42 protein-coding genes and 1 tRNA gene (1 of these 43 running past the window's edge) are annotated in these 57671 nt (G+C 50.5%); 16 read left to right on the top strand and 27 right to left on the bottom strand.

Annotation, left to right across the window (positions count from 1 at the left end; genetic code table 11):
- On the bottom strand, positions 1-683 hold the 5' portion of the coding sequence (locus PsB1_RS10390) for an alpha/beta fold hydrolase (protein ID WP_284361176.1). The gene continues 1006 nt to the left of window position 1, outside the view; only the first 683 of its 1689 coding nucleotides appear in the window; it begins with the start codon at positions 681-683; the stop codon falls past the left edge of the window.
- A 194-nt stretch (positions 684-877) separates the two neighbouring features.
- Here PsB1_RS10390 and PsB1_RS10385 point away from each other — a divergent pair, with 194 nt between their 5' ends.
- Complete coding sequence (locus tag PsB1_RS10385) at positions 878-1498, top strand: TetR/AcrR family transcriptional regulator (RefSeq protein WP_284361174.1); 621 nt, start codon at positions 878-880, stop codon at positions 1496-1498.
- Here the strand turns inward: PsB1_RS10385 and PsB1_RS10380 are convergent.
- From PsB1_RS10380 to PsB1_RS10350, 7 genes are all read right to left on the bottom strand, one after another.
- Positions 1495-2019 carry a phasin family protein gene (locus tag PsB1_RS10380; RefSeq protein WP_284361172.1) on the bottom strand — a complete coding sequence of 175 codons (525 nt, stop codon included), beginning with the start codon at positions 2017-2019 and terminating at the stop codon, positions 1495-1497. The genes PsB1_RS10385 and PsB1_RS10380 overlap by 4 nt on opposite strands.
- A gap of 112 nt (positions 2020-2131) precedes the next feature.
- Positions 2132-3316 carry an SGNH/GDSL hydrolase family protein gene (locus PsB1_RS10375; RefSeq protein WP_284361170.1) on the bottom strand — a complete coding sequence of 395 codons (1185 nt, stop codon included), beginning with the start codon at positions 3314-3316 and terminating at the stop codon, positions 2132-2134.
- Positions 3317-3353: 37 nt separating this feature from the next.
- Positions 3354-5684, bottom strand: coding sequence for an excinuclease ABC subunit UvrB (gene uvrB, locus PsB1_RS10370; protein ID WP_284361169.1), 2331 nt, complete (start codon positions 5682-5684; stop codon positions 3354-3356).
- A gap of 739 nt (positions 5685-6423) precedes the next feature.
- A complete protein-coding gene (locus PsB1_RS10365; RefSeq protein ID WP_284361167.1) occupies positions 6424-8022 on the bottom strand; it encodes a DHA2 family efflux MFS transporter permease subunit in 1599 nt (532 codons plus the stop codon).
- Positions 8019-9368, bottom strand: coding sequence for an HlyD family secretion protein (locus tag PsB1_RS10360; RefSeq protein WP_284361164.1), 1350 nt, complete (start codon positions 9366-9368; stop codon positions 8019-8021). Before PsB1_RS10360 ends, PsB1_RS10365 begins: the two co-directional genes overlap by 4 nt.
- Before the next feature lie 4 nt (positions 9369-9372).
- Positions 9373-10032 (bottom strand): TetR/AcrR family transcriptional regulator, encoded by a 660-nt coding sequence (locus tag PsB1_RS10355; RefSeq protein WP_284361161.1) that lies wholly within the window; start codon positions 10030-10032, stop codon positions 9373-9375.
- Between the two features lie 261 nt (positions 10033-10293).
- Positions 10294-12084, bottom strand: coding sequence for a DEAD/DEAH box helicase (locus tag PsB1_RS10350; protein ID WP_284361159.1), 1791 nt, complete (start codon positions 12082-12084; stop codon positions 10294-10296).
- A gap of 367 nt (positions 12085-12451) precedes the next feature.
- On the opposite strand from PsB1_RS10350, the gene PsB1_RS10345 reads away from it, so the two are divergent.
- The 9 genes from PsB1_RS10345 to PsB1_RS10305 all read left to right on the top strand — a co-directional run bounded on the left by PsB1_RS10345 (position 12452) and on the right by PsB1_RS10305 (position 26808).
- Complete coding sequence (locus PsB1_RS10345; RefSeq protein WP_284361156.1) at positions 12452-13078, top strand: ATP-dependent Clp protease proteolytic subunit; 627 nt, start codon at positions 12452-12454, stop codon at positions 13076-13078.
- 178 nt (positions 13079-13256) lie between these two features.
- Positions 13257-14528 carry an ATP-dependent Clp protease ATP-binding subunit ClpX gene (clpX, locus tag PsB1_RS10340; RefSeq protein ID WP_284361153.1) on the top strand — a complete coding sequence of 424 codons (1272 nt, stop codon included), beginning with the start codon at positions 13257-13259 and terminating at the stop codon, positions 14526-14528.
- Between the two features lie 650 nt (positions 14529-15178).
- Positions 15179-17581, top strand: coding sequence for an endopeptidase La (gene lon, locus PsB1_RS10335; RefSeq protein ID WP_284361151.1), 2403 nt, complete (start codon positions 15179-15181; stop codon positions 17579-17581).
- Positions 17582-17671: 90 nt separating this feature from the next.
- Positions 17672-17747: transfer RNA gene (locus PsB1_RS10330), tRNA-Val, on the top strand.
- A gap of 194 nt (positions 17748-17941) precedes the next feature.
- A complete protein-coding gene (locus PsB1_RS10325) occupies positions 17942-19015 on the top strand; it encodes an extracellular solute-binding protein (protein WP_284361148.1) in 1074 nt (357 codons plus the stop codon).
- Positions 19012-20616 (top strand): ABC transporter permease, encoded by a 1605-nt coding sequence (locus PsB1_RS10320; protein ID WP_284361146.1) that lies wholly within the window; start codon positions 19012-19014, stop codon positions 20614-20616. The genes PsB1_RS10325 and PsB1_RS10320 overlap by 4 nt, the downstream gene beginning before the upstream one ends.
- Positions 20613-21644 (top strand): ABC transporter ATP-binding protein, encoded by a 1032-nt coding sequence (locus PsB1_RS10315; RefSeq protein WP_284361143.1) that lies wholly within the window; start codon positions 20613-20615, stop codon positions 21642-21644. Before PsB1_RS10320 ends, PsB1_RS10315 begins: the two co-directional genes overlap by 4 nt.
- Positions 21645-21827: 183 nt before the next feature.
- Positions 21828-25175: a trifunctional glycoside hydrolase family 18/polysaccharide deacetylase/glycosyltransferase family 2 protein gene (locus PsB1_RS10310; RefSeq protein ID WP_284361139.1), complete on the top strand. Its 3348-nt coding sequence runs from the start codon at positions 21828-21830 to the stop codon at positions 25173-25175.
- A 460-nt stretch (positions 25176-25635) separates the two neighbouring features.
- Complete coding sequence (locus PsB1_RS10305) at positions 25636-26808, top strand: DUF3089 domain-containing protein (protein WP_284361129.1); 1173 nt, start codon at positions 25636-25638, stop codon at positions 26806-26808.
- Positions 26809-26823: 15 nt separating this feature from the next.
- On the opposite strand, the gene PsB1_RS10300 is transcribed toward PsB1_RS10305, so the two are convergent.
- The 10 genes from PsB1_RS10300 to PsB1_RS10255 form a co-directional block, all read right to left on the bottom strand.
- Complete coding sequence (locus PsB1_RS10300) at positions 26824-27468, bottom strand: glutathione S-transferase family protein (RefSeq protein WP_284361127.1); 645 nt, start codon at positions 27466-27468, stop codon at positions 26824-26826.
- Between the two features lie 949 nt (positions 27469-28417).
- Positions 28418-29812: an NAD(P)-binding protein gene (locus PsB1_RS10295; protein WP_284361125.1), complete on the bottom strand. Its 1395-nt coding sequence runs from the start codon at positions 29810-29812 to the stop codon at positions 28418-28420.
- A 57-nt stretch (positions 29813-29869) separates the two neighbouring features.
- Positions 29870-31348 (bottom strand): Asp-tRNA(Asn)/Glu-tRNA(Gln) amidotransferase subunit GatA, encoded by a 1479-nt coding sequence (gene gatA, locus PsB1_RS10290; RefSeq protein ID WP_284361123.1) that lies wholly within the window; start codon positions 31346-31348, stop codon positions 29870-29872.
- Complete coding sequence (gene gatC / locus PsB1_RS10285; protein WP_284361119.1) at positions 31348-31635, bottom strand: Asp-tRNA(Asn)/Glu-tRNA(Gln) amidotransferase subunit GatC; 288 nt, start codon at positions 31633-31635, stop codon at positions 31348-31350. Before gatC ends, gatA begins: the two co-directional genes overlap by 1 nt.
- A 224-nt stretch (positions 31636-31859) precedes the next feature.
- Positions 31860-32117 carry a hypothetical protein gene (locus PsB1_RS10280; RefSeq protein WP_284361116.1) on the bottom strand — a complete coding sequence of 86 codons (258 nt, stop codon included), beginning with the start codon at positions 32115-32117 and terminating at the stop codon, positions 31860-31862.
- Between the two features lie 158 nt (positions 32118-32275).
- The gene (locus PsB1_RS10275) at positions 32276-33262 is read right to left on the bottom strand and encodes a threonine ammonia-lyase (protein WP_284361113.1); all 987 of its coding nucleotides are present in this window, start codon (positions 33260-33262) and stop codon (positions 32276-32278) included.
- A 30-nt stretch (positions 33263-33292) separates the two neighbouring features.
- Entirely contained in the window at positions 33293-35758 is a 2466-nt protein-coding gene (gene hrpB / locus PsB1_RS10270; RefSeq protein WP_284361111.1) for an ATP-dependent helicase HrpB, read from the bottom strand.
- A gap of 6 nt (positions 35759-35764) precedes the next feature.
- Positions 35765-36886 carry a peptide chain release factor 2 gene (prfB, locus tag PsB1_RS10265; RefSeq protein WP_284361108.1) on the bottom strand — a complete coding sequence of 374 codons (1122 nt, stop codon included), beginning with the start codon at positions 36884-36886 and terminating at the stop codon, positions 35765-35767.
- A gap of 97 nt (positions 36887-36983) precedes the next feature.
- Entirely contained in the window at positions 36984-39380 is a 2397-nt protein-coding gene (locus PsB1_RS10260; RefSeq protein WP_284361105.1) for a penicillin-binding protein 1A, read from the bottom strand.
- Positions 39381-39541: 161 nt separating this feature from the next.
- Positions 39542-40885 carry an N-acetylmuramoyl-L-alanine amidase gene (locus PsB1_RS10255; RefSeq protein WP_284361102.1) on the bottom strand — a complete coding sequence of 448 codons (1344 nt, stop codon included), beginning with the start codon at positions 40883-40885 and terminating at the stop codon, positions 39542-39544.
- Positions 40886-41412: 527 nt separating this feature from the next.
- Between PsB1_RS10255 and PsB1_RS10250 the strand changes: the two genes are divergently transcribed.
- The 3 genes from PsB1_RS10250 (at position 41413) to PsB1_RS10240 (ending at position 46408) form a co-directional block, all read left to right on the top strand.
- Positions 41413-43878 (top strand): Rne/Rng family ribonuclease, encoded by a 2466-nt coding sequence (locus PsB1_RS10250; RefSeq protein ID WP_284361099.1) that lies wholly within the window; start codon positions 41413-41415, stop codon positions 43876-43878.
- A gap of 164 nt (positions 43879-44042) precedes the next feature.
- Positions 44043-45548: a M48 family metallopeptidase gene (locus PsB1_RS10245; protein WP_284361097.1), complete on the top strand. Its 1506-nt coding sequence runs from the start codon at positions 44043-44045 to the stop codon at positions 45546-45548.
- A 47-nt stretch (positions 45549-45595) separates the two neighbouring features.
- Positions 45596-46408 carry a DsbA family protein gene (locus tag PsB1_RS10240; RefSeq protein WP_284361095.1) on the top strand — a complete coding sequence of 271 codons (813 nt, stop codon included), beginning with the start codon at positions 45596-45598 and terminating at the stop codon, positions 46406-46408.
- A gap of 7 nt (positions 46409-46415) precedes the next feature.
- Here the strand turns inward: PsB1_RS10240 and PsB1_RS10235 are convergent, their stop codons facing one another.
- Together PsB1_RS10235 and PsB1_RS10230 are read right to left on the bottom strand one after the other, a co-directional pair.
- The gene (locus PsB1_RS10235) at positions 46416-46628 is read right to left on the bottom strand and encodes a hypothetical protein (protein ID WP_284361092.1); all 213 of its coding nucleotides are present in this window, start codon (positions 46626-46628) and stop codon (positions 46416-46418) included.
- 181 nt (positions 46629-46809) lie between these two features.
- The gene (locus PsB1_RS10230) at positions 46810-47997 is read right to left on the bottom strand and encodes a BaiN/RdsA family NAD(P)/FAD-dependent oxidoreductase (RefSeq protein WP_284361090.1); all 1188 of its coding nucleotides are present in this window, start codon (positions 47995-47997) and stop codon (positions 46810-46812) included.
- A 99-nt stretch (positions 47998-48096) separates the two neighbouring features.
- On the opposite strand from PsB1_RS10230, the gene PsB1_RS10225 reads away from it, so the two are divergent.
- Entirely contained in the window at positions 48097-49182 is a 1086-nt protein-coding gene (locus PsB1_RS10225) for an aldo/keto reductase (protein ID WP_284361088.1), read from the top strand.
- Between the two features lie 89 nt (positions 49183-49271).
- Here PsB1_RS10225 and PsB1_RS10220 read toward each other — a convergent pair whose 3' ends face one another.
- From PsB1_RS10220 to PsB1_RS10200, 5 genes are all read right to left on the bottom strand, one after another.
- Complete coding sequence (locus tag PsB1_RS10220) at positions 49272-50426, bottom strand: tetratricopeptide repeat protein (RefSeq protein WP_284361086.1); 1155 nt, start codon at positions 50424-50426, stop codon at positions 49272-49274.
- 5 nt (positions 50427-50431) lie between these two features.
- Positions 50432-52519 (bottom strand): flagellar biosynthesis protein FlhA, encoded by a 2088-nt coding sequence (locus PsB1_RS10215; protein ID WP_284361085.1) that lies wholly within the window; start codon positions 52517-52519, stop codon positions 50432-50434.
- Positions 52512-53597 (bottom strand): EscU/YscU/HrcU family type III secretion system export apparatus switch protein, encoded by a 1086-nt coding sequence (locus tag PsB1_RS10210; RefSeq protein WP_284361076.1) that lies wholly within the window; start codon positions 53595-53597, stop codon positions 52512-52514. Before PsB1_RS10210 ends, PsB1_RS10215 begins: the two co-directional genes overlap by 8 nt.
- 829 nt (positions 53598-54426) lie before the next feature.
- Positions 54427-54987, bottom strand: coding sequence for a hypothetical protein (locus PsB1_RS10205; protein WP_284361074.1), 561 nt, complete (start codon positions 54985-54987; stop codon positions 54427-54429).
- 2 nt (positions 54988-54989) lie between these two features.
- Entirely contained in the window at positions 54990-56126 is a 1137-nt protein-coding gene (locus PsB1_RS10200) for a pesticin C-terminus-like muramidase (protein ID WP_284361072.1), read from the bottom strand.
- An 88-nt stretch (positions 56127-56214) separates the two neighbouring features.
- Here PsB1_RS10200 and PsB1_RS10195 point away from each other — a divergent pair, with 88 nt between their 5' ends.
- Both PsB1_RS10195 and relB read left to right on the top strand, forming a co-directional pair.
- Positions 56215-56556: a type II toxin-antitoxin system RelE/ParE family toxin gene (locus PsB1_RS10195; protein WP_284361070.1), complete on the top strand. Its 342-nt coding sequence runs from the start codon at positions 56215-56217 to the stop codon at positions 56554-56556.
- Positions 56553-56849, top strand: coding sequence for a type II toxin-antitoxin system RelB family anti-toxin transcriptional regulator (gene relB, locus PsB1_RS10190; protein WP_284361067.1), 297 nt, complete (start codon positions 56553-56555; stop codon positions 56847-56849). The genes PsB1_RS10195 and relB overlap by 4 nt, the downstream gene beginning before the upstream one ends.
- Here the strand turns inward: relB and PsB1_RS10185 are convergent, their stop codons facing one another.
- Together PsB1_RS10185 and PsB1_RS10180 are read right to left on the bottom strand one after the other, a co-directional pair.
- Positions 56850-57125: a hypothetical protein gene (locus PsB1_RS10185; protein ID WP_284361065.1), complete on the bottom strand. Its 276-nt coding sequence runs from the start codon at positions 57123-57125 to the stop codon at positions 56850-56852.
- Positions 57125-57671, bottom strand: a 547-nt coding sequence (locus tag PsB1_RS10180; protein WP_284361061.1) for an ankyrin repeat domain-containing protein, incomplete at its 5' end; no start/stop codon positions are given. The genes PsB1_RS10180 and PsB1_RS10185, both read right to left, overlap by 1 nt.

Genomic DNA, 57671 nt, shown 5'->3' with positions numbered 1-57671 from the left:
GCCTTGTTGATTTGGGGCGGAATGATCAGGAATGGGATGGCGTGAACATGCTCTTCGCTGGGCACATATTGGATCAACTCCATCATCTCAGTCTTATAGACGACGGAGCCTTCTGAAATTGCCAAGTTTTCGCCGACCTTAAAGGGCCTTTTGTCCACTTGGCTGACCTGGCCACCATTTTCTATGAGGTCCCGATAGGCATTTTGGAGGCCCTTAAGCAGACTCATACCGCCACTTTCATAAGCACGTTTGATGGCAGCTGGATTGCCGATCAAACTATTAGTCGGCGAAATACTGTCGATAATCATTTGGGAGACAAAATTGGCGCGGGCGCGCTCCAATTCATCCAGCTCAAGGTCTGCGAGCCACGTGCCGACATTTTTCTGCACCGCCAGATAATATTGCATGCCCATGCGATAAATCGGGTTATATTTAAAGGTGATATCCAAAAAGCGCTTGTCTTTTGGGCTTGGGGCCAGATCGCTTTCATTTTTAAGAATGCGCACCACATCCTCACCCAAGGCTTTGAGATGCTTGGTTGTTGTCGCGGGCTTCTGGGTCACTTCGCGCATCATCAAGGCCACGGCCCCCAACAAATCTTCGCGCGCCAAGCCCATCATAGCGGTTAGAGCCACCGTATTTTCTGCCGCTTCGTCTCCTAAATTGAATTTCTGCTTTGACACTTTGACCTCCCATGCCACAAACCATGCCCCAAATCATGGCCTGAAATTCCTGGCCTCAAAATTGTGGGAGCGATTTTCATCAGCCATGTCACATGGGAGGTTATGACGGCAATTGACAATCGTGAAGCTATTTGTGCTGTGATACCAAAGATTCCGCTACTTGCCCGCTTCTGGCAGCGTTAGGACGCCCGATTATGAGTGCTGCACCCTCAACCAAGGATAAAATCCTGACCCAATCGCGCGAATTGTTCAATAGCGAAGGCTTTGGCGCTTTAACGGCGGTGGATATCGCCAATTATCTTTCCATGTCGCCTGGTCATCTTTATTATCATTTCAAAGGCAAAGCCGAGATCGCAGCAGCCCTTCTAACCGCCCATATCGAAGAACTTGAAACTATCAAGAACGCGGCCCTTAGCGCTTGTGTGGGCACAAAGGCCACCATCGAGGCCGCTTGGACTTGGATGCATATCTTGGTCGAAGAAGCGTGGGATGCGCGCTTTGCTTACCGGGAACCCTTAGCCATCGTGCGATCTGACGCCCGTTTAGCCAATCAGATGCGCCATATGTTTAGCGTTCAGCACGATGCCGCTTGGGGCCTGTTACACGCCTTGCGCAGTTCGGGCACTATCCTAGCCAGTGATGAGGCCTTTGATGGTTTGGTCCACCAAGTCGCCTTGGGTTTAGCTTTTCAATTGGTGCGCATGGAATTTGATGCCCAAGTCACAGAAAAGCCGCGCGACCTGATTGCCCGCGCGGCTGCCCTGATTATTTTACCAATCACGGGGTTTATCGCCCCGTCGGTTCAAGCAACTTAAGAAGCTTCGTCCTCGGTTTTCTTAGCGGCTTTGGCCGGTGCCGCCTTAGCACCTTTCAAAGCTTCTACTTCTGCGGATAAAGCTTCGATTTTTGCAGTTAAGGCTTCAATCTGACTACCGATGGCGAAAATGTTTAAAGGTGCTACTTTGTCCATGAAAGGAGATACTTTTTCCAACACAGTTTTGCGCACCGACTCAAACCTTTCTTCTAAGTCGTTCATGCGGGTTTCAGAGGCTGCCTTGACTTGTGCCGTCGTTTTCTCAACATATTCAGATACTTTGCCTGCAGTCTCATTCCTTGAGATGCTGGAGCGAACCAAATCTTCGACCTGTTCACCTTTTTCAACCAATTGGTCGAACAACTCGTTCGCGGCCCCGGTTACCTTTTCAACGCGGCCTGCGGCTTCTTGGTAAACACGGCCATAAGCACCAACACCTGCTAACCAGATTTTACGTGCGATTTCAAGACCTTCATTACGGGCCGTTTTAACACTTGACTTAACTTTTTTTGCTTTTGTCATGATTATCTCCACAACGGGCTGCTGGGGAAATGGGGGGGGGCAGCCCTTAAGTATTAAATGCTTATAGTGGCCCAAATTAGAAAGCGCATACTAATGGCTGCATCGCAGCAATTCAGCGGCCATGAGTTTTTAGCCAAAGCTCTGGATGGGCAGCAAGATAAGCATCTAAACGCGCCGCTACAGCTTTATGGTCGCGCGCCGACATATGAAAATGGCAGGCGCTAGCTTCAGGTTCTTTGAGCATCAAAGGTAAAATATCACTATAGCTAAAACCAAGCGCTTTGGCCCTGGCGCGCAGTTGATCCTGGCCAATCGTGTTCAACCAAGTCACTTCATCGGGTGTTAATTGGCCAAGATTGGGCCAGGAGATCAAAAGGGCGGCTTTAGGATGTTTTGCATAAAGCACACCCATAAAACGCTGATAGGTCTCAATATAATCGTCCAAAAAGGCCTTGCGCGACGCCCATCGCTCCCCCGCTTCAAGGGGGGTGGAGAAATCATTATCGCCCAATTGCAGCACAATCACCTGTGGCCGCCAGCCCGTTTCGCCCACCGGCACCTGCTGATCCAAGAACACAAAAGGATAGATGTCAGGCAAGGTTTGGCCCGGTAGTTCGCCTTGCCAATTGCGAATCATACCGCGGCCGGAAATGGCTTGGATTTGATAATCGGCCCCGGCTGCTTTCGCGCTCAACACCGGATAGGCGCGGGTGACGTCGGTGGTGGCAAACACCACCTCAGTACTACATTCGTGCGTGGACGACAAAATGCCATAGCCCAACATATTGGAATCGCCAATAAATTCGATCTGGCGTGGCCGTGGAGGGTCTAGGGCCACTTGCGTCGATTTAGGCGCATAAAAGCCTGAAAACACGCCACGATGATCTTGGTTCTCACTCACCCGCTCCAAACGCGCGTGGTGGGTGCCTGACCCCAGCCCCGAGATCGACATCTCACGCGCCGCCTTCGGCTCCAGTCGGATCGGGGACGCATCATCAATTAATAGATGATAGACATTGGTTGGATCATCAAAGCGCAGGGTTAGGGTCTCGCCGTGAAACTGGGTCTCAAAATACACGCCCGGCCATTGGTGGCTATAGGCCTTTGAGCCCGATGGCAGAGCCGCTTCAGCCGGCACAACCTGCATCCGCCCGGTGGCGCGCATGGCCAGAGGTTCAAGCTTGTGTGCCACAATCATCTCACCCACACTTAAATCCAATTTCGCTGCCCCTTGCGCCTGCGCACCACCCACTGCCAGCACCCAAATAGCCAAAAAAGACAAGATCATGCGCATCATGGGTGTACTTTGGGTCAAATCCCTGCGTCTCGCAAGTTCAAACCCCCAATTCCTGGCGTTCCAGCCGTTTGATCTCGTCACGCAGGCGAGCAGCTTCTTCAAATTCGAGGTCAGCAGCAGCGGCACGCATGCGCTTTTCAAGGTCAGACAGTGCCAGTTTATAATTGTGGCCAGGGGCACCGGGAACTGGCAAGGTATCGGCCTTACCCCTGCCCTTGCTTTTTCCTTTAATCAAAGCATTGGCATCGCCATACTCTTCAAGGCCCACGGTGACGCCCTCTTTGCCGTAGGGGCTGTTTAGAATGTCATGGATGTTGGAACGGATGGATTGTGGCGTGATACCATTGGCTTCATTCCAAGCCATTTGCTTGGCACGACGTCGGTCGGTCTCATCTATCGCGCGCTGCATTGAGCCCGTAATAGTGTCAGCATATAAAATGACCCGGCCATCGATGTTGCGTGCAGCGCGCCCAATCGTTTGCACAAGGCTGGTTTCAGAGCGCAAGAAGCCCTCCTTATCGGCATCCAATATGCACACAAGACTGCATTCTGGAATATCAAGACCTTCACGTAATAGATTGATCCCAATTAGAATATCAAAAGTTCCTAATCGAAGATCCCGGATGATTTCTATGCGTTCCACCGTATCAATATCCGAATGCATATAGCGCACTTTAAGACCCTGCTCATGCATATACTCGCTCAAATCTTCGGCCATTTTTTTGGTCAAGGTGGTAACCAAAACCCGTGATCCTTGTGCGATCGTGGCCCGGCATTCAGCGATACAATCATCGACTTGGGTGAAGCCTTGCCCAGTCACCGGGCGGATCTCAACCGGGGGATCGATCAGGCCTGTAGGGCGGATGACCTGCTCAACAAACACCCCGCCGGTCTGGGTCAGTTCCCAAGGCCCCGGAGTGGCTGAGACACTTATGGTCTGCGGGCGCATTGCATCCCATTCTTCAAAGCGGAGCGGGCGATTATCCATGCAGGATGGCAGGCGGAACCCATAATCAGAGAGCGTCTTTTTACGGCTATAATCGCCCCTAAACATCCCACCAATCTGGGGAATAGTCACGTGACTCTCATCTACAAAGACCAAAGCATTATCAGGAATATATTCAAACATGGTGGGCGGAGGTTCACCGGGGTTACGGCCCGATAAATAGCGCGAATAATTTTCAATCCCTGCACACGAGCCAGTCGCCAGCAGCATCTCTAGGTCAAAATCAGTGCGTTGTTTGAGGCGTTGGGCCTCAATCAACAAACCGTTCCTTTCAAACCATTCGACCCGCGCCTTCGCTTCGGCTTTGATCTTCTCGATCGCTTGACTGAGTGTGGGGCGCGGTGTGGTGTGGTGGCTATTAGCATAGACCTTGATGGCCTCAAGCTCGCCCGTCTTTTTACCTGTCAGCGGGTCAAACTCATGAATGGCCTCCACCTCATCGCCAAAGAACAGGATGCGCCAGGCGCGGTCCTCATAATGGGCAGGGAAAATGTCGAGCGCGTCGCCACGCAGTCGGAAATTCCCGCGCGCGAAATAGACGTCATTGCGCTTATAGTGCAGAGCCACCAGATCGCGCGTTACGCTTTGTGGGTCGGCTCGGTCGCCAGGCTTGAGCACAAAGGTCATCGAGGAATAGCTCTCAACCGAGCCAATGCCATAGATGCACGAGACAGATGAGACGATAATGACATCATCGCGCTCGAGTATCGCGCGCGTGGCTGCGTGGCGCATGCGGTCAATTTGTTCGTTGATATTGCTTTCTTTTTCAATATAGGTGTCGGTGCGCGGCACATAGGCTTCGGGCTGGTAATAATCATAATAAGAGACAAAATACTCCACCGCATTATTGGGAAAGAAGTTCTTAAACTCGCCATAAAGCTGGGCTGCCAACGTCTTGTTATGCGCCAGGATCAAGGCGGGCCGTTGAAGTTTGTGGATCACCTGCGCCATGGTGAAGGTCTTGCCAGAGCCAGTAACGCCCAATAAAATCTGGTCCTTTTCGCCTTCTTGCGCGGCCTGACACAAAGCCTCAATTGCCGCTGGTTGATCGCCTGCGGGCTGATAGTCACTGATGAGCTCAAACTTTTTCCCGCCTTCAAATTTGTCAGGCAGAATTGGGCGGTGGGGCTGCCATGCTGGAGGGGCCTGCTTGCCGCGCGCGTCAAGCACCTCATAATCGAAATCATAGATAAAAGGATCGCCTGCAAACTCCACACCCGTTAACGTCTGGGCATTGGGATTGGGCTCATCCAAGGCGTCAGCCTCGGCCCGCAATTTCTTAATATTCTCCCACACCTGCATCTTATCGGTGATCGGATGCGGGTTGGGCTTACGAAATCGGGAAGTGGGGGAATGCGCCATCAAGAGAACATAGAGGGAATATCGTAGTTTGGATAGAGGGGCACCAAAGGTCCAACCCGCACATCCTTAGATAAATTTATTTAAATTAATTGTCCATAGATTTTAATTCTTCATATTTACATGCCCGATGCAAGGTATTAACTATCATTGACACACAATTAGAACCTGACACCAAGCAGGTTTGGTCGTGCCCTATGCGATCACCTGCTCGATTCCTTGATGTCTAACAATGCCTCTTCACGGCAGCCAAAAAAGAGATCAACTGTATGAATTGGGCTTTTATTTGCAACAACCCTGATGCCAAGTATCGCGACTAGATACCACCACAATTGTAAAACCTCTGCGCAACCAGTGGCTTATGTGTCGCATGATGATCAAACGATAAAGAATGAGTGCTAAGGGAGATGAAACAGCAGCCGGGGTATGTAGCGGTATATAGGTGTGGGTAATAGATTTAATTGCCGATTGGATTGGATTGATTCTAGATCGACTGGGGTTCGATTGTTGATAAAGAAGGCTGGGGTGATACGCGAGTGATGGTGTTACGCTGGGTCGATCATGGATGTAATTGTGGTACTATCAGTCATCGCGTGCGCTTTGCTTTGCTCCACGGCAGCTATTCGCAGGATAACTGGACTTGACGCGACAAAACGCCCGGTCATGCTCGTTAAGCTTTTTGTTTCAGCTTCGGCACAAACGCGCTTCCCAGATCACTCAAACCAAAACGTCAGTTGCCCCCCTAATGGACAGCCCCAGAACCCGCATTTGGCTTGGCCTTGGATAACAGCGGTATCGCCAATAGCGATAAAGCCAAAAAGCCTGCGATCACCACGAAGAGGTTATTGAACGTCATCACGGCGGCTTCGCGGTTGAGGATTTGGATTTGTTGGGCCAAAGCGGCGGTATCTGGGTTCGTCACTCCGCGTGCAGCGAGATTAGCGCTGGCTGCCGCCAGCCGATCGGCCAACATCGGATCGCCCATATTGAGCGCTTCGCCCAACGCCGTGCGGTGAAAGACGGTGTAAAAGTCGTTCATAGTTGATAAGATCGCCAAACCAATCGCGCCGCCAAGATTACGTGTGAGATTAAAGAGGCCCGATGCGCTTTGAATTTTTTGGGGTGCCATCGTGCCAAGCGCTAAGGTGGACAAGGTAGCAAAACATAAAATCAGGCCGCAACCGCGCATGGCTTGAGGCCAGAAAAACTCCCAAAAGCTGGATTGCGCCGTCAGATGCGCTTGCATCAGACACGAGCCGCCGACCAAACTGGTACCGAGAAAAATAGAGATACGCGGGTCGATCCGCATGATGAGCTGGCGCGCAAACGGAGCGCTGAGCAACATAAACACCCCAGTCACAAACATGATTTGCCCAATTTGGAGGGCATTATAGCCTCGAACCTGCCCTAAAAAGAGTGGCTGAAGATAGACTGAGCCATAAAGACCAATACCAACACTAAAGGCCAGAAGAGAGCAGACGGCAAAGTTGCGGTCACTAAAGGCATCAAGCTTTACAATCGGCTCTTCGAGGGTGAACGCACGCCAAAAAAAGACGCCAGCGCCACCGATCAAAGCACACAAGTAGACGACAATCTCAGAGCTCGCCAGCCAGCCCTGCCGTGGCCCCTCCTCCAACACGATCTCGAGCGATCCTAAAAACACAGCCATGCCGATTAGTCCCGGCACATCAATGCGGCGCAACAGACCCCAATTAGGGGTTTTAAGCGGGATCAAAAAGAAGCATCCCGATGCACAAATGAGGCCTGGTAAAAGATTGACCAAAAACAACCAATGCCAACCCAAAGCCGAGGTGATAAAGCCACCAAGGGCCGGCCCCATCGCAGGTGCCGAGGTCATAATCATGCCCAGCATCACATTGACGGTGGCGCGGTCCTTTTCTCCAAACAATAAGAAGGCGGCCGCAAAGGTGGTTGGCATCATAAACCCGCCCATAAAACCTTGAATAATCCTAAAAAATACCAAGGTCTGAATGCTGTTTGCACAAGCGCAACCCAAGGACGCCACAGTAAAGCCAAGGGCAGCCGCACTGAACAAATTGCGGATCGATAAGGCCCGCCCCATGAAGCCAGATAGTGGAATGGCAATCACTTCGGCGACCAAATAGCTGGTTTGGATCCACACCAATTCATCCGCGCTGGCTGAGACGCCCGCTTGAATTTCCCGCAAAGAGCTTGCAACAATTTGAATATCTAGGATCGACATAAAATTGCCCAAAGCCATTGAGGCAAAACCGAACCATAAAGCTGGGCTCGATTTGGGATAGGTTATCGCACCAGGCTTGCCAGCAGGTGCGTCCACCGGTGGGGCGGTATCGGTCATTTCTGTGCTATGACTTTGGGCGATGTGCCGCCGCGCGTATCAACATCCACCGTGGCAGAAAGGCCAGGCCGCAATAGGCCCTTGGCGCGCCATTCCCGATCAATCGCGATGCGCACCGGCACGCGCTGGACAATCTTGGTGAAATTGCCGGTCGCGGTATCCGTCGGCAACAAGGAAAATTGTGAGCCAGATGCCGGGGCCACACTTTCAATCACGCCCGTCACCTTTTGATCGGGGAAAGCATCGACTTTGAACGTCACCTTTTGACCGGGCTTCAAGCGGCCAATCTGGGTTTCCTTGAAATTGGCGACCACATAAACCTGATCCAAAGGCACTAAAGCCATTAAAACCGTGCCGGGGCGCACCAATTGGCCCATTTGGACTGTGCGATTGGCAACAATGCCAGAAATAGGTGCGCGAACTTCGCCATAGGCTTGACCGAGTTGTGCAGCATCTAGTCGTGCTTGTGCCGCCAGCACCGCCGCATCAGCCGCCTTAATCGCCGCCAAAGCTGAACCAATGGCTGTGCGGCCAGAACGGGCACCAGCTGATGCCGCTTGTGCCTTCGCAACCGCACTTTGTGCGCCAGATTGCGCCCCCAAAGCCCCTGCCCCTGCCGAAATGACATCATTGCCCGATTTAGTGCGAGAGGCCGATAAAACTGCCACTTGCTGACGCGCAACAAGGGTTGCGGCACGGGCTTCAGCCAAGCGGGCGCGTGCTGCTTCGGCTTGCGCCTCCACCTGATCCATCCTTGCTTGGGAGACATAGCCCTGCTTGGCCAAAGTCAAAAAACGCCCACGATCAGCTTCAGCGACTTGGTAGGCGGCTTGGGCTGCCTGAAAACTCGCCTCCGATTGAATAACCAGATCGGCTTGAGTAGAAACTTGTTCGGTCACTACATCAGCAGAGAGGGCGCGGCCGCGGGCTTCAACTTTGGCTTGGTTGGCCAATGCGCTGGCTTGACGGGCACCGGCTGAGGAAGCAATTGATTCCGCCTCAAGCCGATCGGCTTCAGCACGGATTCTTTTAGCTTCAAAATGCGCGCGCGCAGCTTCTGCTTTGGCCTTAGCAAAATCTGCCTGCGCAGCAGCGACACTGGCTTGTGCGTCGCGTGGGTCCAATGTGACCAAAGCAGCACCCGCCAGAACTTGACCATTATCAACGGCATGGATCATGCGCACATAGCCTTCGGTCTTGGCGGCTACCATCGTGATATCTGCACGCACATAGGCGTTATCTGTAGTGATGTGATAGCGGCCCACCAGCAGCCAGCTGCCGCCAAACCAAATCAAGGTGACCAGAGCAAGGCCTCCAATGCCCATCAGAATCTGCTTAGGGGTCATATACTCACTCCGGGCATGTTTGGTGCGGGGTAGCCGCAATACCATTTAGGAAAAGATCAAAAATCGCCTCGACCTCTTGATCCATACTGGGGCCTTTATGGAATTGGGGAAATGCTTGGCGACGCAGGATTTCAAACACCAAAGGCGAGACTAAAGCGCGGGCTGCTATGATGGGCTCAACCGTACGAAACTGGCCTCGATCGATTCCGGCTTGGATCAATTCCACCAAAGCGGCTTGTGTGCGCTCTATAACTGTGCGGTGGTAAAACTCAGCAAGGTCTGGAAACCTGTGTGCTTCAGCCAAGATGATCCGCGGTATTGCGGCGACCCTCAGATCGTGAAACGAAGTGGCCCACATGTGGGCGATCAAGCGCAACCCAGCTTTTGGATCGCTCAATTGCTGTCTGGCGGCTGCATCGAAATGGGTTCGCAAAACTCCGACACGCTGCTCGACCAAGGCTTTAAATACATCGTGCTTCGACGGAAAATACAGATAAATCGCGGCTTTTGATAAGCCAGCCCGTTGCGCTATATCCTCCATCCGCGTCGCAGCAAAACCATTGAGCGCAAATAACTCAAGCGCCGCTTCCAGTACTTCATCTGGGCGCGCTTTGGGCTTACGCGTCCATCTGGGAAGTGCGGAGTTGTCAGGATTTGAAATCATCACTTTTATATAACTGACTGGGCAGTTATTTGTCGAGAGGCAATAGAATATCATGAGGGCGGAGCACAGAAATGTGCCCAGCTAAGTACTGACGCTAAGGCAGGCAGATCAAACAACACCACCATTCTTGGATCAGTGGTTTGGAAAGCAATTCCAACAATTAAGGCTTAACATTTTAGACCCAACATTTCAGGGGGGATAAGATTTTGGAGAGCGTGCCTTGCCTTTAACGGACAAAAATAGTCAATCTAAATCTATTTGTTAAACGATTTTTTTCCTACCAGAAGGCGGTGGGCCGACCTTTTGGCGTGGCGGGCCAACCACGCCGCGAGGGCCTCTTTCCCCTTTCGGTGCTGATTTTTTTTGTTTTCCCTTTTTGCCACCTTTTGGTGGTGGTCGTCGCGGTGCCCTCTTAGCGGTGTCAGGGTCATTTGCAGGCACAATCCGCATTGCATCGTCTGGATGTTGATGAACTGCCTGCATGAAGCGATCGGCAAAACGCGGGTCAATTTCAAACAAGGTTTCACGATCAAAAATCCGAATCGAGCCGATTTCATTCTTGGTGACATGGCCCAGCCGGCATATGAGTGGGATCAGCCATTTGGGGTCAGCATTGGAATTGCGACCGACACTGAGGCGAAACCATTTCGTGCCAGATTGATCAGATATGTTCAATAGGTGCCGCTCACCGCGGCCTGGTCGTTGACGCACCCGATCGGGCCGGGCACCACGCGATTCAGACGAAGGCTCAAACAAATCTTCGGGTTCAGGAAGACGCGAGCGATAGAGCCGGATCAGCCCAAGCGCCACTTTTTCTGGCCCTGACCCCGCCAACAGAGCGGAAGCAAGGCCTTCTTCTTCCTCATTAGAAGCTTCGTTGAGTAAGGGGTCGTTGAGGAGTGCATCACGGTCAGCCGCGCGGATTGATTCAGCGCTCGGAGGAGACGACCAAATCGCCGAAACCCCGGCAGCTTGGAGTAATTGTTCAGCCTTTTTACGCCTTGTAGTAGGCACTAAAACCACAGACGTGCCTTTGCGTCCAGCGCGCCCGGTACGACCAGAACGGTGGAGAAGAGCCGCCTTATTGTGGGGAAGCTCGGCATGAATAACTAAGGTTAGATCTGGTAAATCAAGTCCACGCGCCGCTACGTCAGTAGCGACACACACCCGCGCGTGGCCATCACGCAAAGCTTGTAGCGCTTCGGTACGCTCCTTCTGCGAAAGCTCACCCGATAAGGCCACCACCCTAAAGCCGCGCTCACGCAAGCTGCCAAAGAGATGGCGGACGCTTTCACGCGTTGCACAAAACACCAAAGCGCCGCCAGTGCCGTAAAAGCGCAACACATTGACAACCGCTAGCTCAAGTTCATTAGGAGCGACGCGAATAGCGCGATACTCAATATCGCCATGGGGGACATTTCGCGAAGTAGTATCAATGCGCACCGCCTCGCGCTGATAACGTTTGGCGAGCGTGACAATATCCTTGGCCAAAGTCGCTGAGAATAATAGAGTGCGTCGATCATGTGGTGTACTATCCAAAATGGCTTCCAAATCATCCTTAAAGCCCAAATCCAACATTTCGTCGGCTTCATCGAGGACAACGGCGCGTAGGCCACTAAAATCCGCACGACCACGTTCCATATGATCCCGCAGCCGCCCTGGCGTGCCAACTATGATATGACATCCTGCTTGGAGTTTTCGTGCTTCTTGGCGGGCATCCATGCCCCCAACGCAGCATACTACCTGCGCGCCAGCCTTGGCATAAAGCCAGTCTAGTTCCCGCGCGACCTGTTGCGCCAATTCGCGGGTTGGCGCGATCACCAAAGCCAAAGGTGTACCCGCACGCCCTAAACGCTCTTCCCCTGCTAATAAAGTTGGGCCAATGGAAAGACCAAAAGCGACCGTCTTGCCAGACCCGGTTTGAGCCGACACCAATAAATCACCCTCTGGGCGGTTATGCGCCAAAACAGCAGCTTGAACGGAGGTAGGTTCGCCATAGCCATGGGCGGCGAGCGTCGCTTCAAAAACAGCGGGGAGGGTTGGAAATGGCATGAACGTCCCGAAATCGCACTTCTAAATTGCGGATAAGTTGCGGAAAAATATAAGATCTGCATGGGGCAAAGCTGTTAAAGGAGGGTTTAGCAGGATTTGAAACTAACAGCCACGCATCTGCCTGTGATTGCCGTAATCACAGCCTAATCCTACCAAGCCTTTAAAACAATCAATAGGCCTTCACTGGCTTTGACCAACTTTCCACTTTTAACAAGCCGGCCCGGGTACTACAGCTGTTTAAGAGAACCACCATTTTCAGGCATTGGCAGCTGTTTAGCCGCGTTAACCGCAACATGTGCTTGCAACCTGAACGAAGCGGGACAATATCAAGGAAACGAAGAGCCCGTTATGCTCCAAAGAGGCTATTATGACAGATCCAGTTACACGCGCGCTTGGCTTAGTGCCCATGGTTGTTGAACAAAGTTCGCGCGGTGAGCGGGCTTTTGATATTTTCTCGCGTCTGTTGCGCGAACGCATCATTTTTGTGTCCGGTCCAGTAGAAGATGGCATGGCAGCATTGATCTGCGCGCAATTATTGTTTTTAGAATCGGAGAATCCAAAAAAGGAAATCTCTATGTATATCAATAGCCCAGGTGGTGTTGTGACGTCTGGCCTATCGATTTATGACACAATGGAATACATTCGTTCGCCTGTTTCAACTGTGGTAATGGGTCAAGCGGCTTCTATGGGTTCGTTACTGCTCGCTGCTGGCGAAAAGGGAAGTCGCGTGGCACTGCCAAATGCGCGGGTGATGGTACATCAGCCTTCAGGTGGCTTCCGCGGCCAAGCCACAGATATTGCGCGCCACGCAGAAGATATCGTCGCAACCAAGCGCCGCCTAAATGAAATCTATGTCAAACACACAGGCCAAGACTATGATGTCATTGAGAAAACTTTAGACCGCGATCACTTTATGACCGCTGAAGAAGCCAAGGCCTTTGGCATAGTGGACAATGTTTTTATCAAGCGTGAGGATCCCAATAGATCGTCCTAGAGTCAGCGTGGCATCAGGCTAGTGAGGATAGCTTTGTGGATTTTTCCTATAGGCGGATGTCCATAATTGGTTTAGCCTTGCAACGGATTGTTGACAGGTTCTGTGCAAAACGAGACAAGTAAATTGAGGTGACCGTCTGTGTGTGCTTATTGCTACATTGTGACGGACTGGAGTGACTATGACAAAAGCAGCCAGCGGTGATTCAAAAAATACGCTCTATTGCAGCTTTTGCGGTAAAAGCCAGCATGAAGTCCGCAAGTTGATCGCAGGACCGACCGTCTTCATCTGTGACGAATGCGTCGAATTGTGCATGGATATCATCCGCGAAGAGAATAAAAATCAGCTCGTTAAATCAAAAGATGGCGTGCCAACACCCCAAGAAATCAAAGACGTGCTTGATGATTACGCCATTGGTCAAAATTATGCTAAGCGTGTGCTCTCAGTGGCCGTTCACAACCATTATAAGCGCTTGGCGCACGCCCAGAAAAATGGCGATGTTGAGTTGGCGAAATCCAATATTTTGTTGATTGGACCAACCGGGTGTGGGAAAACGCTTCTGGCGCAAACCTTGGCGCGCATCATCGATGTCCCCTTCACCATGGCGGATGCCACAACCTTGACCGAGGCGGGCTATGTTGGCGAAGATGTTGAAAACATCATTTTAAAACTGCTGCAAGCCTCAGACTATAATGTTGAACGCGCGCAGCGTGGCATCGTCTATATTGATGAGATCGACAAAATCAGCCGCAAGTCCGATAATCCATCGATCACACGCGATGTGTCGGGTGAGGGCGTGCAGCAGGCTTTGTTGAAATTGATGGAAGGCACAGTGGCATCAGTGCCACCTCAAGGGGGACGTAAACACCCTCAGCAAGAGTTCTTGCAGGTTGATACCACTAATATATTGTTCATCGCCGGTGGGGCTTTCCCTGGGCTTGATACGATTATATCAAGACGTGGAACCGGGGCCGGTATCGGCTTTGGTGCGAATGTTCGTAGCCCTGATGACCGTCGTACCGGCGAAGTGTTGCGTGAGTGTGAGCCAGAAGATTTGTTGAAATTCGGCTTAATCCCTGAATTTGTCGGCCGGATGCCGGTTTTCGCGACTTTAGAGGATTTGGACGAACCCGCGCTCATTCAAATTCTGACGGAACCCAAAAATGCACTGATCAAGCAGTATCAGCGATTGTTTGAGATGGAAAACACCAAGCTTACCTTTACGGAGGAGGCATTACGTTGCATTGCTACCAAGGCTATTGCACGCAAAACCGGGGCACGGGGACTCCGCTCGATCTTAGAAGCCGTTTTGCTCGAAACCATGTTTGACCTGCCCTCCTATGACGGCGTTGAAGAAGTTGTTGTCAACGGTGAAGTGATCGAAGGGCGTGCGAAACCACTTCTGATCTACGCAGAGCGGCGCGAACAACCAGCACCAGCCGTGGCGGGCTAAGCAGCTGGGTGATAGCTTGTTTGACTCTTTCGCGGCCGCATAAGCCGCATTTAGTCGTTGCCGCGCGCTAAGACCATTTCGTTGCCCAATCAAATCCGTTTTACCATTTGACGGTCTGTGCGGCAGCTCATCGACATAACGAACAAGAGCATGCTGACGAGGAAGATTATGAAACTTATCAAGCCTGTGTCCAACTCGTGGTCCAATGAAGCACCAAATAGGCAGCGCACTCTTTTGGCGTGGCATTCTTTACCTCTTCCTGATCGAACCCGAGCATGAAGAGTGGGACCCCTTGTTGATCGCGTAATACCCCAGGTTTAGTTCATGTTGGAGATGGTGTCCGTTCCTCGTGATCGTCATGAAGATAAACATCGAAAGGTGGGATTTTAACGGGGATTTCACATCGTAAATAGTAGGGTGACAGAAGTAGAAGACCGATTGTGGTTTCGCCTCAAGCGCTTGGTAGGGTTAGAAACGACCCCAATTGGCTATAGATCAGTCAATCACGGTTACACTCAAGGACTTGAACACGGAGCCAAGCGCATCCATCTGTGGACTATCGATAAGCCTCTTCTCTTGAAGGCTTGCCAATTGACATATACCGGGCCTAGTTCAAGGTCCCACCCTCATGATGAGGTTAAGGAAAGCCCATGACGAAGATACGCATCTTACCGCTTCTACCCCTGCGTGATATTGTGGTATTCCCACATCGGGTGTCGCCCTTGTTTGTTGGGCGCGAGAAGTCCGTACGTGCGCTAGAGGAGGCCATGCGCGGTGATAAGCAAATCGTGCTTGTGACCCAAAAGGATGCATCTGACGATAATCCAGGACCCAGTGATGTGCATAGGATCGGGGTTATTGCATCGGTTCTGCAATTGTTGAAACTACCCGATGGCACTGTCAAAGTACTGGTTGAGGGTAAGTCGCGGGTAGCCATTGAGAGCTTCGATGCTACAGAGCCTCTGTTCACAGTCAAAGTCAGTGAGGTTGAGGTAACCGATGCTGATACACCAGAAGCCAAAGCTCTATCGCGGACAGCGATCGAACAATTCGAAAATTATGTTAAACTCAACCGCAAAATCCCTCCCGAAATCGTGTCTGGGCTTGCGCAATTGCCTTCTGCCAACCAAGTAGCCGATGTGATCGCCGATAATCTGGCGATTAAGCTTGAGCAAAAGCAAGAGCTCTTAGAAATGATCAGCACCACCAAACGTTTAGAGCGTATTTTCTCCTTCATGGAAGGCGAAATGGGTGTGCTGCAGGTTGAGCGTCGGATCCGTAACCGCGTTAAAAGGCAAATGGAAAAGAGCCAGCGCGATTATTATCTCAATGAGCAAATGAAGGCGATTCAGCGTGAGCTTGGCGAACAAGAAGAAGGCCGCGATGAATTACAAGAACTAGAAGAGCTGATACGTAAAACAAAATTCACAAAAGAAGCGCGGAATAAAGCGGAAACAGAGCTCAAAAAACTCAAGCAAATGAGCCCAATGTCGGCTGAATCCACGGTCGTTCGCAACTATCTCGATTGGTTACTGGCCTTGCCTTGGGGCAAGGCGAAAAAAATCAAAAAGGACCTCGATGCCGCCGAGGCAGTGCTGGATGGCGATCATTACGGGCTTGAAAAAGTTAAAGAGCGTATATTGGAATATCTGGCTGTGGGTGCCCGAACCAATAAGCTGCGCGGTCCTATTTTATGCTTGGTCGGCCCGCCGGGCGTGGGCAAGACGTCCTTGGGAAAGTCTATTGCTAGAGCAACTGGTCGTGATTTTGTTCGAGTCTCTCTGGGTGGGGTGCGCGACGAGTCAGAAATTCGTGGCCATCGGCGTACCTATATTGGTTCCATGCCTGGCCGCATCATTCAATCGATGAAAAAAGCAAAGAGCGCTAATCCTTTGTTCTTGCTTGATGAAATAGATAAAATGGGGTCAGATTATCGCGGTGATCCTGCGGCAGCTTTGTTAGAAGTATTAGACCCAGAACAGAACAACACGTTTAACGATCATTATCTGGAAGTCGATTATGACTTATCAGATGTTATGTTTGTAACAACGGCCAATTCACTCAATATGCCCCAACCCTTGTTAGACCGGATGGAAATCATTCGGATCCCCGGCTATACTGAAGATGAAAAGGTAGAAATCGCGAAGCGTCATTTGCTCAAAAAGCAAATTGAGGCCAATGGGCTACGCGTGGGTGAATTTTCGCTTTCAGACGAGGCTATGCGCGAAGTGATCCGGTATTATACCCGCGAAGCCGGGGTGCGGGGGTTTGAACGTGAGATTGCCAATCTTGCACGTAAAGCTGTGCGTGAAATTACCCAGAACAAAAAGCTTGCCATCGATATAATCCCGACCAATGTCAAAGACTATTTGGGTGTGCGTAAAGTCCGCTTTGGTGAGGCTGAAACCGAAGATCAAATCGGGGCGGTGACCGGGCTTGCTTGGACTGAAGTGGGTGGCGATACTTTGACCATTGAAGCTGTCTCGATGTTTGGTAAGGGCCGCATGACAGTTACGGGCAATTTGCGCGATGTGATGAAAGAATCAATCTCTGCGGCCAGCTCCTATGTGAAAGCGCGCGCGGCACAGTTTGGGATTAAGCCAACTTTATTTGACCAAACTGACATCCATGTCCATGTGCCAGAAGGGGCTACACCTAAGGATGGGCCATCTGCCGGTGTGGCGATGATGACAGCGATTGTTAGTCTTTTGACCAGTAATCCTGTGTCGCGTAATGTAGCCATGACCGGTGAAATCACCCTGCGCGGTCGGGTTTTGCCCATTGGCGGCTTGAAAGAAAAGCTCTTGGCGGCGCTTCGGGCGGGAATCAAGACCGTGCTGATACCCAAAGAAAATGAAAAAGATCTCGAAGATGTACCCGACAATGTGAAACAGGGCCTAACCATCCTTCCAGTTTCTACCGCTGATGAAGTGCTGCTCCACGCATTAACCCGGCCGATTGTCCCGATTGATTGGAATGAAGACGATGCGGCAGCAGCCTTAGCTAAGCGCTTGCCAGATGATAGTGAGGGTTCAGGCGCAACAGCACATTAAGGCGCTCATGCACCACCTTTGAAACGGGTTTGGCTTGGCTGCTTTGCAGCCTTGCCAGATACCCCTGCCAAACCCTAATAGAACCAAGTGGGGCGGTTAGCTCAGTTGGAAGAGCATCTCGTTTACACCGAGAGGGTCGGCGGTTCGAGACCGTCACCGCCCACCATTCCCCGTCAGCTTCATCGAAGTTTACACCCAGCATTCAGGCGCACTCACTTCGAGTTGTACTTATGGACTCAACAAGATAGAACTGGTGCGCTTAATCTTCCAGTGACAAGCGATACCATCCCGCCGGAAGAGTAAGCTGGTCACCTGCGACATTGGCTTGCAGGAAAGCCTAGGCTGTGACATGACCTGTTGATGATGCGAACCATTCTCAAAAAGTCCTGCCCTCCCCTATCGACCTGTGCCTTAATGGCGATGCTTGCCCTCTTTAGTGTTACAGCATGTGGTCCATCTGAGCAGGAAAAAAATAGCAAAGGTGTCGTCAATATCTATTCGGCGCGGCATTATGATGCTGATGAAGAGCTCTATGACCTGTTTAAAAAGACCACAGGTATCGAAGTTAAACGCATCGAAATGAAGGGCGATTTATTGCTGGAGCGGCTAAAGGCCGAAGGTAACCAAAGCCCCGCTGATGTGATTTTGCTGGTGGATGCAGGAAATTTCTGGCGCGCGCAATCGGCTGGCCTGTTTCAACCGGTACAATCGGCCAAGCTTGACGCCAGTGTGCCCAAGAATCTTCAGGGAGCTAACAAGGATTGGTTTGGCTTCACTAAGCGCGCCCGTGTAATCGCATATGATCCTTCTCGGATTAAGCCTGAACAAGTTGCAACCTACAGCCAATTGACCGACCCAAGCCTGAAGGGCCAAATCTGTGTGCGCCCATCGAGCAATGTCTATAATCTCTCCATGATGTCAGGCTTTATTCAGGAGTGGGGCGTCGCCAAAGCCGAAACTTGGGCCAAGGGTGTTGTGGCAAATTTCGCCCGCCCACCAGAGGGTGCTGATACCGACCAACTTAAAGCAATTGCGCAGGGTCAATGCGCCATATCGTTGGTCAATCATTATTATGCCGTGCGCTTGCAGCGCTCTCTTGATCCCGCTGAAAAAGCCATTGCAGCTAAAATCGCACTTTCCTTTCCAGATCAGAAAGGAGAAGGAACACATGTGAACGTATCAGGTGGCGCTTTGGCCCGCTATGCCCCCAATAAAGCCAATGGCATCACCTTTTTAGAGTTTTTGGTTAGCCCCCCCGCGCAAGCTATTTTTGCCAAGGCCAATGATGAGTTCCCAATTTTAACAAGCGCCATGGATGACAATAGCGCATTAAAAGGCCTTGCCGGGTTTAAAGAAGCGCAAACACCAATGACGGTCCTTGGAATCAATCAGGGGGAAGCGCAAAAGGTTTTTGATCGCGCAGGCTGGAAGTGATCACGTCTGACGGCCTTGATTTACAAGATACTGATGCATCCTACACTGGGGCAACCTTGGGGTATACAACCCTTGTTCGAAGGCAGCACAGCCGGGTTAAAGGCTGGGTACTCCTAGCCTTCGTGATGGCCATACCAGGTTTGCCTGTGCTCTTTGCCTTGGCAGCTGCCTGCCAGCCTAGTGCCAGCTTTTCCCATATTGTTGACTGGTTATTAACTGACATGGTGTGGACAACGGTAAAGTTGGCGGTGATTTCCACCTGTGGTGCATGTATGATTGGGGTTGTGGCAGCTTGGTTGGTCACAGCCTATGACTTTTGGGGACGCGGTCTGCTTAGCTGGACTTTAGCACTTCCACTGGCCATGCCTGCTTATGTGGCCGCCTATGCGTGGGGAGATTTAACCGGGTCGCGCGGATTTTATGTTGCGGTACTTGTATATATTACAACACTTTATCCCTATGTCTATCTGGCAGCGCGCAGTGCTTTTGAAGCCCAATCTGTGTGCGCCTTAGAGGCTGCGCGTCTCTTAGGGGCTGGCCCCCTTACCCGCTTTTTCAAAATTGCATTACCTCTCGCCCGACCTGCTATTGGTGCTGGCGCTGCATTGATGGGCTTAGAGATTGCCGCCGATTTTGGGGCCGCTGACCATTTGGGCTTATCAACATTGACCACCGGCATTTTTAAAGCTTGGTTTTCTTTTGGCGATCTCGCTGCGGCTGCACGTCTTGCAGCCTTATTGCTGTTGGGTGTGATTATTTTGGTGTGTTTGGAACGTGCGAATAGATCGGGCCGAGTTGGTGGGGGGGCCAGCAGCTGGCGCAGCTTGGTGCGGGTCAAGCTGAAAGGGGTTTGGCATGGTTTTGCAAGTCTAGGTTGTATTGCCCTACTTAGCTTTGCCTTAATTGTCCCAATTGGTCATTTGATCCTTCTCGCCATAGCCAACGGTCTACCAGAGCGCTCACTCCTTCAACCTATAGCCTCTACCGCTTTTTTGTGCATTCTAGGAGCCAGTGCAACCTTAATCACGGCGAGCCTAAGCGCCTTTTTGGCGCAAAATGGTAAAAGGGTTAAAGCGTGTGTGCATGTGGCCAGCCTTGCAGGTTATGCGACCCCCGGTGCGGTCACAGCATTAGGAATTTTGGCCGCGCTTACGTTCGGCGGACATCATTTTGTTGCCGCTTTGAGCGGTCCTGTTGCCATCTTTGGCTTGACCTATGCTTATGTGGCACGCTTCAGTGCCGCTGGACTTGAACCGATCAGTGCAGGGCTGGAGCGATGTACAAGGTCTATGCTCGAAGCCGCAGCGACTTTGGGTGCCAATAACTGGCAGCGCTTTTTGCGTCTTGAAGCACCGTTAGCTGTGCCTTCGGTCTTTGCCGCCGCTTTGATCATCGCGGTTGAAATTGCTAAGGAATTGCCCGCCACCACTTTGTTGCGCCCTTTTGGCATCGATACATTAGCGGTGCGGGCGCACGCCTATGCTGCTGATGAGCGTCTGGGCGCAGCAGCATGGCCAGCTTTAGCGATTGTTGGTTTGGCCCTAATCCCAACGGTGTGGTTTTCCCATCGCTTATCCAAATCACGCGCGGGCCAAAAATGACCAATTTTGTCTTAGAAGCCCGCGCGATCAGCCGAACCTTTGGGGAGGTGAAAGCCTTGGATGAGGTTAGTCTTGGGCTTGAGCCTGGCAAGGTCCTAGCATTATTGGGCCAATCTGGCTCAGGGAAAAGCACGCTGTTGCGGGTCCTCGCAGGCCTTGAAACCATACAAAGCGGGCAGGTTTTTGCCAATGGTTTGCTTGTTAGTGACACCAACTTCGTCATGCCCCCCGAAAAGCGTCCATTAGGCATGGTGTTTCAAGACTTTGCCCTTTTCCCGCATCTGACGACCTTAGCCAATGTTGCTTTCGGCCTGCGCGACACCAATCCAGCGCAGCGCCGTGCCCTAGCATCCAAATGGTTGGAACAAGTTGGCCTTAGGGATCGGGCAAGTGCCTATCCCCATGAATTATCAGGTGGTGAGCAACAGCGCGTTGCCCTAGCCCGTGCCTTGGCCCCAGAACCAAAAGCTATATTGATGGATGAACCCTTTAGTGGACTTGACCCCCATTTACGCCTTGAACTTCAGACAAGCATGCTCAAAACCCTACGAGAAGCAGGGGTTGCCGCCTTAATCGTCAGCCACGATACCCAAGAAGCCCTTGGCGTCGCCGATAACGTTGCCATTTTAGAGAAGGGTCGCATTGTGCAAAGCGGGCTGCCACGTGCAGTTTATCAAGCCCCCAAATCCCTAGAAGCCGCACGAGCTTTAGGGCCGCTCTGGACCTTGTCCGCATGCGCGAATAATGGTCGGGTTGAAACACCGGTTGGCGGATTTGAAACCGCTCTTGTTGGCCCAGTCCGTCTATGCGCTCGCCCAGAAGCCACAAGCTTTACTCGCAAACAAACGGGCAGTTTTGTTGTCACCGATGTGCGTGGGGTTGGCCGTTTTGTAACCATAAGCCTGAATGCCATTACCGACCCAGCCACCCACATCACAGCCCTATGCCAAGCCGCCAGCGCCCCTAAGATCGGGGATAAGGTCGACGTTCAAGTTGAAGCTGCTGACGCGTTTGTTTTTCGGGCTTAGAAAAATATCAGACAGCAAAATCCTGTTTGTCGCCCGTGTTGGGATCCGTGCATAGTGTCAATCTTTTCCTTTGATCATTGGGTAGCCCAAACGGTTGTTAGTTGGCCAATTGATAGGACATGCATGAAACATAATTTAGCCCTAGATCAAGATCACAAGGAAAAATGATGAGGTGATTTAGAAATGAGCAAGCCAATTTTCTACGATGCAAGTGGCAAAAGGTTAAAATTAACTGTGTCGGGCTTGCTGGGTGGACTGTTGGTTATCTTGATCCTTTTTGCTATGTTCATTTGGACTTTGATCGTGGTCCCTATCCCAAATGAGATGCAACTCAGTTTCGAAAGGCCATATCCACTAACCATCACGCAGCACATCAATCATTTGCATCAGAAGTTAATTAACTACACCAACTGGCTTCCAAAGCCATCGCATGCCAAAAGACAAGCTAATCCAACAAAAATTGGATTTTATATTCCACAAGATGACGTCTCCTTCGCATCACTTGTTAAAAATATCGACAATCTGGACTGGCTGATTTCGGCGCAAGGTCAATTATCGGATCAAGCACCAAGATTATCCATTATACCAGACATGAAACTGAATGCTTTGATTGCCAGCACCACACACCCCCCTAAAAGACTTTTGATGATACAAAACTTGAGTCATGAAAAATGGGACATAGTAACACTATCTAAGATTTTTAAAGATCCGGTATTTCGAAAAAAATTTATAATCGAAATCAAAAATTACGCGGTTCAACATCATTTTTCTGGTATTGTATTTGACTTCGAAGATTTCCCAAAAGAGCTACACCAAATTTATCCAATTTTTTTAAAAGAAGCAAAAAAAGAATTGATCATCAATCAGCTTTTGCTCGCGATTACTGTGCCTGTGGCAGACGATCAATGGGATTTAAAATCATATTCCAGAATTTGTGACAAAATCATTCTTATGGATTATGATCAACATTGGGTTGGTGGCCCAGCCGGACCAATAGCTTCACAAAGCTGGTTCGTACAGGGCTTAAACAAAGCCATCAAGGCCATTGGTTCTGACAAAACGATCGTGGCTATTGGAAATTATGCCTATGATTGGGCCCATGATGGACATAGGAAAACAGAGGCGCAAGCCAACACAATCGAAGAAGCTTGGCTTAACGCACATGATAATGCTGCAGCGATACAATTTGACCCTGAAATCGGCAATTCAAGCTTTAACTATGAAGAGGCAGGAGTGCCTCATCAAGTCTGGCTGTTAGATGCCAGTAGCTTTTATAATCAAGTTAAAGCCGCTGAAACAGCGGGAGTTTCGGGCATCGCTCTTTGGCGACTTGGGTCAGAAGATCCATCCATTTGGAATGTGATGAAAACGATAGGCACAAACAATCGGCCAGACCTATCAACGCTGCAATCAGTCAGTAATGTTGAAGTAGAAGGTAATGGTGAGGTATTCCGCATAAGCGAAGTACCCAAACTCGGTCGAAGACAAGTTCAATACAATAAAGATGGCTTGATCGTGAATGAAACCTTTCAATCACTCCCAACACCTTATGTTATCAATCGGAAAATGGGGGGGGATCATTTATTAGCTCTAACCTTCGATGACGGTCCAGATGGGGTCTGGACTCCTAAAATTCTAGACATTCTAAAAAAGGAAAAAGCCCAGGCCACATTTTTTGTCATTGGCGAAAATGCGCTTCTTCACGCTCCCATTCTCAATCGCATCATCGAAGAAGGCCACGAAATTGGAAACCATTCTTACACCCATCCAAACCTTGCAAATGTGACAGAAGAAGGAACAAAAATAGAATTAAACCTCACTGAAAGATTAGTCGAAGCCTATACAGGGCGAGCGATGAATTTATTTCGAGCTCCATATTTTGGCGATGCTGAACCAACCACACCAAATGAGTTAATTCCAGCCCTAAATGCTCAAAATCTTGGTTACACAAATGTTGGGTTGCATGTCGATCCTGGGGATTGGCTCAAGCCAGGTGTGGAGTTTATTGTTCACTCCACGCTCCATCAAGTTATGTCAGCCAACGCAGACAGAAGCGGGCAGATCATTTTATTGCACGATAGTGGCGGAGATCGAGAGCAAACCGTAAAAGCCCTACCGCTGATCATTGAAGCCCTTCGCGCTAAAGGCTATCGATTTGTCACAGTGTCCCAATTAATGGGCAGACCAACCCACGAGATCATGCCAAAAGTAAAAGGAGAAGATTTAGCCTCTGTAAGAGAAGATATTGGTGTTTTTTTACTAGTAGCTTCTGTTAAATTTAGCCTTAAAATACTGTTTATCATCGCGATCATGCTAGGCATCGTGCGGGCTTTAGCTCTCACAATTTTAGCGATCCGACAAAAAATAAAATCTCGCGATCTTATTCCCCCAAACATTAATCCAGATTTGTTTGTAAGCGTAATTATTCCAGCCTATAACGAAGAGAAAGTAATTGCCTCATCAATTGAACGAGTTTTGCAAAGTGAGAATGCGAATATTGAAATAATCATTGCCAACGATGGCTCAACCGATCGAACGTCTCAAATCGTCAGAGACAAATTCGCCCATGAACCCAAAATCACCCTGCTCGATTTTGAAAATGGAGGAAAAGCGAGTGCATTGAATAAGGCGCTCAAATGTGCAAATGGGAAAGTTATTGTCGCCCTGGATGCAGACACACAGTTTGAGAAGTCAACGATTGCCAAACTGGTTCGCTGGTTTGAAGATGAAAGTATCGGTGCCGTAGCGGGCAATGCAATGGTTGGAAACGCCAATAATCTCGTGACCAAATGGCAAGCGATTGAGTATGTCACTGCCCAGAACCTGGAACGTCGAGCATTAGCTGGATTTGATGCAATTACTGTTGTTCCCGGTGCGGTGGGGGCTTGGCGTAAAGCTGCATTGACAAGTGTAAATCATTATCCCGAGGACACCATAGCTGAAGACCAAGATCTAACGATCGCTATCCAACGAAAGGGCTGGAAAGTGATTTACGATGATGATGCTTATGCTTGGACTGAAGCACCTGAAAGCTTCAAGGCGTTGGAGAAACAACGATTTCGCTGGGCGTTTGGTACTTTGCAATGCCTTTGGAAGCATCGATCTATCTTTAAGGACATGAAGCCAAAGGGCTTGGCCTTAATTGGTCTTCCCCAAGCTTGGCTGTTTCAGATCATCTTTTCCCTGATATCACCGCTCATTGATTTAATGTTGGTTCTCAGTTTGATAGGTACAATGAATAAAGTCCATCAACATGGAATAGCTGCTACCCAAACCGATTTGATTTTAATGTCTTTTTATTGGGTTGGCTTCTTGATGGTTGATATCGGGTGTGGTTTCATTGCTTATCGCCTAGAAAAGCAGGCCAAAAATTACCCTGTATTTTTGTTGGTGATACAACGCATTGTCTATCGGCAAATCATGTATTCTGTTGTCATTAAGGCGTTTTTTTCAGCAATTACCGGTCTATGGACGGGCTGGGGCAAATTGGAGCGAACTGGACGCGTCAAACTAGAAAATGCAACTACATGAACCAAATCCTAGATGATTTGAAGGTTTTTGGCCAATTTAGGATAGAGTGTCAATCTTATAGGCCTCTGCCATGTTAATCCTATTTGATCTAAATTCTATGGTGGCTTGCTCGGTCTTTATCGATCTTGCTCCATGTTAGTGACGCTGTGGGTAGACATAGTGTTTGCTTCGGGTTCACAAGCACTTGAGAACTAGGTATGGCTATAAGAATGCACTTATCAGGGTTTGTAAGGCCCCTAAGCTGGCATGAAAGATGAAAGCATTGGCTTGATAAAGCCATTTGTTTTTTTGGTGTATACAGCATTGTTATGCCACCCAGATCACCCGGGAAGATGGACGATAGCTTAGGAATTTATATGTCTTGGCGACACGCAACCATTAATTGGAACACTTGGCTTAAGCGATGACCATGGGCGATGTGCATTCAAGTCTTTAAACCAGCCTGCTTTGGACAAACCCCATGAAACACCATTGGTGGCGAATATTTGTGTCTGGGATCCTTGGCCTTCTAACTTTGGTTTCGCTGACAGCATATTTCATGCGCGACAATTTGTTTCGTGAACTGATCGAGCCTGCAGTGCCTTTTCAGGTGGATGAGCCACCACCACCCCCCGATTATAGTGATGCGGCCGCTTGGGCATCTCGTCCACAAGAAACCCGTACCATGCCCCGGCAAACTGCACTGCGCCCAGCCAATTTTGGAAAAGCCGATGTTTTTTTGATCCATCCCACGACCGCATGGTCAGGTAATACCGGCTGGAACATGGATATTTCCGACACAAGCTCACGCACACGTTTGGAAACAATTGGTTTACCCAATCATGGTGAGCCCTTCGCATCGGCGGGGCCTTTATGGGTCCCACGCTATCGCCAAGCGGTATTGTTCGCACTTCTGTCCCAGCGTGACGATAGCCATGAAGCACTGGATCTTGCCTATCAGGATGTGGCGCGTGCCTTTGACACCTTCCGCCAGGCCCGTAATCCCGCCCGACCGTTTGTTTTGGTTGGTATTGGTCAAGGCGGCCTGCATTTATTGCGTCTCCTCTTGGAAAAAGGAGATTTGGGCCCGAAATTGGCCGCGACCTATTTTATTGATCAAGCCGTACCTACATCACTTTATCAAGGCAGTGCTGCCCAAACGAGTTTTCCAAAACCATGTCAAAATGCTCAACAAACCCGATGTATGCTAGCCTTCATCGAGTTGGATGGGGGGGATGATTGGGGCGAGAAGATTATCAAGCAAAGGTCAACAATCTGGACACCTGAAACCGGCTATCGGGCCTTAAACGGGCAGGCAATTGCTTGTGTCAACCCTTTAACGGGGTCGATTAACCGACCCAATGCCCCTGCCATTAGCAATCGCGGTTCTGCAGCTGCTAGTGGATTAGAACGGGGCACGGAGCCCGCCTTATTGCCCGCAGAAACTGGAGCAATTTGTCGCAGAAATCTGTTGTGGGTTGAGGTCAACCGCCCTGCTGCTCTTACAAAACCACGGTTTGAGTTAGGAACATTCTATAAGATCACTGGCTATAATTTGTTCTATGCAGCCTTAGCAGGCGACGTCAAAACCAGAGTGGATGCTATGGATTCACTCAATACTCGCCCAGCACCAATCAAGCCGGATGTACCTTAAGCCAAAAGCCAAAATTTACATGCCAAACCGATCTTTCATCGCCGCGCTCATCTCTGAAAGGGCAGTGACGCTTACGGCATCTTTTTCGCGGCTTTTCCAGTATTTGGCTAATTTCTTAAAAGGTTTGAGTGGTGCTTTAACGCCCAGATTCGGCAAAAGGCGAACCACAAAGAACAGGCTGGGCGTGATGGCGCAATCGGCCAAGGTGAATTTGTTGCTAGCTGCGTGCTTCTTGCCTGACATCACATGGTCTAAATGGCCCAGAGCCACATTGACGTCATGAAGTACAGCGGCAATCGCTTCAGGGCTTTTCCCCGGCCCCAAAAGGGCGAATACTTTACCCATAGCGGGGCCTAAATAAATGTCATTGATGCGCGAAATCAGGCGCACCTGCGCACGTTCTTCAGGCTTGCGCGGACGCAAAGCGGGCTTTGGATAGGCATCTTCAAGAAATTCGAGAATGACTTCTGACTCTGGCAAGGACGAACCAGCCTCGGTGATCAAGCAGGGAATCTTACCGATCGGATTGATCGCCAAAAACTCTTCACTTTTCATGCCGCCACCTGGGGGTGGCAAATACTCTACCGCTAAGCCCTTGGCCGCAATTTGCATTTTGACCCGTTGCACAAAAGGACTTAAGTCCCTTCCATATAATTTCATCGATTTAGCTCCCTAGCTTGCACTTCCTCTACCAACCCAATTTAATATTTGCCCCAATTAAAATATGTGGCCGGTGACAGTTACACCCCATTATGTGATCAGATTGCTTAAGACTAAACCAATGTGGCAAACATTTATCCCGATTGACTGCCAAAAAACATGACAACTTAGAGGGCGACTTAACTTGGTTCAAGCCGAATGTCTAAATGTGTTACTTGCATCTATTTTCATTAAATGACCAATATCTAGGGGTAATCGGTGGCAAAGCATGATCTGGGGGCTCAAACTTTACCTAAAAGGATTGACAAACATCAAAGCCTTCCCTCTGCAGCTGAAATTCAAAGTGGATTCTATTAGGTCGCGTCACGACATTGATTGATTGGCGGGCGCAATGTGAGGCAATTGTACAGCGTCAATTCTTATTTCAGCGATCTCCTATATTAGCCGATCATGCCAATCCTGAGAGAAATCTATATCAGATTGAGCCTTCGATCATGATCACTTTGGACGGTTCACGGATACATAAAGTTATGTAAAATCAAATTTTTGCTCTGTCTTGGCGCATTCCTAAACAATGCGATCAAGAAAGCCTTTTACGCTATCGCAAAAAACCGACCAATGCTACGCCCCTCAAAGAGGCGTTGCTTGATAGCTACTCAGGCAACACAATAGTCTCACAAACCAATGACAGCAGCTGGTATATACAATGACATATTCGCCCAAAAAGACTAAGGATCCAACCTGCATCAACCCTGATTATGGGAATATGCCAGATCGTGCTCAGGTTGTAGGTTTCCTAGTAGACGCATCACCCTTGCCCTAGGTGCAAACTTATATCCAATGAGCATTACTTTTTACCAAGCCCTTGGTTTGGCTAGTTAAGTTACACAGTTTTCCAAATCGCCACCTCTTATCTCTTCATCTTGTACAAAGTAGGCTTGGTCACGCGTTAAGATGGCGGGATCATTTTGGATAGATTAGCGGCAGCTGGCATGGCGAACTTGCGAAACTTCTTCAACACTGTTGTTCGATGAGCGTCATCTGGGTCTATTGCGGCGATGAGTTTGCCAAAGCCATCCAGTCGAGATTGGCGTATCCATTCGCGTAATTTGGGATCTTGATTCCACGCAAATTGGTTCATCATATTGCCAAGTACCGCACGAGGATAAGCATCTAACGTCCGGGGCAAGGGAACCGATCCACATAGGCCATTTTTTGTAGTATCATCGCCATAATTTACCTCAACATAGGCCGTCAGTGCCGCGCTAAAGGTGGGCTGAGGAATGCGTATCATTTGTGGCACGATCAAATGACCTTGGAACACAGGCACCGTAGGGCGATCCTCCACTGCACTGGCCGAACAATCGATGAAGAGGGTGTTTTCACCAAAACTCTCCTGCCCGCCTTCTAGCACCACCAAAGACGGGCTTATGGTGGTGACACGGCCCTTACGGATCACATGCTTGATCTTGGCCAATTGTGCGACTTCACCGGTTGAGACAGTGGCATAGCGATGGACACTTGGGCGCACGTTTGGATCAATCCGCAGCATAACACCACATGCTTCCAAACGGTCAAACAAATCGTCAACATCATGCGCCAATGCACAAGCTTCCATCATATCGGCTTGACCGCCGATGGTTTCGTCAAAGAAGTCGATACCTGGTTGGGTTTTACGGCGATTGAGCAGCCAAGAATCGCGCGGCATGATCCAACTGATTGCCTCTGGGTCAGCGCCTGACGCCAAAAGCCAGCATGCTGCGTCCATCCCGGTCTTGCCAGCACCAACGATTACAAAATGCTTGGGCATGGTTTGACTGCGCTTCCACAAATGAGGTAGCTCATTGAGAGGCACAAAGTCCACGCCTGGTTCAACAACAAACTGCGGCTTGTGCGTGGACGGCACCGTCGTACCAAAAAAGGTGGCATCAACGGTTTTCTTCTTGATCAAAAGCTGGGTTTCTTTGCCCGACAGCAGAGATACAAAACGCCCTTCACCCAAATAATTTGCCATCGGGAAATAGTTAACACGCCCGCTTGCCAACAGGCGCTGGTTCATCACTTTCTCGAAATAGCCACTTACTTCAGGGCCTGAAGCAAGTTCGTATAGGCCCTGATTAACCCCAGTTTGGTCAATGCGGTCTTGGCCCAGGGGTATGGAATTCACCCCATAAAAAGCAGAAGGTTGATGCAAGGTCACAAAACTATAGGCATCGTTCCAATGACCACCTGGTTTGCCGTGACGATCTACTATTGTTATGTGGGCGTCGGATTGCTCCAACAACGTATCGGCGAATGCAAGACCGACCGCCCCTGCACCCACAATCAGATAATCGGTTTGCATCTGTGCCCCCTAAACTAAACTCCAATCCATATCAAGGCAGGAGGCGCTTATCAGGAATTACCACCATTTTTTAGGCTTGGCGTTAAAGCCTGCTTGGGCTTCCAGCGCCCCGCCCACTGCCAATATGGTCTCCTCATCTAAGGCTCTACCAATAACTTGCAGGCCCAAGGGTAGGCCATGCGCATCAAGTGAAGCAGGCAGTGAAATCGCCGGTAATCCAGCAAGATTTGCGGTCACCGTAAACACGTCATTGAGGTACATCTGGATCGGATCAGCGCTTTTTTCGCCAATGCCAAAGGCGGCGAAAGGTGCGGTCGGGGTCAGAAGCGCGTCACAGACCTGCCAGGCTTGCTTAAAATCATCTGCAATCTTGGTTCGCACCCTTTGAGCGCGCAGATAATAGGCATCATAATAGCCAGCTGAGAGCACATAGGTGCCAATCAAGATACGCCGCTTAACTTCATTGCCAAAGCCTTGCGCGCGGCTTTGCTCATAGACTTCGGTCAAGGTATCGCCAGCGGCCCGTGTGCCAAACCGCATCCCGTCATAGCGCGCAAGATTGGACGAGGCTTCGGCAGGTGCCACGATATAATAGCAAGGCAAAGCATATTTGGTGTGGGGCAAGGACACATCGACAATGGTTGCGCCTAAATCCTGGAGCCAAGTCATGCCTTGGTGCCACAACTTTTCAATCTCATCAGGCATGCCATCTACGCGGTACTCCTTAGGCACACCGATCTTAAGCCCCTTAACCCCGCGCTTCACCGCAGCCGCGAAATCAGGTACCTCTAGAGAGAGGCTGGTTGAATCCCTTGGGTCATGCCCACACATAGAACCCAACAAAATCGCGCTATCTTCAACAGTTTTAGCGATAGGGCCCGCTTGATCCATAGAACTTGCAAATGCGATCATACCATAGCGGCTTGCGCGACCATAAGTCGGTTTTAAGCCAACAGTCCCAGTAAATGCTGCTGGCTGGCGGATGGAGCCGCCTGTATCAGAAGCGGTTGCCGCCAAGCACAAATCAGCCGCGACAGCCGCCGCAGAGCCACCCGATGAACCGCCTGGTGTTAAAGCCACATTGCCACTCTCTTGGCGCTTCCAAGGATTGATAACTGGTCCAAAGCGACTGGTTTCGTTGGAGGAGCCCATGGCAAACTCATCCATATTGAGCTTGCCCAACAGGACCGCGCCATCGCGCCACAAATTCGCGGTCACCGTACTTTCATAGGTAGGGGTAAACTCACCTAATATACGTGAGCACGCTGTGGTGCGAACACCTTGGGTACAATAAAGATCCTTAATGCCTAATGGCAGGCCTTCCAAAGGTCCCACAGCACCACAACGGCGTCGGGCATCAGAGGCTTCCGCCATCTCCATTGCCTTTTGCGGCGTCGTTGTCACATAAGCATTGAGAATTGGGTTGACGGCCTCTATCGCATCATTGAAAGCGGCTGTCAGCTCGACGCTGGAAAATGCCTTTGCCACCAGCCCATCACGCGCGGCCGATAACGTTAGTTCAGTTAATTCAGTCATTATTCCACCACTTTAGGTACGACAAAAAAACCATCGGCACTTTGTGGAGCATTGGCGACAATCGCCTTGGCTTGGCCACCATCGCTGATCACATCATCGCGTAGAGGCAATGTGAGCTCCACCGCACTGGTCATGGCTTCTACCCCCTCCACATCGACCTCCTCTAAAAGATCAATCCAACCTAAAATAGCGTTGAGCTCTCGAGCTAAGCTTTCCAATCGAGACTCTGGTTCATATATACGGGCCAATCGCGCAGCACGACGCACCGTTTGCAGGTCAACAGACATATGAATTATCCTTTTCAACTGGGGTCTGTCGTGATTGACTGGAAGTGTTGATGAGGTGCGTGCAACCCTTTTCATGACTCTAGAGGCACACGTCGTTTCTATAGGACCCCCACGGATTAGAGCAAGGATTCAGGCCAGTTATGATGCTATTTCTCTCGCCAAAGCTGCATGGCTTGAGCCTAACGGGCCAATGCTGGCTTCCTAACGGGTCTAAATTCTTAAAGTCACGATTGTGGTTGTTGAGTTTGGCTTTCGAACAGAGGATATGTTTCAACTATCTCATGATGAGAAGGTATTATATGATATTTCATTGTCTCAATGGCTTCGGCCTGTGTTCGTGAAACGAACATGCTAATGCCAATAAAGAAAATCCATAATCCTACTGAGAACACAAACTCTTTCATGTCCAACTCCATGAGCAAATATTCTTCATCGACAATTTTTGTTTCACCTGTGCTTCTATCCCTATTTGTCTCAGCCACATGTTAAGTATTTCCCACAATCTTTCTTTAACCTAAAACAATCGAATTATGGCAGGAAGCCCTAACATGCTAAACATACTTGGACTTAAATTCTTACCATTAGACAATTTTTGTGACTTATTTACATATGTCCACCCTGATGAAGCAGCACCCTAATGTCATAGCAAATGGGCTTGTTGCAAAGCACGTATGAAAATCTCTTTGTCAACATTACCGCCACTGCCAGTCACTGCGATCACACGACCTTGACTTTCCACTTTTCCCGCAAGAACCGCTGCCAAGGCTGCAGCACCACCTGGCTCCAGCACAATGCGTAAATGTGTAAAAGCAAAAGACATGGCATGGAGCACTTCTTCATCGCTGACCGCAACTCCTGTTGCTCCGATGCGCATCAAGATCGGAAAGGTCAGTTCGCCAGGAATCTGCGTCATCAGCGCATCTTGGATCGAGTGGGTGCCCGGCTCGTTGGCGACGCGCTCGCCCTTGTGCAACGAGCGGGCAAGGTCATCATGGGAAACAGGCTCTGCGCAGATAAGTTTAGTCTGTGGTGACAGCGCTTCCAGCGCCAAGCCAATCCCCGCCGCCAAGCCACCACCGCTGGCGCACACGACCAAGCTGTCCAACTCATAGCCAGCGGCGCGCACTTGATCGATCATCTCTAACCCACATGTGCCTTGACCGGAGATCACATCAGGGTGGTCAAAAGGCTGGATCAAGGTTGCGCCTGTTTCCTCTGCGATCTTAGCTCCAATGGCTTCACGGCTTTCCAAAATGCGGTCATAGGTCACAATTGTTGCGCCATCGCGGCGCACGGAATCGAGCTTACCTTTTGGAGCATCGGATGGGACAACAATGGTTGCCGCCATGCCTATATGCTTGGCTACAAGGGCAATGCCTTGGGCATGATTGCCCGAAGAAAAAGCCACCACCCCTTTTTCACGCACTGAAAGTGGGATTTTGAGGAGCGCATTGGCGGCCCCCCTGATCTTGAAGGCACCGCGCGGCTGCAAGCATTCAGCCTTGACAAAGATCCGCCCTCCAGTGGCATCGTCTAAGGCGTCCGCGCGTAAAAGCGGGGTTACAAGGGCGAGTGGGCGAATACGTGCATCGGCTTCAAGCACATCTTTGAAAGTAGGTAAGGTCATAGGCTTTCCTCCGCTGCTTGAAATCGTTGGTCAAGAGCGTGGTTTAGCGCGCGCAGTGGGCTTTGCGTTTGCGGGGTCTTGCGGCCATACATGACGGGGGTAGCGCGCCTTCATGTCCTTGCACACATCTTGCCACCCGCCTGTCCAAAAAGCTGGCAAATTGGCAGTAACAGCAACAGGCCGATGGGCTGGAGACAAGAGCTGAAATACCAAAGGCACCTTTCCGTCCGCTAGCATTGGATGGGTGCGAAGCCCAAATAATTCTTGCACGCGTACCGCAACCGTTGGCCCCTGCTCTGCGGCATAATCAATCAAGTGGTTAGTTTGAAGCGGGGTTTCAAACCGGGCGGGGGCGGCTTTGCCTATGGCTTGCAACTGCGACCAGCCCAAATAGGCTTCCAATGCGTCGCCGACATCTAGGTCACTCAAAGCTTTGATCCCGACCAAGGCAGGCGCCAACCAATCGTCCAATTGCGCCATAAGCGCATCTTGTGTGAGCTGCGGCCAAGCTTGGGGATCCTGCTTGGCAAGCCATTCCAACCGATCTTGCAAGGCTATAGCTTTGGGAGTCCAGCTTAAAATTGACAAACCATGGGCCTTAACCGCATCGAGCAAGCCAGCCTGATAGGCTTGCGGGGATATTTGGCACGGTGCCTCATCCAAAATCAACGCGCCAAAGCGGCGTTGTTGGCGGGTGCGAAGGGTGCCGCTTGGTCGATCAAATTGGGTGAGAATGCACGTTTCTATTAGACCGCCAAACAGTCCTTCGATGTCGCCTTTGGTTAGGCTGGCTGCCTCACCAATACGGGCACGGGCCGCTTGGCCCATCAGCGCGCCAATAGCTAAATAATCCGCCCCAGCTAAAGCCTCACGGGGGTCAAGTTCGCCGCCCCGCCCATTGACCATCACAAAGCCGCCTTGTCGATCACGTGCTTTGGCTACGCGCTCTGGATAGGCCAAAGCCAAAGCGCGCCCGGCTTTTTCTGGTTCTACGGGCTCACGCGCACCAATCTGGCGCGCCCAATTTTGCGCCAGCGCACGCGCTTTAATGGCACGTGGGGAGTTGTCACGCTGGAAACCGATAAGCCGCGCACTGATATCGGTTTGGTTGCCGCCCAGACCTTTTTCACTCAAAAGCCCTGCCACGAAAGCCGCTGTAGAACCAAAGCCCAGCTCGCCAGCCTTGACGATCATATGGGCAAGACGTGGCGGTAGCCCAAACTCAGACAGACGTTTCCCATGCGCTGTTTGGCGCGGCAGCTGATCTGGCGCATTTTCCAGCGCCTCTAAATCCATCAAAAGCTTCACCGCTTCTTGCCAAGCAGTCCTTGGCGGGAGATCAAGCCAAGATAAAACACCGGGATCGGTGATGCCAAAGCCAGCCAAAGTCAAAACCAAGGGGGCTAAATCGGCTTCCAAGATTTCTGGACGGTCAAAAGCAGGAAACGCCCCCATTTGGGCCTCATCCCACAGCCGATAGCATTGCCCGGGGGCCGTACGCCCCGCCCGGCCGCGCCGCTGATCACAGGCAGCACGGCTACATCGCACACTCTCCAAACGGGTCAGGCCAGTTTCGGGATCATAGCGTGGCCTCCGACTTAGCCCGCCATCGACTACAATGCGCACCCCTTCAATGGTCAAACTGGTCTGCGCAATCGCGGTGGATAGGATGATCTTTCGTCTGCCAGCTGGGGCCGGAGCTAAGGCCTGATCTTGCTCAGCAGGGGACAGACTGCCGTGCAACGGCACGACCAGACACTTTGAATCCAGATCTTTGGACGCAAGAAAGTCTTGCGCGCGATTGATGTCCGCAAGGCCTGGCAAAAAGACCAATATGTCGCCTTCGCCTTGCTTAAGGGCCAAAAGGGCGGTCTGAGCAGCCTGAATTTCTAGAGCGATATCCGCTTTGCGGCCAATGTAAAAGGTATCGATGGGATAGAGCTTTCCCGCACTCTCCACGATGGGTGCGCCGCCCATCAGCTCTGAAAACCTACCGCCATCCAAAGTGGCTGACATGGCGATTAAGCGTAGGTCCTCGCGCAGGGCGGCCTGACTTTCGAGTGCTAAGGCCAGACCCAAATCGGCGTCCAAATTGCGCTCATGGACTTCATCAAACACAATGGCGGCAACCCCGTCCAACGCCGGATCATCCTGCATTCTGCGCGTTAACATGCCCTCTGTAATGACTTCAATGCGGGTCTGTTTGGTGATGTTTTTATCAAGGCGAACATGATAACCCACCGTTTGGCCCACCGCTTCGCCTAAAACGGCCGCCATCCGGCTGGCCGCGGCGCGGGCAGCTAATCGGCGGGGTGATAGGACCAATATACGCTGCCCCGCGCACCAAGGCTGATCGATCAAAGCCAAGGGTACAGCCGTGGTTTTCCCGGCACCTGGTGGAGCTACGAGCACGACATTGGTTAACTTGGACAATTGTGCCAATAGGTCCGGTAATACCGGATGGATCGGCAAATCGGGCGGGATCACGCCCACCATCGCGCGCTAGTCTTGATCAGGGTCGGATGCCACCCCGACACGCTGGGCCAATGATGCCGCCATAAACATATCAAGGTCGCCATCAAGCACACCTGATGTATCGGAAGTTTCTACCCCCGTGCGTAAATCCTTGACCAATTGATAAGGCTGGAGCACGTAAGATCGGATTTGATGGCCCCAACCAATATCCGTCTTTTGATCCTCAAGCGCATTGGCAGCAGCTTCGCGCTTGTGCAACTCAAGCTCATACAGGCGTGCGCGCAGCATTTTCCAAGCGATGTCACGGTTTTTATGCTGGCTGCGCTCTTGCTGGGAGGCGCACGCAATCCCAGTCGGTAAATGGGTTATGCGAACAGCAGAATCGGTTTTATTGATATGCTGACCGCCCGATCCTGACGCACGATAGGTATCGATCCGCACATCCTTGTCTTGGATATCAATGACAATTGTATCGTCTACCACCGGATAGACCCACACACTTGAAAAGCTCGTATGGCGTTTAGCGGCACTATCAAAAGGTGAGATACGCACAAGACGGTGCACGCCCGATTCCGTTTTCAGCCAGCCAAAGGCGTTTTCGCCTTTGATCAAAAGGGTGGAGGATTTGATACCAGCCTCTTCACCCACACTTTCTTCAATCTCTTCCACACTCATGCCACGCGCCTGCGCCCAACGTACATACATACGGCGTAGCATATCTGCCCAATCTTGGCTTTCAGTACCACCCGCCCCGGCATTGATTTCCAAATAGGCGTCGTTACCATCGGCTTCACCCGATAAGAGTGCCTCTAGTTCGGCGCGATCGGCGCGGATTTTGGTTGCGAGCAGGCCTTTTCGGGCTTCCTCAATCATATCCTCATCCCCTTCGCTTTCGGCCAATTCGGCGAGCTCTACATGGTCTAAAGCATCACGTTCCAGCGTCCGAACGGCCTCAATGGAGGCTTGAATCCGATTGCGCTCGCGCATGAGTGCTTGAGCTTCTTGCGGGTTATTCCATAAATCGGTGCGCTCACTGAGCGCATCTAGCTCATCCAAACGGCGTAACGCCACATCCCAATCTAACCGACGCCGCAGTAAAGTAACGGATCTGGTTATGTCTTTACTGAGCGCTTCAAGTTCGGCGCGCATTTCATTTCTCCACACATCAATAGGTAACTGGGCGATTGGTAACTGAGATCGGGTTCTGGGGCCCGCTTTTGGGCGTTTCTCCTGATTAGGATAGACGTCAGCCCCGGGTTTCGGCTTTGGGTTCGGGCGCAGGAGCAACAGGAGGTGGTGGTTCTTCGGTCACTATGGTGCTAGGTGGCGGCGCCTCAACGGGCTTAGTGATGGGATTTGGATCAGGCTTGATCGCAATTTCTTGGGATGGCTTAGGACGCAAATCACTTGGATTGGTTTGCAACTCTGCGATGACATTCATTCGCTCTTCGGCTTCGATTTCGCGCTTCACTTCCGGTGAGAGCGTAAATTCTTCAATCGGGCGGCCTTCATGGGCCGCGATCATATATTGTTTAAAGATTGGCCCAGCGACAGGCCCCCCGGAAGCCCCTTCATAAATGGTACGGGGCAGGTCATAACCGACATAGACCCCAGTTGAGATGGAAGGCGAAAACCCCACAAACCAAGCATCCTTGTAATCACTGGTGGTTCCAGTTTTTCCAGCAATCGGGCGACCAAAATCAACACCACGTCCTGTCCCGCGAAGCACAACATCACGCAAAATACTTGTCATTTCCCATGCCGTTCTCGGCGAAACGACTTGCACGCCCCATGGGTCCATTTGGGGCGGCCCAGCTGCCTCATTCAATGCCCCTTCACAAGCGGGGCAGGAGCGACGGTCCGACCGCCAGACTGTGCGCCCACGCGGATCTTGCAGGCGGTCATAAAAAACAGGAGGTATATAGCGCCCACCATTTGGAAAAACTGCAAAGGCAGAAGTTAGACGTAAAACCGTGGTCTCCCCTGCCCCCAAAGCCATGGTCAAATCATTAGGCAAATTGTCATAGACTCCAAAGCGGCGAGCAAAGTCAGCGACCCGACGCATCCCAATCTTGCGGGCGATACGCACGGTGACCGTATTGCGGGACATAACTAGGCCCTGGCGCAAAGTCATCGTACCATAAAAGCGGCGGTCGTAATTTTCTGGACTCCAGCCGCCACCTTGAATTTTTTCATCCGATATTTTGGTATCTGGCGTCAACCCTTGCTCCAAAGCGGCCGCGTAAATGATAGGCTTGAAGGAAGAACCAGGTTGGCGCTTAGCTTGGGTAGCCCGATTGAAGCCTGAATCCTCAACATCAAGCCCGCCAACCATGGCTATGACTGAACCTGTATGGACATCCACTGAGACCAACGCACCCTGAATTCCTTGATGACGCTGCAATTGGAGCGTCCCGTCGTCGCGACGCCCCAACCATACCAATGCCCCATCAAACAATGGTCGCGAAGAACGCGATGCCCAGTCTTGATCCGCTTGTGGGATTGCAATCTTGCTGCCGTTAGCCAAACCAAAGGATTGCGCATCATCTAGAACCAAAGCCAATTGAGCACGGGGGTCTGGGCGCGAATATTTTGCGCGGGCAAGCCTGCGGGCCCATTCTCCCTTCACACTCATCATTCCGACAGGGCCTGAAAAGCCGCGGCTGCGGCGCGGGTCTAAACGGTTCAAATTGGCGATCAGGGCTTCTCTTGCTGCCCTTTGCTTATCAAGATCAACGGTTGAGCGGATGATAAAGCCGCGCGTATAAGGAGCATCCTTGCCAAACCGGCGAATGATGTCACGGCGGACTTCTTCGACAAACTCACCTGCTTCAGGATCGGTCCAACTGCCCCTTGGATTGGGGGTGACGTTAAGCGGTTCTGCAATCGCGGCCGCTGCCTGTTGGGCGGTGATGAAACCGTTTTCTGCCATTCGCCCAATAACCCAGTTACGCCGCGACACAGCACGATCTTTATGACGCACCGGATTATAATTGTTGGGACCTTTCGGTAGAGCACCCAAAAAGGCTGCCTCAGCAATGGTTAAGTCGCGGACATCCTTGCCAAAATAGGTTTGTGCCGCCGCTTGTACGCCATAGGAGCGAAAACCAAGAAAGATCTGATTGACGTAAATCTCCATGATCTGATCCTTATTCAGCACCTCTTCGATGCGGATTGAGACCAGACCTTCGCTAATTTTGGCCAATATCTTGTCAAATGTGGAATCGCGGGCAGCATCTTGCAGGAGCACGTTTTCGGCAACCTGCTGAGTGATGGTGGATGCACCTTGCATCCTTTTTTCACCTATATTGCTGACGTTAAACACAATCGCACGCGCCACACCCATCAAATCGACCCCTGAATGGGTGTAAAAGTCCTTGTCCTCTGCCGCCATAAAAGCAGCAATCACATGGTCAGGGACTTGTTCAATTGGAACATATGAGCGGTTTTGTCGCGCGAACAACCCGATCTGACGTCCATCGGAGGCATAGATTGTACTCGAAAGAGCGGGTTGATAATTGGCTAATCGTTGATGATCGGGCAAGCCCTTTAAGGCCATATTGACCAAAATGACCGCCCCAAGAACCCCACTCGCCATGATCACCAAGAAAAACAAAGCGATTGTCTTAAAATAGGTACGCATCGTCTTGGTGTCCATTTGCAGGTTTGCCCCTGAGGGAACATATTGGCGGTAGACTTATACACCTTTAGTCAAGCCCCACTATGGCCTGCTTGATCAAGAAGTTAAACGTTCTTTGCCAGTAATTGAGCATGCTAGCACGCTCAAAAGGGGGGTGATTATTGTTAGTTTTTGCCCCCAGCACCGCTCATAATTTGAACACGGTCAAAATAGGCGCTGATGGTTTTGGCTGTTGCAGCCATCTGACGGCTGCGAAACTGTAGATTGTTTAAGCGGGCTTCATCCTCGGGATGCGACATAAAGCCCATTTCAAGTAAAACTGCAGGAACACGTGGTGAAAGCAATACAAAAAAGCCTGCTCGGCGATGGGATGTGCCCGTCACAGGACCAATCTTTTGAATTTCTTGGATTAAATTTTGACCAAAAATGGCAGATTGGTTTTTGGTATCGCGCTGGGTGAGGTCGCGTAGGATTTCAGTTACCGATTTATCCTTGATTTGGGTCGAGGGCGTGATAGACCAATTTTCCTGATTTAACAGTTGTCGTGCGCGCTGGCCACCTGCCTCTGATAAAGTATAGACTGTTGCCCCAACCGCTCGTGAGCCTGCTGGAGCAGAATCAGCATGTAACGAAATGAAAAGATCGGCGCGTTTATCACGCGCAATCGTTATACGCCGCTCCAAAGTCAAGAACACATCGCTATCTCGGGTCAAGATCACCACAAAGCGACGGTCACGATTGAGATACTCAGCTAATATGCGTGCACTGGCTAACGTGACCTGTTTTTCTTGCAAAGTTCCTGATACACCAAGAGCACCTGGATCTTTACCACCATGGCCTGGATCAATCACGATCACAAACCGGCGCCCAGACTGGCTTGACCCTTGCTGTGCTGGTCCTGAGTGAACACCCAATGGCAATACCTGCGCACTTGCGTCATCTTTGGCATTATCTTTGGTCTTAACTTTAGCCTTAGGGCTTGGCTGAGGAGCGGCAGCTAGAAAGGTGGCAGTGGAGGTTGGTACCAATTCAAGGCGAAGCTGCCGGCCGCCAAAAACGCCCGTGATTTCATGTTTTCTAATGCGCATCGGTCCATTTAAGTCCAAGACTATGCGCGATTCCTTAAGCGACTTATCAGCAAAACGTAACTGCTTTACCCCACCTGTTCCAGACAAGGTACCAGCCTTGCCATTGCCCATTGCCCAAGTCACCCTAGGCAAATCAATGACCAAGCGGGGGGAAGGAACCCCTAAGGCGAAAAATTGATAAGGTAGAGACTGGTCCAAGCGGATAGATACAATCGTAGCGTCTTCAATCTGACTGATGGTGATCGCATTGACACGGGGATAGTGTGTCATTCCAAACGGCTGATCGGATTGGGCGCGCGGTGCCCCCATCCATCCGATCGGAATAATGGCCAGCATCATACCCAAAAGCAGGAGCACCCAAACCCGCAAGGCAGCAAACGACAACCGAGCCTCACCTTTACCAATCATTGGTTGACGCATAGGATCCTTAACATACTGATTAGGGCTTAGCTTCATATGGCGTGGGCTACCGAATCCATTTTGAAATCGCGTTTATCTCATTAACGGCAACCATAGGATCGTGTCCAATGTGAAATCAGGACGCATGTCGCGCTTTCTTTTCTTAACAAAGTGGGGCATGATAGGCTTAGTGCGGATTAAGTCGGATGCGGTTTATGAAGCATTGCTATTTTGGGGAAAGACTGGCGCATGATGCTGCCAAACCTCGCCCTTTTCACTTAATGGGCCTATAGCTCATTCATTCGGGACGCTGCGAAGCCAAAAAATGCGCGCCACATCTTCAAACTTAATACCTGTCCAGTGCGAAGTCTTGGCACAAATCTGCCAGTCGCAACGGCCTTATGGCCGGGATAGGGGTGGCATTGTCGATCCATGCTTCGTTCTGCGCCGACTTTGTCGACCAACCTTTCACATTTCGTGCGCATGTGCCCTGAGACGACGCCCCTGCGTTGCCCTGCGGCGTGTGGCGCACGCTGGAGCCTTTTTCAATGCCCAAGACTATGTTAATCGACGCGGCCCACCCAGAAGAAACCCGGGTTGTCGTGCTCGCAGGAAATCAAATTGAAGATTTTGACTTCGAATCTGCGTCAAAAAAGCAAATACGTGGTAATATTTATCTTGCAAAAGTCACCCGCGTTGAACCTTCCTTACAGGCTGGATTTGTGGATTTTGGCGGCAATCGCCATGGCTTTATGGCCTTTAGTGAAATTCACCCAGACTATTATCAAATCCCTGCAGCTGACCGCGAAGCCATTTTAGCCGAAGAGGCTGCCCTTGCCGCCTTAGATGAGGAAGGTGATGGCGATGATGAACAAGTGCGCGCACGTCGCGCCGCCCAGCGCCATTATAAAATCCAAGAAGTCATTCGCCGCCGCCAAATCATGTTGGTGCAGGCTGTTAAAGAGGAGCGCGGCAATAAGGGTGCGGCTCTCACCACTTATTTGTCGCTTGCAGGGCGCTATTGCGTCTTAATGCCCAATACACCACGCGGTGGCGGGATTTCGCGCAAGATTACAGCAACTGGGGATCGAAAACGCCTAAAGTCGGTTATATCAGAGCTGGAAGTGCCTAAGGGCATGGGCCTCATCATACGCACGGCTGGCGCGAAACGGACCAAAACCGAAATAAAGCGTGATTATGAATATCTCTTGCGGCTTTGGGACGATATTCGAGACCGGACGATGAAATCCATCGCTCCTTCACAAATCCATGAGGAAGATAATCTGGTCAAGCGCGCGGTGCGCGATCTCTATGACAAGGATGTCGATGCCATTCTCGTCGAGGGTGAAGACGCCTATCGTGAGGCCAAAGACTTCATGAAAATGCTCATGCCAAGCCATGCAAAAAAAGTTCAACTTTATAAAGGTGCAACCCCCTTATTTTCACGCATGAAAGTGGAAAGCCAGCTTGAGAGCATTCATTCTCCAATCGTGCAACTGCGCTCTGGTGGCTATATAGTCATCAACCAAACCGAAGCCTTGGTTGCGATCGATGTGAATTCTGGCCGCTCAACCCGTGAACGTTCGATTGAATCAACCGCTCTTAAAACGAATTTGGAAGCCGCCGATGAAGCCGCCCGGCAAATGCGCCTGCGCGATTTAGCCGGACTGGTTGTGCTTGACTTCATCGACATGGAAGAAAACCGCAACGACCGCTCAGTTGAAAAACGTATGAAAGACGCTCTTCGATTTGACCGCGCGCGTGTACAAATGGGCAAGATTTCCGGCTTTGGTCTATTAGAAATCTCACGCCAACGCCGCCGAACCGGGGTATTGGAAGGTTCTAGCCACATTTGCCCTACCTGCGAAGGCAATGGGCGGGTACGCTCTCCAGAATCGGCCTCACTGCAAGCGTTACGCGCTGTGGAAGCCGCTGTCGCCAATCGCAAGGATTGCGAAGTCGCTTTGCATGCCGACATCGCCACAGCCCTTTATCTGTTGAACGAAAAACGTGATCATCTGACCCGCTTGTTTCATGAACGTGGCTTGGTGGTGCGGGTGTTTGCGCAATCAGATATGAGTCTAGGCCATTATCGCTTTGAAATTGTTGAGCCAGGCGAAGAAGTGTTTGAGGAGGATTTTGTCCCCCTCTACATCAAAATCGATGAGCCCGTTGATGAAGAGGCAGACTTGTTCACCCAAACGATCAAAGACGGGGATGAGGAAAACGCGTATGACGATGGTGAAGGGGAAAATGCCCAAGCCCCGCGCCCTCAAGGAGAAGGTGATAGGCTTAGCGATGGGACAAGACGCCGTCGCCGCCGTCGCGGTGGCCGCCGTGACGACATGGGCGAAGGCGAACCCAATCCAGCCAGCCAGACCAACCTCAATGGTCTGATGGGTTTAGCAGGCGAAGAAAGTGGCGAGGGCGATGAAGACACTCCACCTTCAGATGAAACCCCAACCGAAGCCCAAGCCCGTCGTCGGCGCCGCAGAGGGCGTCGGGGTGGTCGTAGAAGACGCGAAGGCGAAGCCTCACGGCTCGCTCATGGCGACAGCAGCAATGGGGAGGGTGCAGGTCTGGAGATCTCCGGCATGGAAACCATCACGATCGATACGGATGGCGGGGATTTAACCGCAGAAATCGGTTCGGACCTTAGCCAACTAGCCTCAATGCCAACTGCGGATGCGCCACCAAAACGCAAGCGCCCACTGCGCAGAAGTGGTGATAGCCTGGCACCAAGCCAAAGTGAATCCATCACCCCCAAGCCAGAAACAGTAGCGGCACCTGATGGCGTTCCAACAGATAAGCCCCCTCATAACAATGTGCCAGCCAAGCGGGCTCGCCCCCGCAAAGTGAAAGAGCCTAGCGTGGCACTTGCTGCAGCGGCAGAGATTACGCCTAAATCCCGTGTCAGCGCACCAACCATTGAACCTGAATCCAATGTTGATCCCAAAGCACCCCGCAAAAGTGGGTGGTGGTCGCGTAATGCCCAAAAACTTTTTGGGGCATAAGTGGCGGCATAGCATTTTGCATCCTCGCGGCAGATTTCAATAAGTCTGCCGCGAAATTGCCCCAATAGGGGTGAAAACGGAACTCCAGCGCACTCACGCAAGGATGGGTGAGCCTAAATGGCTTATCTCAGTGCCAATTAGCGTCCAAATAAGGATACTCCAGCATGGCTTATGCCAGTTGCACATCGAGCAAGCCTACAAGGGTCAATTGGCTGGCCCAGCTTATCGCTTGCGCGGCACTTGTGGTGGTCCCCATAACGGCACATGCGCAGTCCTTGGTACGCGATGCTGAGATTGAGCGAACTTTGCGTGACTATTCAGACCCTTTGTTTGTAGCAGCTGGACTAGCACCCCAAGATGTGCGCATTTATTTGGTTGGGGATAAAACCCTAAATGCCTTTGTAACCAATGGCCAAAACGTGTTTCTTCATACCGGTCTTATCTTAGAAACAGAAACTCCCAATCAGCTGAAAGGTGTCATTGCCCATGAGACTGGTCATATAGCGGGGGGGCATTTAGCCCGATCTGACGCTTATATGCGTGAAGCGATGCGACCGGCCTATATCACCATTGCTTTAGGATTGGTTGCCATAGCTGCTGGAGCCCCCGATGCGGGTGCGGCACTGCTTGCAAGTTCACAGCAATTTGCCATGTTGAGCTTTTTTACGTTTACCCGCGTACAAGAAAGTAGTGCAGATCAAGCTGCGGTGACCTTTCTAGAAAAATCTGGACAATCAGGGCGCGGCTTGGTCGAGTTTTTTACCAAGTTTCGTTATAATGAAATTCTGGCAGACTCACGGCGTGAACCCTATTTCCGCTCGCATCCCTTATCGGGAGACCGCATCCAAGCGCTGCAAAATCGGGTCAATGAGCAATCCAATAAGGACGTGCTCGATAGCCCTGCCGATATTGACCGGCTCAAAATGATGCAGGCGAAGATTCAAGCTTTTTTATACACCCCATCGCGTACCTTTGTTAAATATCCAGCCTCGGATCAGTCAATCTATGCGCGCTACGCTCGCGCGATTGCGGCCTTTCGCGCACCAGATCTTGTAACCTCCGTGCGCGAAACCCAAAAGCTGATCGACGAACACCCCAACAACCCCTATTTCCATGAATTACTGGGTCAAATCTATTATGAAAATGGCAAGGCACAGGCCTCGATCGCGCCCAATCGACAGGCTGTTCTACTGGCCCCGAATGAAGCCCTTCTCCACATCGGGCTTGCGCGGTCCTTGTTAGCAACTGAGCAAAGCGAATTACGCGCCGAAGCTGAGGCCAGCTTACGGACCGCCTTGCGCCTTGAGCCTGATAATGCTTTTGCTTGGAATCAATTGGCAGTGGTGGCTGACCGTAATGGTCAAGTGGGCTTAGCCCGCCTCGCCACAGCCGAGGAAGCCTATCATTTGGGTGACTTGGTGCGCGCGCATCGGTTTTCTGAACTCGCTCTGCGCAATTTGGTGCGCTCCACACCTGAATGGCGACGGGCATTTGATATTTCGACCATCACTTTACCTGAAGCGACCAAAGCCCGCAAACGGGGCGGCGACCCTGCGGATTTGCAATTTGTGCCCGAACACATGTTAGGGGCGGCTGGTCAAGAAATACAACAAGGGAAACCTTTGTGGCGGGCTGTTGACGGATATGAACACGCGGGCCATAGGGACTAATCTATAGATTCAAATCTTAGTTTGATCCTTTCAAAGCGGAGATTTAGATGCGTTTTGCTTTGTTTGCGCACATCACAGTCCTTTTATTGTTTTTCATGACCCCAATAGGGTGCGCTAAACAACCAGAGCAACCCAATAGCATGATGGATGAAGCAACCAAGGACGGTGCGGCCCTGCCTAGATCCAAAAACGCCACTCTCATTCAAACCTTAAGTAAAGAACAACAAATGGCTGTGCGGGCTCTTATCCGCGATGAATTGGTAGCCAACCCTGAAATCCTACTCGAAGCGCAGCATGCTTATGAGACAAAGCAAGTGAGCCAGCAAAATGCACGGGCTGCTTCCGCCTTTGTGAGGCTGACATCAGAGCATGCCCAGTTCAGCTTCGGACCCGCCAACGCCAAAATCACTTTGATCGAGTTTTTTGACTATAAATGCGGCTATTGTCATGCAGCCCAAGCTTGGGTCGCCAAGGTAATGGCCACACGCAAGGATGTGCGGATCATTTTCAAGGAATTCCCCATTTTGTCGGAAAACTCAGTCCTTGCCGCAAAAGCCGCAATAGCTGCTTCTTATCAGGGCAAATATCTGCCTATGCATAACGCTTTAATGTCAGCTCGTGGGGACCTAAATCCAGAACAAATCCTTCAAATTGCCAGCCAAGTCGGCCTTAATGTGGAAGTTTTGCGCAAAGAGATGCATTCGCCTAAAGTTGAAGTCATCATTGACGGGATACGCAAACAAGCAGCCGAGCTAGCCATCGGGGGCACACCAGGCTTTGTAATAAATGGCACATTGATTTCAGGCTTTAATAAAGATGCGCTCGACAGCGCCCTGAAAAGCGCACGCGAGAAAACTTAGAAAATGCTTAAACGACGATATCAATGCCACTTATGGTTTTAGATGCACTGACGGCAAAATGATCTTGGCTTTGTACGATGGCTTGCGACAATGTTGAGAGAGCTTGCTGGGAAGCTGGGGCAAACTGCCCTTGGGTTTCTTGAACAGCACGCAAAGCCGCCACTTGCAAACGGGCGGCTTGAGCTTGCATTTTTGCATTCATCAAGGATGAAACGTCCACGACTGATTCCTTATGTTGCCTACCTTCGCAGGCAATGATTAGCATTGACTTGCAAACATAGCTTTCATTTGGGTTAAATGCGGTAAAATGTCAAGTTTGTGCGATTTAGTATGGATCCGGTATCAAAAGTTATCACCTTGAATCTTTGCATTTCCAATGTGATCGCGGCGCATTCCAAACCTTATGCCGCGTCCCCTGCAGCCACCCCACTCGACCACGCCCATTGGAAATTATAGCCTCCGAGCCAGCCTGTGACGTCGACGGCTTCACCGATAAAGAATAAGCCAGGGCAGGATTTGGATTCCATGGTTTTTTGCGACAAGGCGTTGGTATCGATCCCGCCACGTGTAACTTCGGCCTTCGCATAACCTTCATCGCCACTGGGCGTAAGTTGCCAGTGTTGTAACTTCTTGGCGAGGTCTTTGAGATCGGCATCTTTTTGATCGGCCATCGGTCGGGTCATGCCCGCATACTCGGCCAAGGTGTGGGCCAACCGACTGGGTAAACGCTCTGCGAGAATTGTTGCAAGCTGGGCGCGTGGGCGTGTGGATTTTGCGCCAATCAACCAGGCTTCGCAGGCATGATCTGGTAATAGATTCACTGCAATGGGCTCCCCCCTTTCCCAATAAGAACTGATCTGCAAGATAGCCGGTCCCGAAAGGCCACTATGGGTGAACACCATGCCTTCACGAAACGACGCTTTACCCACTTTTGCAATGCTTTCCAGCGCTACGCCAGCTAAGTGCGTCATCATCGCGCGATCCTCACCATCAAACACCAAGGGGACGAGGGCAGGCATAGGTGCGATGACAGCCACATTAAATTGCCGCGCCACCTGATATGCGAGGTCAGAAGCCCCTAGTTTAGGGATCGAGAGACCACCACTGGCCATAATCAAACTTTTTCCAACCGTTCTCCCGGCTGAGGTTTGAACACAGAAGCCTTCGCCTTTTTTTTCGAGTGTTTGGATCTCTACGTCCGTGGCGATGGCCACGCCCACTTTGGTGCATTCAGCCACCAACATATCAACGATCAAGCGCGCAGAGCCCGGCCCCTCACAGAACAATTGGCCTAATGTTTTTTCATAAAAACCAATCTGGTAGCTTTTAGCCAAGGCGATGAAATCATGCTGAGTATAGCGCGCCAAGGCTGAGCGGGCAAAATGGGGATTTTGCGAAATATAGCGCTCTGGGCGGATATCGACATTGGTGAAATTGCACCTTCCGCCCCCAGATATGAGGATTTTAGCGCCTATGGTACTGGTATGCTCCAACACCAACACAGACCGCCCACGCTGGCCAGCTCGTGCGGCCGCCATCAGGCCCGCAGCACCGGCACCAATAATCAGTACGTCAACATGGTGGCTCATCCTGTGCACTTAATGCCAAGACCAAGTTTAGCCTAGCCAAGGGTGCAGCACGTGATGTAGACTTAATGCTCTCAGTTTAGGCGAGGGTGGAAACCCATCATGAAGTACAAAACCCTTGGCCGTACAGGCCTTGTTGTTTCCGAACTATGTTTTGGAACCATGACATTTGGCGGGAATGGTTTTTGGCGCGTAATTGGCGGCCAAGATCAGGAAGAAGCCAATAGACTCATTCGCCAAGCCTTTGACGCGGGTGTCAATTTCTTCGACACCGCCGATGTCTATGCCAATGGCCTGTCCGAAGAGATGCTGGGCCATGCCATCAAGGATCAAGGCTTGCGCCGCGATGAAATCGTGATCGCAACCAAAGCGCACGGGCGCGTTCAAGATATCGTTCCACCCGATGCCAGCCCTCATGCTCAAGCTGAAGCAACACGCAGGCAAACGACCCGCAATATCTCTGGCTTGTCGCGCAAGCATTTGTTCAATGCGATTGATGCCAGTCTCAAGCGTCTGGGCATGGATCACATCGATCTGTATCAAATCCATGGCTATGACCCTTTAACCCCGCTTGAAGAGGTGATGGATAGTTTGAATGATATCGTGCGCTCAGGGCGGGTGCGCTATATTGGCCTTTGTAATCGCGCAGCTTGGGAAACGGCCAAAGCCAATGGAATCAGCGAAAAAATGGGTTATGCCCGCTTTGAATCTATGCAGATGTATTATACCTTAGCAAGCCGTGACCTGGAGCGGGAAGTCGTACCCCTCGCCATCAGTGAGAGCCTTGCCATCCTGCCATGGAGCCCGCTGGCCGGTGGACTATTGAGCGGCAAGTTTAAGCGCAATCAAGCAGGGCCGAACTCTGCACGCCGTGCCAGCTTTGACTTTCCACCGGTGAATACAGATCGCGTTTATGCCTGCGTGGAAGCGATGGAGCCGATTGCAAATGCACACAATGTCAGCGTCGCACAGATCGCCTTGGCTTGGCTGTTACATCGCCCCTGGGTGACCAGCGTGATTACAGGAGCCAAAACCTTGGACCAATTAGGCGACAATCTCAAAGCCGTTGATGTCAAACTCACCCACGAAGATATGGCGGTTTTGGAACGCGTCTCGGCGCTGCCATCGGAGTATCCAGGATGGATGATCGAACGCCAAGGCAGCGACAGGTCTGGGTCAGTTGGATAGGATTAGGGCTTTGATAAAGACCAACTAATCTGATGTTTAACATGGGCACTTCGCAGCGCCAAATTCTATTTGCGTAATCGGATCGGTTATTAGTTTTGGTATAGATTGAACTTAAGCGTGTTTTTTGGAAATAGATCTGTCATATTTGCTATCAGGCTAGTCAGGGTTCGACCCTCTGTATCAACAGGTGTCGAAAGGGCTTGTTTGAAAATGTGATCTGCCATTTCTTTTTCGCCCCGACTTGCATGAACCAGCACATTGGCCAACATGGCCGCAAAACTTTGTGGGTCCAAGCGACGGGCAGTCAAAGCGGCGTGTTGGCTGGCTTCGCTATTTCCTTTGAGGGCCTCAATGACAGCAATGGAACCATGGGTTTCAGCAAAAGTTCGGTCCAGTTCCAATGCTTTTCTAAACACCACCTCTGCTTCGGATTGGTTACCAGCCAACAGCTCTGCCCAGCCAAGTGCAACCCAACTCCCCGCATGTGTCTTGAATAGCTGTGCACCACGTTTCAAATGTTTAATGGCTTCAGGCAGATTATTTTCTAGCATACTCACCATACCTTGGCCTAAAGCCGCGCGCGCTGAAAAAGGTTCTCTTTCGGCAACTTTAGCGAGCTTTTCAGAAGCGGCTTTGATGTGTCCATCTCTAATTTCAAGGATAGCTAGGGTCGTGAGAGCTTCGCAATTATCACCAGCTAAAATCGCTGTAGAATAAGCCAAGTCTTGGTCGTCTAGATCCATGGCTAACACGGAAGAAATCCCAAGTAAATTGCGGTCATTGGGGTGGCGCTCAAGACCTTGAGAGGCAACTTCCAAAGCCTCTTCAAACCGAGACTCCAGATGCAGCAGTCTCGACTTTAAAAGAGACCCAGAAGCAAAACCTGTGACAATCTCATCGTTCAATAACGCAGACGCACTTTCAAGTTGGTGGTCATAATAGAGCGCCCATGCTTGGTTCAGTCTAAAAACCAGATTTTCAGGGTCCTGCAGGGATAAGGATTGAAAAATAGCGATCGCTTTTGCCAATTGATTGGTTTCAAGCGCAATCTGACCGCTTAAGTTTAATAATTCAGGGCTCAGTGGGGCTAAAGTCGCACGGTGCTCCAGCAATTCTGCCGCCACCAATAATTGTTTTGCTGCAACCGCTGCACCGATGGTGTCTTCGATAAGATGTAAATTATTGGGATCTGTTTCTAAACAGGTTTTCAAAAAATCTAATCGTGCAGAGGGTGATTGATCCATACCCATTATTCCTGTTGTGCCGGGGCCAATGCACCCACATTATTTTTGCGCGTTGCATCGCCAGTTTCAAGTTTGACAACTCCTGCCGACCTTAGAGTGATATTGGCTGGGATTTCACGTAAGGCAAGGATAGAGAGGCGTGGAATAGCACGACTTGTGATCATTCTAAGTGGGCGTCTCAACTCATTCCCACATAGAAGGACCGGCTCACGACCATTTGCTTGAATGTCCCCAGCGTGTTCGGCAAGCTTGCGGATCAATTGTTCTGTTAATTTTGGGTCAAGGCCGAGGCCACTGCCTCGTGCAGACTGAGACATAGAGGATATGATTTGATTTTCTAACCGGGGATCGAGGCTTAGAACCGATAATTCATGGTGGCGATCTCGAAGACGGCTGCATATTTGAAGACCCATACGTTGCCTAAGCAGTTCAGCAAGCCCGTTTGGATCCTTCTCAGCCCGGGCGAGGTCCACCAAATGCTCGCATATGAGTTCCAAGTTCCGTATAGGTACCTCCTCACTCATCAGTGATTGTAATACCCTTTGAACATCACTAACGCTGAGCATGGCAGGAATTAGCTCTTCAACCAAACCTGGTTGGCTAGCACGAACGCCTTCAAGCATACGCACCACAGTGGCGCGCGTCAAAAGGATTGCAGCCTCTGTACGCACAATCTCACCAAAATGTGTCATGAGCACCGTTAAAGGGTCAATGACCGAATAGCCTAAATTTCGCGCTTCATTTGCTTTATTGGGCCCAATCCAAAAAGCAGGCAATCCATAGGCGGGATCGGTGGTGGCTAGGCCCACTAAATCTTGCTCGACAGACTGAGATTTAATCGCAAGCACCTGATCGGTGTATAATTGCCCATTGGCATAACGTGTACCTAACAGTCGAATTTCATAGTCATTGGGTCCAAGATTGCTGCCATCCAATATGCTAACACTTGGAAAACTCACACCAAGACTATTTTCTTGGCTCTCGCGAAGTGACTTGATCCGGTCCATTAATATGACTTCTGAATTTTTCCAAGCCTCACTTAATACTGGTCCGAATGCAAGAGAAAGAGCCGGAAAACTCGTAGGCGGGGGCGAAGCAGACTGCTCATCGGCTAAGCTTTGATTGACCAGATTCTGTGCATCTGATTTCGCCTTGCGCGACTGATAAATGACCCAAAAGGCGCAAATGGCTAAGACGATCAATGGCCACTTTGGCATGCCAGGTAAAAGCAACAGTATTGCAAGGATGATACACACGGCAACCAAGGCACGAGGGGCGGAATAGAGTTGACTTAATAATTCGGTACTTAAGTCCCGATCCGCTGAAGAGCGGGTTACAATCAGACCTGTAGCAATTGAAATCACAAGTGCTGGAATCTGGGTTGCGATTCCATCGCCTATTGTGAGTAGGGAAAACTTATGAAGCGCATCCCCCCATGACATGCCCATTTGCACTGCACCTATGATGCACCCTGCTATAATGTTGATGAGAACAATGATGATGCCTGCAACCGCATCGCCTTTTACAAACTTGCTTGCACCGTCCATAGCACCGTAAAACGCGGCTTCTTTTTCCAGCATGGCCCGGCGGCGCACGGCCTCGGCTTGGTCAATCAGACCCATGTTAAGGTCAGCGTCAATACTCATCTGTTGGCCAGGCATTGAGTCTAAAGTAAACCTTGCCGCGACTTCAGAAACCCGCTGCGCCCCAGCTGTCACAACGATGAACTGAACAATAACCAGAATAAAGAAAACGACAAGCCCAACAACAAAGTTTCCGCTCACAGAGAAACTACCGATGGAATTAATGACCTGCCCCGCATCCGCACCCGTTAGAATAAGCCTAGTTGAGGCAATATTGATGGACAGCCTAAAAAGGGTTGCAATAAGTAAGAGGGATGGGAAAGTGGAAAAATCCACTGGCTTGGCCACATAAAGTGTCAAAAGCAAAATAGTGAGCCCAAGCGCGAAGTTGGACAAAATAGCTAGATCAAGAAGAGCCGGCGGGATCGGCGCAAAAAGCACAGCAAGGATGATAACCAACCCAAAAATCAAAGCTAATTCTTTGTTTTCATTCAAAAAACTTTTAACCAATTTCTTGATCCTTACTTTGGCCACGCAAGCGCTGTTGGGCTAAATAATGTCGCGCAATGTTGGCATAGTGACTTTCAGGTACGAACTCGCCTGTTTGTGTTGATGCGTATAACTCCCTAGCAAGTGGTGGGTCGATGATAATCGTAATGGACAATCGGATTGCCCGCTCTTTCAAAAGTAAAGCGAATTGATTTCTACCTTTGGCAGTTACAATTGGTGCTTTCATTGTCCTATGATCATACCCAAGTGCGATCGCATAATGCTGTGGGTTCATGATCAACATATCAGAGCCACCTAACCCCGATAGTTGCTGGGTTTGTTTGATATAATGAGCATGGAGCTGGCGTCTTTTTTGTTTTTGCCGCGGTTCACCTTCTTGCTCTTTGTTTTCTCTTTTGATTTCGCTGGAACTCATCCGCATTTCTTTTGCAAATTCACCCCTTGCAATCACTTGGTCAATGATTGCAAATCCAACAGCGACAATCATAAAACTGGCAATAAGTGTGATGGTACTGGCATACATAACGTCAGCGATTGTTTGAGCATCAATCAATTCTTTTCCGTTTAGCCGAACCAGATGGATCGACATGATGGTTGCAACCACCGCATAAACAATCAATTTCAGGATATTTTTGAGCGTCTCTTTGAGCATCTTGGTGGAGAATAGCCGTTTAAGCCCCTTTGCCGGATTTAATCGGCTAAAATCGGGTTTAAGCGGTTGGGTACTAAATACTAAACCTCGTAATTGCACAATTTCAAAAAAAACAATAATGATACAAACAGTAAGGGCTACACTAATGACCAGTTGTAAGCTTGGCCCGATGGCTTGTCCAATAATGGTGAGGGCGGCTCCAGGATTACTTGCGTTACTCCCCGCTACCCTCAAAGTCCCAGCCATGGCAGCTGATATCTTCACCCCAGCAGTGGGAAACAAGGCCAGCAGGACAAGGACTAAAGCTGTCAGCATTGTGGCAAAAGCCAAATCAGCACCTTTCGCCACCATTCCTCGTTCACGGGCCTTGAGTAGTTTAAATGGCGTGGCTTCTTGAGTCTTGTTTTCCTCGCTCTCCAGTGACATGAGCGATCAAGCATCCATCATCAATGTGGAGATCATTGTAGGAATCAATATGGGGTGTACCTTTTTTGAACGCAGCGCATAGACACTAGGATTTGGGCCAAGCTCAAAAACTGTCCAGTCATCGCCATAAATAGTGCTTCTATTAGAGGGCTTTAAATTAGCACTTTCATAGTGACCAAAACGCATGGGAAAACCACCAATTTGGAAATAATTTGTACACTTAACGCGTCCTTTGGCTTTTGGCCAGCGGTCATCAGGTAATGGCCCCTCCCCTCGCCCAATGGTTATCTATCTTGGGTGCAATCCTGTGGTGTAACCCTGCGTTTGATTGGTCTGCCTTCATATCAACCTTAATTGAATTGGATTGGTTTGAGTTGGCCCCCAAATAGTATGCATCATCGGGCAGGCTTAAGGTCAAGGACTTGGAACGGTTCAAGGGCGCGCTTTGCTTGCCTTGAAGCCGTGCCCGATGATGCCTGCGCAAGATGGGGTGTCAAGAGGTGAAATCGGCTGCGCCGACGCGCCAAGCGCGCCTCTTGACACCCCAGCCTGCGCGCTGATGCTTATATCGTGCCTTTGCGCAGGCAGAGCATGGCGTAAAGGCTGTCCTAGGCGAGATCACCATGAATGATCACCCTTCTTGGGGGTGGTGTACATGTCTGCGTGTTGGGTCGCGCGCCGACGGATCACTTGGCCCGATAGATCGGTGTCAAACGTCAACGCTTGAGGGAGGGTGCATTCGCGCAGGACTGGACCCTACGGCTACGGCGTGGAGCGGGTTGCAAAATCATGAGGAGCGGCATGATCCAAGTTGCAAACCAAAACAAAATCAATTTGAACGATGGACATATATAATACAGGGCTGCTCTGTACTCTCCATGCATTTTTTGGACACAGCCGAAATAAGCGCATTTTCTAGTATCGGAGGCATGGGCTGCACCCCAATGAAAAGAAAAGATGATCGAGAGCGAGAGCAGGGAGAATAAGCGTATTTTTCTTCACAAGAAATGTAAGCTTGGACCGCAAAAATTACAACTTGATCATTAGAATCGATGCCTAAAGCCCCCTTTGTAATACATTCGTGAGGGCGGCACCCAGAATATAAGGTAACGACATCCTTGCCGTAAGTGAAACGGATTGCATCGTCCTCGAGGATATTCATAATCCGCACAGGATCGCCATCTACAAAACCGATGCTTTTGAAAGCTGCTTTAGACGCTGGCATTTCTGCAATTTTTTTCAAATAATCATAGACTTTTGAAAATGAACCTGGATCGATCACTTCTTGAACGACAGCTTCAACCGAAGCAGGTTTGGTCGCTGCCGACGGTTCACAACCAAGAAGCATGGACCCAAAAGCGATCAGCAAAAAACAGCTATTTTTACCCATAATCATCCTCTTTTACCAATTCGAATCCCTGCTGCTCTATCAATTTGAGTTAACGTATTTTGCATAAGATCCGCTTCGTCTACTCTTCTAGACTTGAAGACATCGCCAAAATTTCGAAGGTTTTTAATTGCTGCACCCCATTGCTGGTTTGTTACCTGTTTCATGAACATTGGGGTTGCTCTTATACTTCCATATTGGAAATGAACGCTGGCAATAGCAGTTTGGAATCCCGATGCCAAATCTTGAAAGCGATAATCTTTTGAGACTTTATTGTAAGTCTCTGCAACTGAAATCGCCTTCTTTGCACGCATCAAAGCATCTAAAGTACTGACTTCGCGCTGACTAAGTGTGAGCGGACGCTGCTCTACGATATCTCTTGCAGCATTTCCCCTTTTACCTAAATAAGGCGTGAGTTTTGTCACGAGGCCACCATCGATCCCCATCGCTAAGAGTTCATCGGACGTCCTTCTGCCTAGATCAAAACCAGTACCGATTGTAACCCCACTGTTTGGAAAAGCTCGATTACTGTTATCTTTGACATAATAGACTTTCAGTTCGAATCCTTCCCACTTACGGATTAAGTTCCAGTCAATCTCGATTTCTGAAAGGAGCTCCGGTTGAGCGGCTCTTGAGTTTAAAATGGCCGTTGCTCGCGCCAGAACGACCTCAAGTGCCGCCGAGTCCCCATTGGTTTTTTGTTCCGCGAGATACAAACTATTTATTTTATCATTCTCGCTGGGGGTAAGGTAGTTTTTAAGAGCAAGTATTTTTCTTTGGGTTTCGTTTTTCGCGAGCACTAGATTCCCGTTGGCAGCGACAGGCTTATACAAAGTGTTTCTTGCATCTACTTCATATTGCCATACGCTTTCTTGCTCTGGAATAAAGGTCGGCCCACCTTTCAACTTCTCGCCTATAGCCTCCAACAACCCAGGCCCGCTCCCGCCGCCTTCGGCTAAATAGCCGCCAATCGCACTGCCGATCGCAGATGGCAGGCTGGCGCGGATATTGTCACCAAAGTCAGTGCCTTCAATCAGAGCCGACGTACCGCTTAGGCCATTGGCCTCTGCCAATTTATACCAAAGACCGCTATCGCCCCACAGGTTTTGGGCAATGCTTTGCAGGCTATCGCCGCCGCGCACATTCTAATCGAGGCGCGCGTTGCTGGGTCACGCCCGGCATGATTAGTGCGCCATTGACATATATGTCATTAGCCTATAAATTCCCCAGATGACCACTCCTCAAACCGTTGTCGAACTGGCTATCTTCGAGAGGCAAGCCAAGGCGATAATGTCAGATGAGGAACGTGCGGCCATTGTCGATTATATCGCGGCTAACCCGGAGGCCGGGGTGCCGCTTGGCGGTGGTTTGCGCAAAGTCCGTTTCGCCCGCGAGGGCGGCGGCAAGCGCGGTGGATACCGGACGTTGTTTGTCTTTGGCGGCGTGCATGTCCCTCTGTTCTTGGTCGGTGTGTTCGCTAAGAATGATAAGGATAACCTGACCAAGGCCGAGCAGGCGCACCTAGTGCAGTTGGCCAAGACGCTGCTTGCAACTTATGGAGAACGAAAATGAGCAAGTTTTATGATGAGTTGGTCGAGGGACTCAATGAAGCCATTGCTTTTGCCAAAGGCGAGGACGTCGGCGCGCGTGTCCACGTTATCAAGGTGCCGGCAATCGATGTTGCCAAGATCAGGGCGCAGACCGGTATGTCGCAAAGCCAGTTCGCAAAAAGCATCGGCGTTGCCAAGGGGACGCTGCTCAACTGGGAACAGGGCCGCAGGAAGCCCACTGGCCCCGCCCAAGTCCTACTGGCGATGATCGCGCGACGCCCATCAGTGGTGGCTGAGCTGCTGCGCGCGGCCTGATCATTTGCTATTGATCATCGCCAGATTGGAGGAAACCTGCTCATCCTGCTTGCCACTTGCGGCACCATTGGCAAAGGGGCCAGGCGTTCCGCTTGCCGGTGGATTTTGACGCTGGGCAATTGAGTCCGCATAAGTCCCACCTTGCGCGCTACTATTATTGGTCACCATCCCCATCTGACGACCACCAAAGCGATACCACCTCGTCACGGGATCGCCCGTGTTATAATTACCGTCCGCTTCACTGCGACGGATCACTTGGCGGGCATAAGGGGCCATTAAGGTTGAGCGGGATCAATATCCTCAAAACTATAATCGTGCCGAAGGCCAGCACCGACGCGCTTGTCAAACTCATCGACTTCGCGCTTAACTTTCTCGGTATCGACTCCACGTTCCTTTAACATCCGGGCAGCGATCGCCAGATATTTGTATTCTGGGAGATTGCGTAGGGGTTGAGGTCTGCTAGCACTTACAGCATTCATCGGATTGCCATAAATCGCATCTGCAAGTTGCTCCAGCTTGTAATTATAGCCTTTCTCTAGCAACTGAACGGCCTTGCTTGGATGCCCAACCGCTGCCGCATACTCTGCAATGCCTCCCCCCCCTTTGGACATAGGTAAATTAACATCTACGCCATAATCCAAGAGCAACTGAAAATGGTCCCATTTTCCACTATATTGCCCTGTTGTGAAGGCTTGTAAAAAAATCGTATCCCCATTGGCCAGCGGCAGGTTCGGATCGCCACCATATTTAAGCATTAATTTTAAATAGATGGGATCGGTATAAGATGCTGCTGCATAAGTGCCGGTGATGCCATCCTTGCCC

It is taken from the genome of Candidatus Phycosocius spiralis (assembly GCF_030158815.1).
In the GTDB taxonomy this organism is placed as follows: Bacteria; Pseudomonadota; Alphaproteobacteria; order Caulobacterales; family Aquidulcibacteraceae; genus Aquidulcibacter; species Aquidulcibacter spiralis.
The sequence above is the reverse complement of the archived record's forward strand: the minus strand, read 5'-3'. Positions and strand labels throughout refer to the sequence as shown.

Bases quoted from the DNA above. Each gene is read 5' to 3' on its own strand.
- PsB1_RS10385 (WP_284361174.1), top strand. From the start codon at position 878: ATGAGTGCTGCACCCTCAACCAAGGATAAAATCCTGACCCAATCGCGC.
- PsB1_RS10380 (WP_284361172.1), bottom strand. From the start codon at position 2,019: ATGACAAAAGCAAAAAAAGTTAAGTCAAGTGTTAAAACGGCCCGTAAT.
- PsB1_RS10375 (WP_284361170.1), bottom strand. From the start codon at position 3,316: ATGATGCGCATGATCTTGTCTTTTTTGGCTATTTGGGTGCTGGCAGTG.
- uvrB (WP_284361169.1), bottom strand. From the start codon at position 5,684: ATGGCGCATTCCCCCACTTCCCGATTTCGTAAGCCCAACCCGCATCCG.
- PsB1_RS10365 (WP_284361167.1), bottom strand. From the start codon at position 8,022: ATGACCGATACCGCCCCACCGGTGGACGCACCTGCTGGCAAGCCTGGT.
- PsB1_RS10360 (WP_284361164.1), bottom strand. From the start codon at position 9,368: ATGACCCCTAAGCAGATTCTGATGGGCATTGGAGGCCTTGCTCTGGTC.
- PsB1_RS10355 (WP_284361161.1), bottom strand. From the start codon at position 10,032: ATGATTTCAAATCCTGACAACTCCGCACTTCCCAGATGGACGCGTAAG.
- PsB1_RS10350 (WP_284361159.1), bottom strand. From the start codon at position 12,084: ATGCCATTTCCAACCCTCCCCGCTGTTTTTGAAGCGACGCTCGCCGCC.
- PsB1_RS10345 (WP_284361156.1), top strand. From the start codon at position 12,452: ATGACAGATCCAGTTACACGCGCGCTTGGCTTAGTGCCCATGGTTGTT.
- clpX (WP_284361153.1), top strand. From the start codon at position 13,257: ATGACAAAAGCAGCCAGCGGTGATTCAAAAAATACGCTCTATTGCAGC.
- lon (WP_284361151.1), top strand. From the start codon at position 15,179: ATGACGAAGATACGCATCTTACCGCTTCTACCCCTGCGTGATATTGTG.
- PsB1_RS10325 (WP_284361148.1), top strand. From the start codon at position 17,942: ATGATGCGAACCATTCTCAAAAAGTCCTGCCCTCCCCTATCGACCTGT.
- PsB1_RS10315 (WP_284361143.1), top strand. From the start codon at position 20,613: ATGACCAATTTTGTCTTAGAAGCCCGCGCGATCAGCCGAACCTTTGGG.
- PsB1_RS10310 (WP_284361139.1), top strand. From the start codon at position 21,828: ATGAGCAAGCCAATTTTCTACGATGCAAGTGGCAAAAGGTTAAAATTA.
- PsB1_RS10305 (WP_284361129.1), top strand. From the start codon at position 25,636: ATGAAACACCATTGGTGGCGAATATTTGTGTCTGGGATCCTTGGCCTT.
- PsB1_RS10300 (WP_284361127.1), bottom strand. From the start codon at position 27,468: ATGAAATTATATGGAAGGGACTTAAGTCCTTTTGTGCAACGGGTCAAA.
- PsB1_RS10295 (WP_284361125.1), bottom strand. From the start codon at position 29,812: ATGCAAACCGATTATCTGATTGTGGGTGCAGGGGCGGTCGGTCTTGCA.
- gatA (WP_284361123.1), bottom strand. From the start codon at position 31,348: ATGACTGAATTAACTGAACTAACGTTATCGGCCGCGCGTGATGGGCTG.
- gatC (WP_284361119.1), bottom strand. From the start codon at position 31,635: ATGTCTGTTGACCTGCAAACGGTGCGTCGTGCTGCGCGATTGGCCCGT.
- PsB1_RS10275 (WP_284361113.1), bottom strand. From the start codon at position 33,262: ATGACCTTACCTACTTTCAAAGATGTGCTTGAAGCCGATGCACGTATT.
- hrpB (WP_284361111.1), bottom strand. From the start codon at position 35,758: ATGGTGGGCGTGATCCCGCCCGATTTGCCGATCCATCCGGTATTACCG.
- prfB (WP_284361108.1), bottom strand. From the start codon at position 36,886: ATGCGCGCCGAACTTGAAGCGCTCAGTAAAGACATAACCAGATCCGTT.
- PsB1_RS10260 (WP_284361105.1), bottom strand. From the start codon at position 39,380: ATGCGTACCTATTTTAAGACAATCGCTTTGTTTTTCTTGGTGATCATG.
- PsB1_RS10255 (WP_284361102.1), bottom strand. From the start codon at position 40,885: ATGCGTCAACCAATGATTGGTAAAGGTGAGGCTCGGTTGTCGTTTGCT.
- PsB1_RS10250 (WP_284361099.1), top strand. From the start codon at position 41,413: ATGCCCAAGACTATGTTAATCGACGCGGCCCACCCAGAAGAAACCCGG.
- PsB1_RS10245 (WP_284361097.1), top strand. From the start codon at position 44,043: ATGGCTTATGCCAGTTGCACATCGAGCAAGCCTACAAGGGTCAATTGG.
- PsB1_RS10240 (WP_284361095.1), top strand. From the start codon at position 45,596: ATGCGTTTTGCTTTGTTTGCGCACATCACAGTCCTTTTATTGTTTTTC.
- PsB1_RS10230 (WP_284361090.1), bottom strand. From the start codon at position 47,997: ATGAGCCACCATGTTGACGTACTGATTATTGGTGCCGGTGCTGCGGGC.
- PsB1_RS10225 (WP_284361088.1), top strand. From the start codon at position 48,097: ATGAAGTACAAAACCCTTGGCCGTACAGGCCTTGTTGTTTCCGAACTA.
- PsB1_RS10220 (WP_284361086.1), bottom strand. From the start codon at position 50,426: ATGGATCAATCACCCTCTGCACGATTAGATTTTTTGAAAACCTGTTTA.
- PsB1_RS10210 (WP_284361076.1), bottom strand. From the start codon at position 53,597: ATGTCACTGGAGAGCGAGGAAAACAAGACTCAAGAAGCCACGCCATTT.
- PsB1_RS10205 (WP_284361074.1), bottom strand. From the start codon at position 54,987: ATGGGTAAAAATAGCTGTTTTTTGCTGATCGCTTTTGGGTCCATGCTT.
- PsB1_RS10195 (WP_284361070.1), top strand. From the start codon at position 56,215: ATGACCACTCCTCAAACCGTTGTCGAACTGGCTATCTTCGAGAGGCAA.
- relB (WP_284361067.1), top strand. From the start codon at position 56,553: ATGAGCAAGTTTTATGATGAGTTGGTCGAGGGACTCAATGAAGCCATT.
- PsB1_RS10185 (WP_284361065.1), bottom strand. From the start codon at position 57,125: ATGGCCCCTTATGCCCGCCAAGTGATCCGTCGCAGTGAAGCGGACGGT.